At 73.6% G+C, this 53,493-nt stretch carries 58 protein-coding genes and 4 pseudogenes (2 of these 62 cut by a window edge); 30 read left to right on the top strand and 32 right to left on the bottom strand.

Features of this window, described 5'->3' with window-relative positions:
- Positions 1 to 150: the 3' end of a tyrosine-type recombinase/integrase gene (locus tag ACGF5C_RS25255; protein ID WP_393305415.1), read on the top strand. The gene continues 387 nt to the left of window position 1, outside the view; 150 of the gene's 537 nt are visible here — the last part of the coding sequence; its start codon lies beyond the left edge, outside the window; the stop codon is at positions 148 to 150.
- 111 nt (positions 151 to 261) lie between these two features.
- Here the strand turns inward: ACGF5C_RS25255 and metH are convergent, their stop codons facing one another.
- On the bottom strand, positions 262 to 3,777 hold the full coding sequence (metH, locus tag ACGF5C_RS25250) for a methionine synthase (protein ID WP_393305413.1): 3,516 nt from the start codon (positions 3,775 to 3,777) through the stop codon (positions 262 to 264).
- Between the two features lie 262 nt (positions 3,778 to 4,039).
- On the opposite strand from metH, the gene ACGF5C_RS25245 reads away from it, so the two are divergent.
- Positions 4,040 to 4,909 carry a PAC2 family protein gene (locus ACGF5C_RS25245; RefSeq protein WP_393305411.1) on the top strand — a complete coding sequence of 290 codons (870 nt, stop codon included), beginning with the start codon at positions 4,040 to 4,042 and terminating at the stop codon, positions 4,907 to 4,909.
- 127 nt (positions 4,910 to 5,036) lie between these two features.
- On the top strand, positions 5,037 to 5,828 hold the full coding sequence (locus tag ACGF5C_RS25240; RefSeq protein WP_393305409.1) for a GntR family transcriptional regulator: 792 nt from the start codon (positions 5,037 to 5,039) through the stop codon (positions 5,826 to 5,828).
- A 47-nt stretch (positions 5,829 to 5,875) separates the two neighbouring features.
- Here the strand turns inward: ACGF5C_RS25240 and mshC are convergent, their stop codons facing one another.
- From mshC to ACGF5C_RS25220, 4 genes are all read right to left on the bottom strand, one after another.
- Positions 5,876 to 7,114 (bottom strand): cysteine--1-D-myo-inosityl 2-amino-2-deoxy-alpha-D-glucopyranoside ligase, encoded by a 1,239-nt coding sequence (mshC, locus tag ACGF5C_RS25235; protein ID WP_393305407.1) that lies wholly within the window; start codon positions 7,112 to 7,114, stop codon positions 5,876 to 5,878.
- Positions 7,115 to 7,202: 88 nt separating this feature from the next.
- Entirely contained in the window at positions 7,203 to 8,021 is an 819-nt protein-coding gene (locus ACGF5C_RS25230) for an SCO1664 family protein (RefSeq protein ID WP_393305405.1), read from the bottom strand.
- Positions 8,018 to 8,593: a DUF3090 domain-containing protein gene (locus ACGF5C_RS25225; protein WP_393305403.1), complete on the bottom strand. Its 576-nt coding sequence runs from the start codon at positions 8,591 to 8,593 to the stop codon at positions 8,018 to 8,020. The genes ACGF5C_RS25230 and ACGF5C_RS25225 overlap by 4 nt, the downstream gene beginning before the upstream one ends.
- Before the next feature lie 124 nt (positions 8,594 to 8,717).
- Positions 8,718 to 9,431 carry a histidine phosphatase family protein gene (locus tag ACGF5C_RS25220; RefSeq protein ID WP_393305401.1) on the bottom strand — a complete coding sequence of 238 codons (714 nt, stop codon included), beginning with the start codon at positions 9,429 to 9,431 and terminating at the stop codon, positions 8,718 to 8,720.
- Positions 9,432 to 9,552: 121 nt separating this feature from the next.
- Between ACGF5C_RS25220 and ACGF5C_RS25215 the strand changes: the two genes are divergently transcribed.
- Positions 9,553 to 10,161, top strand: a complete 609-nt coding sequence (locus ACGF5C_RS25215) for a helix-turn-helix domain-containing protein (protein ID WP_393305399.1) — start codon at positions 9,553 to 9,555, stop codon at positions 10,159 to 10,161.
- Between the two features lie 92 nt (positions 10,162 to 10,253).
- On the opposite strand, the gene ACGF5C_RS25210 is transcribed toward ACGF5C_RS25215, so the two are convergent.
- Together ACGF5C_RS25210 and ACGF5C_RS25205 are read right to left on the bottom strand one after the other, a co-directional pair.
- Positions 10,254 to 11,090 (bottom strand): undecaprenyl-diphosphate phosphatase, encoded by an 837-nt coding sequence (locus ACGF5C_RS25210; protein ID WP_393305397.1) that lies wholly within the window; start codon positions 11,088 to 11,090, stop codon positions 10,254 to 10,256.
- On the bottom strand, positions 11,087 to 12,139 hold the full coding sequence (locus ACGF5C_RS25205; RefSeq protein ID WP_393305395.1) for an LLM class F420-dependent oxidoreductase: 1,053 nt from the start codon (positions 12,137 to 12,139) through the stop codon (positions 11,087 to 11,089). Before ACGF5C_RS25205 ends, ACGF5C_RS25210 begins: the two co-directional genes overlap by 4 nt.
- A gap of 178 nt (positions 12,140 to 12,317) precedes the next feature.
- Between ACGF5C_RS25205 and ACGF5C_RS25200 the strand changes: the two genes are divergently transcribed.
- The 3 genes from ACGF5C_RS25200 (at position 12,318) to ACGF5C_RS25190 (ending at position 14,085) form a co-directional block, all read left to right on the top strand.
- Entirely contained in the window at positions 12,318 to 13,289 is a 972-nt protein-coding gene (locus tag ACGF5C_RS25200) for an aldo/keto reductase (RefSeq protein ID WP_393305393.1), read from the top strand.
- Positions 13,290 to 13,363: 74 nt separating this feature from the next.
- The gene (locus tag ACGF5C_RS25195; protein ID WP_393305391.1) at positions 13,364 to 13,675 is read left to right on the top strand and encodes an ArsR/SmtB family transcription factor; all 312 of its coding nucleotides are present in this window, start codon (positions 13,364 to 13,366) and stop codon (positions 13,673 to 13,675) included.
- A complete protein-coding gene (locus tag ACGF5C_RS25190) occupies positions 13,672 to 14,085 on the top strand; it encodes an SRPBCC domain-containing protein (protein ID WP_393305389.1) in 414 nt (137 codons plus the stop codon). The genes ACGF5C_RS25195 and ACGF5C_RS25190 overlap by 4 nt, the downstream gene beginning before the upstream one ends.
- Before the next feature lie 146 nt (positions 14,086 to 14,231).
- Here ACGF5C_RS25190 and ACGF5C_RS25185 read toward each other — a convergent pair whose 3' ends face one another.
- Genes ACGF5C_RS25185 through ACGF5C_RS25175 form a run of 3 tightly spaced genes read right to left on the bottom strand, consistent with a single transcriptional unit; the run spans position 14,232 to position 16,541 of the window.
- Positions 14,232 to 15,134 carry a hypothetical protein gene (locus tag ACGF5C_RS25185; protein WP_393305387.1) on the bottom strand — a complete coding sequence of 301 codons (903 nt, stop codon included), beginning with the start codon at positions 15,132 to 15,134 and terminating at the stop codon, positions 14,232 to 14,234.
- Between the two features lie 22 nt (positions 15,135 to 15,156).
- The gene (locus ACGF5C_RS25180; RefSeq protein WP_393305386.1) at positions 15,157 to 16,215 is read right to left on the bottom strand and encodes a WXG100 family type VII secretion target; all 1,059 of its coding nucleotides are present in this window, start codon (positions 16,213 to 16,215) and stop codon (positions 15,157 to 15,159) included.
- On the bottom strand, positions 16,212 to 16,541 hold the full coding sequence (locus ACGF5C_RS25175; RefSeq protein WP_393305384.1) for a hypothetical protein: 330 nt from the start codon (positions 16,539 to 16,541) through the stop codon (positions 16,212 to 16,214). The genes ACGF5C_RS25180 and ACGF5C_RS25175 overlap by 4 nt, the downstream gene beginning before the upstream one ends.
- Positions 16,542 to 16,677: 136 nt before the next feature.
- On the opposite strand from ACGF5C_RS25175, the gene ACGF5C_RS25170 reads away from it, so the two are divergent.
- The 5 genes from ACGF5C_RS25170 (at position 16,678) to ACGF5C_RS25150 (ending at position 20,562) form a co-directional block, all read left to right on the top strand.
- The gene (locus ACGF5C_RS25170; RefSeq protein ID WP_393305439.1) at positions 16,678 to 17,295 is read left to right on the top strand and encodes an IS607 family transposase; all 618 of its coding nucleotides are present in this window, start codon (positions 16,678 to 16,680) and stop codon (positions 17,293 to 17,295) included.
- A 56-nt stretch (positions 17,296 to 17,351) separates the two neighbouring features.
- A complete protein-coding gene (locus tag ACGF5C_RS25165) occupies positions 17,352 to 18,710 on the top strand; it encodes an RNA-guided endonuclease TnpB family protein (protein WP_393305382.1) in 1,359 nt (452 codons plus the stop codon).
- Positions 18,711 to 18,723: 13 nt separating this feature from the next.
- Complete coding sequence (locus ACGF5C_RS25160; protein WP_393305380.1) at positions 18,724 to 19,143, top strand: YbaB/EbfC family nucleoid-associated protein; 420 nt, start codon at positions 18,724 to 18,726, stop codon at positions 19,141 to 19,143.
- Positions 19,140 to 20,195, top strand: coding sequence for an SseB family protein (locus ACGF5C_RS25155; RefSeq protein WP_393305378.1), 1,056 nt, complete (start codon positions 19,140 to 19,142; stop codon positions 20,193 to 20,195). Before ACGF5C_RS25160 ends, ACGF5C_RS25155 begins: the two co-directional genes overlap by 4 nt.
- Before the next feature lie 175 nt (positions 20,196 to 20,370).
- Complete coding sequence (locus ACGF5C_RS25150) at positions 20,371 to 20,562, top strand: DUF5703 family protein (protein WP_053655860.1); 192 nt, start codon at positions 20,371 to 20,373, stop codon at positions 20,560 to 20,562.
- 74 nt (positions 20,563 to 20,636) lie between these two features.
- On the opposite strand, the gene ACGF5C_RS25145 is transcribed toward ACGF5C_RS25150, so the two are convergent.
- Together ACGF5C_RS25145 and ACGF5C_RS25140 are read right to left on the bottom strand one after the other, a co-directional pair.
- On the bottom strand, positions 20,637 to 21,287 hold the full coding sequence (locus tag ACGF5C_RS25145; RefSeq protein ID WP_393305437.1) for a hypothetical protein: 651 nt from the start codon (positions 21,285 to 21,287) through the stop codon (positions 20,637 to 20,639).
- A gap of 64 nt (positions 21,288 to 21,351) precedes the next feature.
- Positions 21,352 to 22,680: a M20/M25/M40 family metallo-hydrolase gene (locus ACGF5C_RS25140; RefSeq protein ID WP_393305376.1), complete on the bottom strand. Its 1,329-nt coding sequence runs from the start codon at positions 22,678 to 22,680 to the stop codon at positions 21,352 to 21,354.
- A 182-nt stretch (positions 22,681 to 22,862) separates the two neighbouring features.
- Between ACGF5C_RS25140 and ACGF5C_RS25135 the strand changes: the two genes are divergently transcribed.
- The 3 genes from ACGF5C_RS25135 to ACGF5C_RS25125 all read left to right on the top strand — a co-directional run bounded on the left by ACGF5C_RS25135 (position 22,863) and on the right by ACGF5C_RS25125 (position 24,838).
- Positions 22,863 to 23,471 carry a hemerythrin domain-containing protein gene (locus tag ACGF5C_RS25135; protein WP_393305374.1) on the top strand — a complete coding sequence of 203 codons (609 nt, stop codon included), beginning with the start codon at positions 22,863 to 22,865 and terminating at the stop codon, positions 23,469 to 23,471.
- A 109-nt stretch (positions 23,472 to 23,580) separates the two neighbouring features.
- Positions 23,581 to 24,576 carry a LysR family transcriptional regulator gene (locus tag ACGF5C_RS25130; RefSeq protein ID WP_393305372.1) on the top strand — a complete coding sequence of 332 codons (996 nt, stop codon included), beginning with the start codon at positions 23,581 to 23,583 and terminating at the stop codon, positions 24,574 to 24,576.
- Positions 24,577 to 24,595: 19 nt separating this feature from the next.
- The gene (locus ACGF5C_RS25125; protein ID WP_393305370.1) at positions 24,596 to 24,838 is read left to right on the top strand and encodes a hypothetical protein; all 243 of its coding nucleotides are present in this window, start codon (positions 24,596 to 24,598) and stop codon (positions 24,836 to 24,838) included.
- 92 nt (positions 24,839 to 24,930) lie between these two features.
- Here the strand turns inward: ACGF5C_RS25125 and ACGF5C_RS25120 are convergent, their stop codons facing one another.
- From ACGF5C_RS25120 to ACGF5C_RS25110, 3 genes are read right to left on the bottom strand one after another with little or no spacing between them, the layout of a single operon-like run.
- Positions 24,931 to 25,281, bottom strand: coding sequence for a DUF3140 domain-containing protein (locus ACGF5C_RS25120; protein ID WP_350704392.1), 351 nt, complete (start codon positions 25,279 to 25,281; stop codon positions 24,931 to 24,933).
- The gene (locus tag ACGF5C_RS25115) at positions 25,281 to 25,451 is read right to left on the bottom strand and encodes a hypothetical protein (RefSeq protein WP_350686336.1); all 171 of its coding nucleotides are present in this window, start codon (positions 25,449 to 25,451) and stop codon (positions 25,281 to 25,283) included. The genes ACGF5C_RS25120 and ACGF5C_RS25115 overlap by 1 nt, the downstream gene beginning before the upstream one ends.
- A gap of 14 nt (positions 25,452 to 25,465) precedes the next feature.
- The gene (locus ACGF5C_RS25110) at positions 25,466 to 28,021 is read right to left on the bottom strand and encodes an ATP-dependent Clp protease ATP-binding subunit (protein WP_393305368.1); all 2,556 of its coding nucleotides are present in this window, start codon (positions 28,019 to 28,021) and stop codon (positions 25,466 to 25,468) included.
- Positions 28,022 to 28,250: 229 nt separating this feature from the next.
- On the opposite strand from ACGF5C_RS25110, the gene ACGF5C_RS25105 reads away from it, so the two are divergent.
- From ACGF5C_RS25105 to ACGF5C_RS25085, 5 genes and pseudogenes are all read left to right on the top strand, one after another.
- Positions 28,251 to 28,655, top strand: coding sequence for a hypothetical protein (locus ACGF5C_RS25105; protein ID WP_393305366.1), 405 nt, complete (start codon positions 28,251 to 28,253; stop codon positions 28,653 to 28,655).
- 124 nt (positions 28,656 to 28,779) lie between these two features.
- Positions 28,780 to 29,040: a hypothetical protein gene (locus tag ACGF5C_RS25100; protein ID WP_089000636.1), complete on the top strand. Its 261-nt coding sequence runs from the start codon at positions 28,780 to 28,782 to the stop codon at positions 29,038 to 29,040.
- Between the two features lie 9 nt (positions 29,041 to 29,049).
- Positions 29,050 to 30,072: pseudogene (locus ACGF5C_RS25095) on the top strand (hypothetical protein); the annotation flags it as partial.
- A gap of 274 nt (positions 30,073 to 30,346) precedes the next feature.
- Positions 30,347 to 33,010: an FtsK/SpoIIIE domain-containing protein gene (locus ACGF5C_RS25090; protein WP_393305364.1), complete on the top strand. Its 2,664-nt coding sequence runs from the start codon at positions 30,347 to 30,349 to the stop codon at positions 33,008 to 33,010.
- Complete coding sequence (locus ACGF5C_RS25085) at positions 33,007 to 33,672, top strand: hypothetical protein (RefSeq protein WP_393305362.1); 666 nt, start codon at positions 33,007 to 33,009, stop codon at positions 33,670 to 33,672. The genes ACGF5C_RS25090 and ACGF5C_RS25085 overlap by 4 nt, the downstream gene beginning before the upstream one ends.
- 53 nt (positions 33,673 to 33,725) lie before the next feature.
- Here ACGF5C_RS25085 and ACGF5C_RS25080 read toward each other — a convergent pair whose 3' ends face one another.
- Both ACGF5C_RS25080 and ACGF5C_RS25075 read right to left on the bottom strand, forming a co-directional pair.
- Positions 33,726 to 34,994 (bottom strand): cupin domain-containing protein, encoded by a 1,269-nt coding sequence (locus ACGF5C_RS25080; protein ID WP_393305360.1) that lies wholly within the window; start codon positions 34,992 to 34,994, stop codon positions 33,726 to 33,728.
- Positions 34,995 to 35,003: 9 nt separating this feature from the next.
- Positions 35,004 to 35,378: a BatC protein gene (locus tag ACGF5C_RS25075; protein ID WP_393305358.1), complete on the bottom strand. Its 375-nt coding sequence runs from the start codon at positions 35,376 to 35,378 to the stop codon at positions 35,004 to 35,006.
- 258 nt (positions 35,379 to 35,636) lie between these two features.
- On the opposite strand from ACGF5C_RS25075, the gene ACGF5C_RS25070 reads away from it, so the two are divergent.
- Positions 35,637 to 36,383, top strand: coding sequence for a PIG-L deacetylase family protein (locus ACGF5C_RS25070; protein ID WP_393305356.1), 747 nt, complete (start codon positions 35,637 to 35,639; stop codon positions 36,381 to 36,383).
- A 104-nt stretch (positions 36,384 to 36,487) separates the two neighbouring features.
- Here the strand turns inward: ACGF5C_RS25070 and ACGF5C_RS25065 are convergent, their stop codons facing one another.
- The 7 genes from ACGF5C_RS25065 to ACGF5C_RS25035 all read right to left on the bottom strand — a co-directional run bounded on the left by ACGF5C_RS25065 (position 36,488) and on the right by ACGF5C_RS25035 (position 41,692).
- On the bottom strand, positions 36,488 to 36,916 hold the full coding sequence (locus tag ACGF5C_RS25065) for a DUF2267 domain-containing protein (protein ID WP_393305354.1): 429 nt from the start codon (positions 36,914 to 36,916) through the stop codon (positions 36,488 to 36,490).
- A gap of 303 nt (positions 36,917 to 37,219) precedes the next feature.
- Positions 37,220 to 38,092 carry a DUF72 domain-containing protein gene (locus ACGF5C_RS25060; RefSeq protein WP_393305352.1) on the bottom strand — a complete coding sequence of 291 codons (873 nt, stop codon included), beginning with the start codon at positions 38,090 to 38,092 and terminating at the stop codon, positions 37,220 to 37,222.
- A gap of 44 nt (positions 38,093 to 38,136) precedes the next feature.
- Positions 38,137 to 38,535: a TraR/DksA family transcriptional regulator gene (locus ACGF5C_RS25055; protein WP_393305350.1), complete on the bottom strand. Its 399-nt coding sequence runs from the start codon at positions 38,533 to 38,535 to the stop codon at positions 38,137 to 38,139.
- A 161-nt stretch (positions 38,536 to 38,696) separates the two neighbouring features.
- Positions 38,697 to 39,335, bottom strand: a complete 639-nt coding sequence (locus ACGF5C_RS25050; protein ID WP_393305348.1) for a uridine kinase — start codon at positions 39,333 to 39,335, stop codon at positions 38,697 to 38,699.
- Positions 39,336 to 39,462: 127 nt separating this feature from the next.
- The gene (locus tag ACGF5C_RS25045; RefSeq protein ID WP_393305347.1) at positions 39,463 to 40,068 is read right to left on the bottom strand and encodes a winged helix-turn-helix domain-containing protein; all 606 of its coding nucleotides are present in this window, start codon (positions 40,066 to 40,068) and stop codon (positions 39,463 to 39,465) included.
- 427 nt (positions 40,069 to 40,495) lie between these two features.
- Complete coding sequence (locus tag ACGF5C_RS25040) at positions 40,496 to 41,122, bottom strand: hypothetical protein (protein ID WP_393305345.1); 627 nt, start codon at positions 41,120 to 41,122, stop codon at positions 40,496 to 40,498.
- Between the two features lie 141 nt (positions 41,123 to 41,263).
- A complete protein-coding gene (locus ACGF5C_RS25035) occupies positions 41,264 to 41,692 on the bottom strand; it encodes a DUF6463 family protein (RefSeq protein ID WP_393305343.1) in 429 nt (142 codons plus the stop codon).
- 99 nt (positions 41,693 to 41,791) lie between these two features.
- On the opposite strand from ACGF5C_RS25035, the gene ACGF5C_RS25030 reads away from it, so the two are divergent.
- Entirely contained in the window at positions 41,792 to 42,133 is a 342-nt protein-coding gene (locus ACGF5C_RS25030) for a hypothetical protein (protein WP_393305342.1), read from the top strand.
- Here ACGF5C_RS25030 and ACGF5C_RS25025 read toward each other — a convergent pair.
- Positions 42,049 to 43,068 (bottom strand): CapA family protein, encoded by a 1,020-nt coding sequence (locus tag ACGF5C_RS25025; RefSeq protein ID WP_393305340.1) that lies wholly within the window; start codon positions 43,066 to 43,068, stop codon positions 42,049 to 42,051. The two genes, ACGF5C_RS25030 and ACGF5C_RS25025, sit on opposite strands and share 85 nt — an antisense overlap.
- Positions 43,069 to 43,370: 302 nt before the next feature.
- The gene (locus tag ACGF5C_RS25020) at positions 43,371 to 43,496 is read right to left on the bottom strand and encodes a hypothetical protein (protein ID WP_393305338.1); all 126 of its coding nucleotides are present in this window, start codon (positions 43,494 to 43,496) and stop codon (positions 43,371 to 43,373) included.
- Between ACGF5C_RS25020 and ACGF5C_RS25015 the strand changes: the two genes are divergently transcribed.
- The 6 genes and pseudogenes from ACGF5C_RS25015 to ACGF5C_RS24990 all read left to right on the top strand — a co-directional run bounded on the left by ACGF5C_RS25015 (position 43,489) and on the right by ACGF5C_RS24990 (position 47,385).
- Positions 43,489 to 43,749 carry a hypothetical protein gene (locus tag ACGF5C_RS25015; RefSeq protein ID WP_393305336.1) on the top strand — a complete coding sequence of 87 codons (261 nt, stop codon included), beginning with the start codon at positions 43,489 to 43,491 and terminating at the stop codon, positions 43,747 to 43,749. The two genes, ACGF5C_RS25020 and ACGF5C_RS25015, sit on opposite strands and share 8 nt — an antisense overlap.
- A gap of 125 nt (positions 43,750 to 43,874) precedes the next feature.
- Positions 43,875 to 44,138 (top strand): annotated as a pseudogene (locus ACGF5C_RS25010) (tripartite tricarboxylate transporter permease); the annotation flags it as partial.
- Between the two features lie 82 nt (positions 44,139 to 44,220).
- Positions 44,221 to 44,820, top strand: a complete 600-nt coding sequence (locus ACGF5C_RS25005; protein ID WP_393305334.1) for a tripartite tricarboxylate transporter permease — start codon at positions 44,221 to 44,223, stop codon at positions 44,818 to 44,820.
- Positions 44,775 to 45,005: a hypothetical protein gene (locus tag ACGF5C_RS25000; RefSeq protein WP_393305441.1), complete on the top strand. Its 231-nt coding sequence runs from the start codon at positions 44,775 to 44,777 to the stop codon at positions 45,003 to 45,005. The genes ACGF5C_RS25005 and ACGF5C_RS25000 overlap by 46 nt, the downstream gene beginning before the upstream one ends.
- Before the next feature lie 139 nt (positions 45,006 to 45,144).
- On the top strand, positions 45,145 to 45,921 hold the full coding sequence (locus ACGF5C_RS24995) for an MFS transporter (protein ID WP_393305332.1): 777 nt from the start codon (positions 45,145 to 45,147) through the stop codon (positions 45,919 to 45,921).
- A gap of 399 nt (positions 45,922 to 46,320) precedes the next feature.
- On the top strand, positions 46,321 to 47,385 hold the full coding sequence (locus ACGF5C_RS24990) for an N-acetylmuramoyl-L-alanine amidase (protein ID WP_393305330.1): 1,065 nt from the start codon (positions 46,321 to 46,323) through the stop codon (positions 47,383 to 47,385).
- Here the strand turns inward: ACGF5C_RS24990 and ACGF5C_RS24985 are convergent.
- Positions 47,285 to 47,671: pseudogene (locus ACGF5C_RS24985) on the bottom strand (ATP-binding protein); the annotation flags it as partial. The gene ACGF5C_RS24990 and the pseudogene ACGF5C_RS24985 overlap by 101 nt on opposite strands.
- 21 nt (positions 47,672 to 47,692) lie before the next feature.
- On the opposite strand from ACGF5C_RS24985, the pseudogene ACGF5C_RS24980 reads away from it, so the two are divergent.
- Positions 47,693 to 47,997 (top strand): annotated as a pseudogene (locus ACGF5C_RS24980) (alcohol dehydrogenase); the annotation flags it as partial.
- A 443-nt stretch (positions 47,998 to 48,440) separates the two neighbouring features.
- On the top strand, positions 48,441 to 49,310 hold the full coding sequence (locus ACGF5C_RS24975; protein ID WP_393305328.1) for a PhzF family phenazine biosynthesis protein: 870 nt from the start codon (positions 48,441 to 48,443) through the stop codon (positions 49,308 to 49,310).
- A 96-nt stretch (positions 49,311 to 49,406) separates the two neighbouring features.
- Here ACGF5C_RS24975 and ACGF5C_RS24970 read toward each other — a convergent pair whose 3' ends face one another.
- The 5 genes in view from ACGF5C_RS24970 to ACGF5C_RS24950 are tightly spaced (at most 4 nt apart) and all read right to left on the bottom strand, a layout consistent with a single transcriptional unit that may run on beyond the window.
- Positions 49,407 to 51,161, bottom strand: coding sequence for a cytochrome bc complex cytochrome b subunit (locus tag ACGF5C_RS24970; protein WP_393305326.1), 1,755 nt, complete (start codon positions 51,159 to 51,161; stop codon positions 49,407 to 49,409).
- Positions 51,158 to 52,021 (bottom strand): ubiquinol-cytochrome c reductase iron-sulfur subunit, encoded by an 864-nt coding sequence (locus ACGF5C_RS24965; protein ID WP_393305325.1) that lies wholly within the window; start codon positions 52,019 to 52,021, stop codon positions 51,158 to 51,160. Before ACGF5C_RS24965 ends, ACGF5C_RS24970 begins: the two co-directional genes overlap by 4 nt.
- On the bottom strand, positions 52,018 to 52,878 hold the full coding sequence (locus ACGF5C_RS24960; RefSeq protein WP_393305323.1) for a c-type cytochrome: 861 nt from the start codon (positions 52,876 to 52,878) through the stop codon (positions 52,018 to 52,020). Before ACGF5C_RS24960 ends, ACGF5C_RS24965 begins: the two co-directional genes overlap by 4 nt.
- Positions 52,879 to 52,882: 4 nt before the next feature.
- A complete protein-coding gene (locus tag ACGF5C_RS24955; RefSeq protein WP_393305321.1) occupies positions 52,883 to 53,272 on the bottom strand; it encodes a c-type cytochrome in 390 nt (129 codons plus the stop codon).
- A protein-coding gene (locus ACGF5C_RS24950; RefSeq protein WP_393305319.1) for a cytochrome c oxidase assembly protein crosses the window boundary here: on the bottom strand, positions 53,269 to 53,493 show its 3' end. It continues 675 nt past the right edge of the window; 225 of the gene's 900 nt are visible here — the last part of the coding sequence; the start codon falls outside the window, past its right edge; it ends in the stop codon at positions 53,269 to 53,271. Before ACGF5C_RS24950 ends, ACGF5C_RS24955 begins: the two co-directional genes overlap by 4 nt.

Genomic DNA, 53,493 nt, shown 5'->3' with positions numbered 1-53,493 from the left:
TCGGTCCTCCTGGACGCCGGGGAGAGCATCAAGGCCCTGTCGACCTACCTCGGCCACGCCGACCTGGGATTCATCCTGCGGACCTACACGCATCTCCTGCCGACCAGCGAGGACCGCACGCGCCGAGCCATCGACACCGCGTTCGGTTAGGACTAGGCCGCCGAGGACGGCCCGGAAGCCGTTGACGGCCTGGAGACGGCATGATCATGATTCAGCGGCCTTCCGGACGGCCTGCGACCCAGGTCAATGCACTTGCGTCCGTCACTTGGCGTTGAAGTAGCTCGCCTCCGGGTGGTGCACCACGATCGCGTCCGTGGCCTGCTCCGGCATCAGCTGGAACTCCTCCGACAACTGCACGCCGATCCGTTCCGCGCCCAGCAGCTCCACGATCTTCGCGCGGTCCTCCAGATCCGGACAGGCCGGGTAGCCGAACGCGTACCGGCAGCCCCGGTAGTCGGTGCGCAGCAGCCCCGCCAGGTCGGCCGGGTCGTCGTCGGCCACGGTACGGCCGCCCGGCAGGGTCAGCTCGGCGCGGATCCGCCGGTGCCAGTACTCCGCCAGGGCCTCGGTGAGCTGCACGGACAGCCCGTGCACCTCCAGGTAGTCGCGGTACTCGTTGCGGGCGAACAGCTTGGCGGCGTACTCGCTGACCGGCTGGCCCACGGTGACCAGCTGCAACGCCACCACGTCCAGCTCGTCGCCGCGGGGGCGGAAGAAGTCGGCCAGGCAGAGCCGCCGCTCCTGGCGCTGCCGGGGGAAGGAGAACCGGGCCCGCTCGGCGTGCCCGTTCTCGTCCAGCACCACCAGGTCGTTGCCCTCGGCGTACGCCGGGAAGTAGCCGTACACGACGGCGGCCTCGAGCACCTGGTCGGCGATGAGACGATCCAGCCAGTAGCGCAGCCGCGGCCGACCCTCGGTCTCCACCAGTTCCTCGTAGGACGGTCCCGTGCCGCCCCGCGCGCCGCGCAGCCCCCACTGCCCGAGGAAGGTGGCCCGCTCGTCGAGCAGCGCCGCGTAGTCCGCGAGCGGCACGCCCTTGACGACCCGGGTGCCCAGGAACGGCGGGGCGGGCACCTCGACGTCGGTGGCCACGTCGGAGCGGACCGAGGCGTCGTCCAGCGCCGGCAGCGCCTCGCTGACGATCGCCCGCTGCCGCTCGCGGCGGGCCCGGCGGGCCGCCAGGGCCGCCTCCCGCTCGGCGTCGACCACGGGCGCCCCGCCACGCTTGGCGGTCATCACCCGGTCCATCAGGGACAGCCCCTCGAAGGCGTCCCGCGCGTAGTGCACCTGGCCGGGGAACACCGACCGCAGGTCGTCCTCGACGTACGCCCGGGTCAGCGCCGCCCCGCCCAGCAGCACCGGCCAGCGCTCCGCGACCCCGCGCGAGGCCATCTCGGCCAGGTTCTCCTTCATGATCACGGTGCTCTTGACCAGCAGGCCGGACATGCCGATGGCATCGGCCCGGTGCTGCTCGGCGGCCTCCAGGATCGCGTTGATCGGCTGCTTGATGCCGATGTTGACGACCTCGTAGCCGTTGTTGGACAGGATGATGTCGACCAGGTTCTTGCCGATGTCGTGCACGTCGCCCCGCACGGTGGCCAGCACGATGCGGCCCTTGCCGCCGTCCTCGGCGGTCTCCATGTGCGGCTCCAGGTACGCCACCGCGGTCTTCATCACCTCGGCGGACTGGAGCACGAACGGCAGCTGCATCTGGCCCGAGCCGAACAACTCGCCGACGACCTTCATGCCGTCGAGCAGGATGTCGTTGATGATGGACAGCGGGCTACGCCCCTGCGCCATCGCCGCGTCCAGGTCGGCCTCCAGGCCGTTGCGCTCGCCGTCGATGATCCGCCGCTTGAGCCGCTCCTCCAGCGGCAGCGCGGCCAGTTCCTCCGCCCGGCCGGCCCGCGCCGACGCGGCGTCCACGCCCTCGAAGATCTCGATGAACTTCTGCACCGGGTCGTAGCCCTCGCGGCGCCGGTCGTAGACGAGGTCCAGCGCCACCTCCCGCTGCTCGTCGGGGATCTTGTTGAACGGCAGGATCTTGCTGGCGTGCACGATGGCGCTCGTCAGGCCGGCCTGCTGGCACTCGTGCAGGAAGACCGAGTTGAGCACCTGCCGGGCGGCCGGGTTGAGCCCGAAGGAGACGTTGGAGATGCCGAGGGTGAAGTTGACGCCCGGGTAGCGGCGGGCGATCTCCCGGATCGCCTCGATCGTCTCGATGCCGTCGCGCCGGGTCTCCTCCTGGCCGGTGGCGATCGGGAAGGTCAGCGCGTCGATCAGGATGTCCGCGCGGTCCATCCCCCACCGCCCGGTGAGGTCCTCGATCAGCCGGCCCGCGACCCGCGTCTTCCAGTCGGCGGTCCGCGCCTGCCCCTCCTCGTCGATGAGCAGCGCCACCACGGCCGCTCCGTGCTCCTTGACGATGGGCATCACCCGCGCGTACCGGGATTCCGGCCCGTCCCCGTCCTCGAAGTTGACCGAGTTGACGACGCACCGCCCGCCGAGCATCTCCAGCCCCGCCTCGATCACCGCCGGCTCGGTCGAGTCCAGCATGATCGGCAGGGTGGAGGCGGTGGCGAAGCGGCCGGCGAGTTCCCGCATGTCCTGCGTGCCGTCGCGGCCGACGTAGTCGACGCACAGGTCCAGCAGGTGCGAGCCGTCGCGGGCCTGGCTACGGGCGATCTCCACGCAGGCCCGCCAGTCGCCGGCGAGCATGGCCTCACGGAACGCCTTGGAGCCGTTGGCGTTGGTCCGCTCCCCCACCATCAGCAGGGAGGCGTCCTGGGCGAACGGCACCGGGTGGTAGACCGACGAGACCCCCGCCTCGTGCCGCGGTTCGCGGGGTACGGGGCTCGTGCCGTGCAGGCGCTCGGCCAGGACCCGGATGTGCTCGGGGGTGGTGCCGCAGCAGCCGCCGACCAGCGAGACGCCGTACTCGGTGACGAACCGCTCCAGGGCGTCGGCCAGCTCCACCGGGGTCAGCGGGAAGTATGCCCCGTCTGCGGTCAGCACCGGCAGACCCGCGTTCGGCATCACGGACAGCGGGATCCGGGAGTGCTGGGAGAGGTAGCGCAGGTGCTCGCCCATCTCGGCCGGCCCGGTCGAGCAGTTCAGCCCGATCAGGTCGACCCCCAACGGTTCGATGGCCGCCAGCGCCGCCCCGATCTCGCTGCCCACCAGCATGGTGCCGGTGGTCTCCACGGCGACGTGGCAGATGATCGGGACCGTCCGGCCGAGCCGGGCCATCGCCCGCTTCGAGCCGACCACCGCGGCCTTGACCTGGAGCAGGTCCTGGCAGGTCTCCACGATCAGCGCGTCCGACCCGCCGTCGATCAGGCCCTCGGCGTTCTCCTGGTAGGCGTCGCGCAGGGTCGCGTAGGCGGCGTGCCCGAGGGTGGGCAGCTTGGTGCCCGGGCCGATCGAGCCGAGCACGAACCGGGGCCGCTCCGGCGTGGCGTACGCGTCGGCGGCCGCCCGGGCGATCCGCGCCCCCGCCTCGGAGAGCTCGCGGATGCGGTGCGGGATGTCGTACTCGCCGAGGTTGGCCAGGTTGGACCCGAAGGTGTTGGTCTCGACGCAGTCCGCGCCGGCGGCCAGGTACGCCTCGTGCACCCCGCGGACCACGTCCGGCCTGGTGACGTTGAGGATCTCGTTGCAGCCCTCGTAGCCCTCGAAGTCGTCGAGGGTGAGGTCAGCCGCCTGCAGCATCGTGCCCATGGCGCCGTCGGCGATGAGGATCCGGTCTGCCAGCACGTCGAGCAATGAGGTCCGCACGGGGTTCAGGTTAGTGCCGCCGCGACCCGATGGGTTCCCCCGTGCCTACCTTCCCACATTCTGTCAGCGGGATCACGCCGTCCGGTTCATCGCGGTATGACCGGCCGGCGTCAGGCCCGACCGGCGCGGCCGACGGGCCGCTTCCCGCGCCGGGACGTAGGCTGACGGACGTGAAGGACTACAGCGACAGCACCACGCCCGGCGGGCGGGCGACCGGGTACGGTCCCGGCACCGCCCCCGACGAGCAGGGTGAGGTGACGGCGTGACCGAGTTCGACGGACTGCCGGTGCTGCGGTCCCCCGTGGCGATCGCCGCGTTCGAGGGTTGGAACGACGCCGCCGACGCGTCCACCGCCGCAGTGGAGCACCTGGAGCAGGTGTGGCAGGCCCGCCAGATCACCGAGCTCGACCCGGAGGACTTCTACGACTTCCAGGTCAGCCGCCCCACCATCACGATGGCCGAGGGCGAGACCCGCCGGGTGGAGTGGCCCACCACGCGCTTCATGGTGGCCAGCCCCGAGGGCACCGAACGGGACGTGGTGCTGATCCGGGGCATCGAGCCGAGCATGCGGTGGCGCACCTTCTGCGAGCAGGTGCTGGAGATCTGCCACAGCCTGGAGGTCGAGCGCGTGGTCGTGCTCGGCGCCCTGCTGGCCGACGTGCCGTACACCCGGCCGCTGCCGATCAGCGGCAGCGCCTCCGACGCGGAGGCCGCGCAGCGCTACCAGCTCACCCCCACCCGCTACGACGGCCCGACCGGGATCGTGGGCGTGCTGCACGACGCCTGCAACCGCGCCGAGGTCGACGCGGTGTCGTTCTGGGTGCACGTGCCGCACTACGCCAACAACCCGCCCTGCCCGAAGGCCACCCTGGCCCTGCTGCACCGGGTCGAGGAGGTGCTCGACCTGCCGGTGCCGATGGCCGACCTCGCCGAGGAGGCCGCCGAGTGGGAGCAGCGGGTGCGCAGCGCCGCCGAGCAGGACGCCGAGCTCGGTGAGTACGTGCGCGAGCTGGAGGAACGCGTCGGCGACGCGGGCATCACCCCGCTGACGGGCGACGAGATCGCCCAGGAGTTCGAGAAGTACCTGCGCCGCCGCGGCGGCTCCGCCGGCCCGACCGCCGGCTCCTGGTAACGCCTCTCCCCTGCCTGCCCCGGGCCCCGGACGCATCTCGTCCGGGGCCCTTTTCCGCGTGTCCGGGGTGGCGCCGTCACCACCTCTACGGCATCCTAGGAACCTAGCTGTGATCGAGGAGGCGGGCATGCAGATCAATCCGGGGGCAGCCGAGTTCCCGCACCGGCAGATCGCCGCGCAGCTCAAGGCGCAGATCCGCCGCGGCGACTGGGGGCCGGGCGAGCGGCTGCCGTCCATCCCGGCCATCGCCGAGATGTTCGGCGTGGCGAAGCAGACCGTGCAACGGGCCGTCGACCAGCTGCGGGTCGAGGGCATCTTGATCACCAAGCCCGGCTCCGGGACGTACGTCCGGGGCACGCGGCGCCGGCTCAACCGGCTCTCCCGGGGCCGGTACGGCGGCTTCCGCGGCTACCACACCGACCTGGCCGCCCGGTACCGGCAGCAGCTCGTCTCGGTCGGCCGGGCCCCCGCCCCGCCCGAGGTGGCCGACGCGTTCGGCGTGGCCGACGGCACCGAGCTGCTCTGCCGGCGCCACCTCGTCCGCACCGAGGACTCGCCGGTCGAGGTGGGCGCCTCGTGGTTCCTGCCCGCCGACACCGCCGGCACGTCGCTGGAGCGCGCCGAGGCGTTCGGCCGGCCGCTCTACCAGGAGGCCGAGGAGGCCACCGGCCGGCGGTACGTCTCGGCCACCGACACGATCAGCGCCCGCCAGCCCAGCCGGGAGGAGGCGGAGATCCTCCAGATCCGTCCCGACACCCCGGTGCTGCACCTGCTGCACGTCGCGTACGACGGCCACCGCAAGCCGATCGAGGTCGCCCAGGCGACCTGGCCCGGCCCGGTCACCACGCTGACCGAGGAGTACAAGATCCCCGCGCCCGCCCCCGACCCGGACCCCGACCCGGGCCTGGTCCTGGGCTGACGCCGCCCCTTCCTGCCTGCCCGGGGGCGTGGGGAGCGAGGGCTGGGTTAGAGGCGGATGCCCAGAAGGGCGTCGAGGGTGTCGGCGAAGAGGGTGGGGGCGGCGGGGTCGGTGGCGGTACCGGCGAGCGTCGCCGCGGCCCACTCGTCGGCCAGCACCAGGGCGCCCGGCGAGTCGAGGTCGTCGGCGAGGCGGGCGCGTACGCCGGCCAGGAACGCCTCCCCCGACAGGCCGGCGGGCGCGGCGGCGGCCTGCCGCCAGCGGGCCAGCCGCTGCTGCGCGCTCGCCAGCAGCTCGTCGGTCCAGGTGCGGTCGGTGCGGTAGTGCCCGGACAGCAGTGCCAGCCGGACCGCCATCGGGTCGACCCGGTCGGCGCGCAGCCGGGAGACGAAGACCAGGTTGCCGCGGGACTTCGACATCTTCTCGCCGTCCAGGCCGATCATGCCGGCGTGCACGTAGTGGTCGGCGAACGGCGCCGCGCCGGTGAGCCGCTCGGCGTGCGCGGCGGAGCACTCGTGGTGCGGGAAGATCAGGTCGTTGCCGCCGCCCTGCACGTCGATCCGGTTGCCCAGCAGGTTGAGCGCGATCACCGCGCACTCGATGTGCCAGCCGGGGCGGCCGGGACCCAGGTCGCCACCCGGCCAGGAGGGCTCGCCCTCGCGGGCGCCGCGCCACAGCAGCGGGTCGAGCGGGTCGTGCTTGCCGGCCCGGTCGGGGTCGCCCCCGCGCTCCGGGAAGATCTCCAGCATCTGCTCACGGGTCAGGTTGGACTCGTAGCCGAACCGGGGCGCGGCGGCGATGTCGAAGTAGACGTCGCCGGTGCCGTCCTCCAGGCGGTACGCGGCCCCGTCCTTGAGCAGCACGAGGACCTTCTCGGCGATGTCGGGGATGGACTCGACCGCGCCCACGTAGTGCGCCGGCGGGATGATCCGCAGCGCCTCCATGTCCTCCCGGAACAGTGCCGTCTCGCGCATCGCCAGGACCTTCCAGTCCTCGCCGTCGCGCTCGGCCCGTTCCAGCAGCGGGTCGTCGATGTCGGTGACGTTCTGCACGTAGCGCACGTCGAGGCCCGCGTCCCGCCACATCCGCTGCACGAGGTCGAACGCGATCATGGTGGCGGCGTGGCCGAGGTGGGTAGCGTCGTACGGGGTGATGCCGCAGACGTACATGGTCGCGGTGCCGGACGGCTCACTCGGCCGGACGCCCTGCCGCGCCGAGTCGAACAACGCCAGCGGCCCGCCCCTGCCCGGCAGCCGCGGCACCTCGTGTCCCACCCAAGAGTCCATGACCGTCAGCCTAACCAGCCGCCGGACCCGGACACGGCCGCCCCACAAGTGATCATCGTGACAGCTCCGGCGGAGCGGTGTCGGGCGGTCACATGGGGGGCCAGGGCACCGCCGGCCACTCCTGCGACGGCTGCGGGAAGCAGCCGGTGTGGCGCATCCGGTCGACCCGGGCGGCCAGCTCGGCGATCTCGCCGATGGTGAGGTGGTCGGCCAGTTCCGCGCCGAGCGCGCCGGCGAGCTGGCCGGCGAGCGCGTCGAGCATCTCCACGGCATCCCCCGGCAGCGGCCGGCCGGCCCAGCCCCAGAGCACCGTGCGCAGCTTCTCCTCGACGTGGAAGCTCACCCCGTGGTCCACGCCGTAGATCCGGTCGTCCGGGCCGACCAGCACGTGGCCGCCCTTGCGGTCGGCGTTGTTGATCACTGCGTCGAGCACCGCGAGGCGGGCCAGCCGCGGGTCGTCGGCGTGGGCGAGCGCGTAGGGCGTGCCGTCGTCGTCGCGGGCCGCGGCGATCGGGAACCAGCGGGGCGGCAGCGCGTCGGCCGGCACGAAGCCGACCAGCGGCTCGGCCGCCTCCGGCTCGTCGATCCAGAGCTGGCACGACCCCGGCCCCAACGGGCCGTCCCGCAGCACCGTGGGCGGGACCAGGTCCCACCCGGTGGCCCGGGAGACCACGTACGCCGAGACCTCCCGGCCGGCCAGGGTGCCGTCGGGGAAGTCCCACAGCGGACGCTCACCCCGCACGGGCTTGTAGACGCACCGCGCGGTCGCCCCGTCGAGGGTCAGGATGCCGCGCAGGGTGGTGTTGGAGGCGTCGACGAGTCGCCCCTCCAGGTCGAGCCGGCCGTCGCGGAGCAACCGGAGCGCGGCGTCGCCGTCCTGTCGGGGCTGGGTTTCCGACGAGGTCACCGGTGATAACCGTTGTGGCGTGGGCAGAGGTGACCCGCCGGGTCGAGCGGCTGGCCGCACAGCGGGCAGGGCGGGCGGCCGGCGTTGACCACCCGCCGGGCCCGTTCGATGAACGCGCGGGTCGCCTCGGGGGTCAGCCGCACCCGGAGCCGGTCGAGGTCGTCGTCCGGCTCGTCGTCGACGTCCTCGTCGTCGTCCGGCTCGCCCAGCTCGACCTCGGCCTCCGCCTCGCCGGCGGCGATGGCCTCGATCACCACGGTCGCGGTGTCGACGTCGAAGGCCAGCCCGAGCGTGCCGACCCGGAACTCCTCGTCGACGGGCGTGTCCAGCGGGTCGTTGTCGCCGACGGCGGCCACCGGCTCGGGCAGCTCCACACCGAAGCGGCGCTGTGCCTCGGAGAGCAGCTCCTCCAGCTTCTCGGCGAGCAGCGACACCTGGACCTTCTCCAGCGCGACGCTGACCAGCCGGCCGCCGCCGCGCGCCTGGAGGAAGAACGTGCGCTCCCCGGGCGCCCCGACGGTCCCGGCGACGAACCGCTCCGGCGGCTCGAAGGCGTGCACCTGGTGGGTCATACCCACGACCCTATCCGGCGCGCCACGGCACCGCGTACCCCACCGACGCGAATCGCCGCGCGCCCGCCGCGCCCGGCGGAGCGGCGGCCGGGCCCGGGCGTGGCGGCGGGGCGCCGCCGGGCCGTCACCGGCCTGCCCCCGCGCCGCCGCCCACCGCCGCGTCGGAGTCGGCCGCGCCGGCGGCCCGGGCCGCCCGGCGGCGTCGCCTGGGCGGCGGTGGCACCAGGGCGGCCAGGTCGCCGCCGGTGTCGTTGAGCCGCACCAGGAACGGCCGCAGCGGGGTGTAGCGGATCGCTGTCACCGACGCCGGGTCGGCCACGATCCGCTGGAACAGGTCCAGGTGTACGCCGAGCGCGTCGGCCACGATGGCCTTGATCACGTCGCCGTGGCTGCACGCCAGCCACACCGCCTCCGGGCCGTGCTCCGCGGTGACCCGGGCGTCCCACGAGCGCACCGCGGCGACCGCCCGCGCCGCCATCGCCGCCATCGCCTCCCCCTCCGGGAAGACCGCCGCGCTCGGGTGCTGCTGGACCACCGGCCAGAGCGGCTCCTTGGCCAGCTTCTTGAGCGGCTGTCCCTCCCAGGTGCCGTAGCCGCACTCGGTCAGGCCCTCCTCCACCGTCGGGGTGGCCCCGGGCAGCGCCAGCTCCAGGGTCTGCCGGCAGCGGATGAGCGGGCTGGTCACCACCGCCGCCAGCGGCACCGGCCGCAGCCGCTCGCCCACCGCGGCGGCCTGGGCCCGGCCGGTGTCGTCCAGCTCGACCGGCTGGCGGCCGGCCAGCCCGCCGGCTGCGTTCGCGGTCGTCCGGCCGTGTCGCAGAAGCAGAAGGGTCGCCACGGTGACACCCTATGATCCTCCGCCCGGCGGCGGGCGTACGCGGCGTCCGTCGTGGCCGCCGCATCCAGCCCCGCACCGACCAAGGTGGCAAGTAATGTTGCCGGGATGGCAAACTGGCGGCATGGACGACGATCTCGACCACACGCTCGGCGCGGTGGGACCCCGGCTGCGCGCGCTGCGCCGGCAGCGCGCGACCACACTGGCCGACCTGTCGGGGGCGACCGGCATCTCGGTGAGCACGCTGTCCCGGCTGGAGTCCGGCTCCCGCCGGCCGACCCTCGAACTGCTGCTCCCATTGGCCCGCGCCCACGGCGTCACGCTCGACGAGCTGGTCGGCGCCCCACCCACCGGCGACCCGCGCATCCACCTGCGGCCCGTCACCCGGCACGGCATGACGATGCTGCCCCTGACCCGCCGGGCCGGCGGCATCCAGGCGTACAAGCTGGTGATCCCGGCCAGCAGCCCCCGCCGGGAGCCCGATCCGCAGACCCACGAGGGCTACGAGTGGCTCTACGTCCTCAACGGGCGGCTGCGGCTCGTCCTCGGCGAGCGGGACCTGGTGCTCTCCCCCGGCGAGGCGGCCGAGTTCGACACCCGGGTGCCGCACTGGTTCGGGGCCGCCGGTACCGAGCCGGTCGAGTTCCTCAGCCTGTTCGGAACGCAGGGCGAGCGGGCGCACCTGCGCGCCCGTCCCAGGGCTACACGGTCGGAGGAACCGGACGGGCGCTGACCCCGCCGATGGTCTGCGCGGCCCGGCCCGGACACGGGCCGGCCCCCGTCCGCACGAGGCGGAGGCGGGGGCCGGCGGGGCTGCGGGACGGATCAGGTGGCGCTGATGGTGCCGGTCATCAGCAGGGCGAGCACCAGGGTGCCCAGCGCGACCCGGTACAGCACGAAGACGTACAGGGTGTGGTGCGCGACGTAGCGCAGCAGCCAGGCGATGGCCGCGTACCCGACGCCGAAGGCGATGGTCGTGGCCACGACCATCTGGGCGACGCTCGGCACGGAGGTGCCGGGGGCCGCCGGCTCGAAGACGTCGCCGACGCTGAAGATCCCGGACATCACCACCGCCGGGATGGCCAGCAGGAACGAGTAGCGCGCCGCCGCCTCCCGGGTAAGGCTGAGCAGCAGCCCGGCGGTGAGCGTGCCGCCGGAGCGGGACACGCCGGGGATCAGCGCCATCGCCTGGGCGAAGCCCATCACCACGCCGTCGCGCATCCGGAAGTTCTCCAGGGTGCGCGTCTGCCGCCCCCAGTACTCGGCGAACGCGAGCACGAACGCGAAGACGATCAGCGTGGTGGACACCACCCAGAGGTTGCGGCCGGCGGTGCGGATCTGGTCCTTGAACAGGAAGCCGAACAGCCCGATCGGGATCGAGCCGACGATCACGTACCAGCCCATCCGGTAGTCGAGGCTGGAGCGGACCGACTTGTCCCGGATGCCGACCAGCCACGTCCGGGTGATCCGCCAGATGTCCTTGGCGAAGTAGATCAGCACCGCCGCCTCGGTGCCCAACTGGGTGACCGCGGTGAACGACGCCCCGGCGTCGCGGTCGAAGAAGATCGCCGAGGTGATCCGCAGGTGCCCCGACGAGCTGACCGGCAGGAACTCGGTCAGTCCCTGGACGATGCCCAGGACGATGGCCTCGACCCAGGTCACTCGCCGACTCCCGAGAGCTCCAGCGCCTCGGCGACGGTACGCAGCGTCTGCACGCCGCTGTCCCGGTCCGCCGCGAACAGGGTCACCGACAGGGTGGTGACGCCGGCGGCCGCGTACTCGCGCATCCGCTCGGCGATGCGCTCCTTCGGGCCCAGCAGCGAGGTCCGGTCGATGAACTCCATCGGCACCGCCGCGGCGGCGTCACGCTGCCGCTTGGCCAGGTAGAGGTCCTGCACCTCGCGGGCGGCGTCGCCGTAACCCATCCGGGTGGCGAGCTGGTTGTAGAAGTTCTGCTGCCGGCTGCCCATGCCGCCCACGTAGAGGGCCGCGTAGAAGCGGACCAGCTCGGCGCAGGACGCGACGTCGTCGCCGACCACCACCGGCACGGACGGGACCACGTCGAAGCCGGCGAGCTCCTTGCCGGCCTTCGCCCGCCCGGCCCGGACCGAGGCGAGCTGCTCCTCGGCGAACTCCGGGGCGTAGAAGACGGCGAGCCAGCCGTCGGCGATCTCCCCGGCCAGCTCCAGGTTCTTCGGGCCGACCGCGGCGAGGTAGATCGGGATGTGTTCGCGCGGCGGGTGGAAGCCGAGGCGCAGCGCCTTCCCGGGCCCGTCCGGCAGCGGCAGCGTGTAGAACTCGCCGTCGTACGCGACCTCCTTGCGGGCGACGGCCAGCTTCACGATGTCCACGAACTCGCGGGTCCGCGCCAGCGGCTTGCCGAACCGCACCCCGTGCCAGCCCTCGGAGACCTGCGGTCCGGACACCCCCAGGCCGAGCCGGAACCGGCCGCCGGAGAGCGAGTCGATGGTGGCCGCGGTCATCGCGGTCATCGCCGGGGTGCGGGCGGGGATCTGCATCACCGCGCTGCCCACGTCGATCCGCTCCGTCTGCCCTGCCAGCCAGGCGAGCATGCTCGGCGAGTCGGAGCCGTAGGCCTCCGCCGCCCACACCACCGAGTAGCCGAGCCGGTCCGCCTCCTGGGCGAGAGCCAGGTGATCGGCCGGCGTGCTCCACGCCGTCTGGTATCCGAGGCTGAGCCCGAGTCGCACTAAGGTCCTCCCCCATCCGCACCACAGGTCGCATCAGGTTACGCAATGCGGGAAGACGCCCCGATCACCGGCTCACCGCGACCGGGAACCGACCCGGGCGGTCGGAAACACGACGCGCCCGGCAGACTTGACGGGAGCGAGGATGTCCGCGCGGGCCGGTTCGAAATAAGGTTCACCCATGCAACAGCGACCGCTCGGCCGAAGCGGGCTGGCGGTTTCGCGGCTCGCGCTCGGCACCATGACGTGGGGCCGGGACACCGACGCCGACGATGCGGCGGCCCAGCTGAAGAGTTACCTCGACGCGGGCGGCAACCTGATCGACACCGCCGACGTCTACGGCGACGGCGACGCCGAGTCGGTCATCGGGTCGCTGCTGGGCACCCTGGTGCCGCGCGAGGAACTGCTGATCGCCACCAAGGCGGGGCTGCGGCCGGGCAGCGGCCGGCGCCGCGACGGCTCCCGGGGGCACCTGCTGCGGACGTTGGACGCCTCGCTGCGCCGCCTCAACACCGACCACGTCGACCTGTTCCAGATGCACGGCTACGACCCCGACACCCCGCTAGAGGAGACCCTCGCGGCGCTGGACCACGCGGTGGCCAGCGGCCGGGTCCGCTACGTCGGGGTGTCGAACTTCGCCGGTTGGCAGACCGCGCGGGCGGCCGCCTGGCAGGCCGCCTGGCCGGGCCGCGCCCCGGTGGTGGCCGCGCAGGTGGAGTACTCGCTGCTGGAGCGGGGCGTGGAGCGGGAGGTGCTGCCCGCGTGCGAGGCCCTCGGGCTGGGGGTGCTGCCCTGGTCGCCGCTGGGCCGCGGGGTGCTCACCGGCAAGTACCGGCACGGCCGCCCCGCCGACTCGCGGGCGGCCTCGCCGCACTTCGAACGGTTCGTCGCCACCTACCTGGAGCCGCGCTGCTCCAGCATCGTGGAGGCGGTCGCCACCGCGGCCGGCGGGCTGGGGGTCTCGCCGCTGGAGGTGGCGCTGGCCTGGATCCGCGACCGGCCCGGGGTGGTGGCCCCGATCCTCGGCGCGCGGACGGTCGGGCAGTTGCTCGGCGCGCTCCAGGTCGAGCGGATGACGCTGCCGGAGGAAATCATCACCGCGCTGGACGACGTGTCGGCCGTACCGGTCGGCTACCCCGAGCGCGACGGCTGACCTGCCCCGCCGCGACGGCGCCAACGCGTCGGAAATCATTGACATGTCGGCAACCTCCGACATAACTTACGGTGGTGCCTGACGACGACGTGTTCCTCGCGGTGGCGAGCCCGGTCCGCCGCAGACTCCTGCAGCTGCTCGCCGAGGGGCCTCGTACGGCCGGCGACCTGGCCAGCCAGTTCGACCTGAGCCGGCCCGCGGTCGCCGAGCACCTGCAGGTGCTGCGGCGGGCCGCGCTGGTGCACGACGAACCCAGCGGCCGGCAACGGCACTACCACCTCACCGCCGAGCCGCTCGCCCAGGTCGGCGACTGGCTCCACCCGTTCGAACGATTCTGGCGCCAGCGACTGCGTTCGCTCGCCGACGTCGCCGAGGAGGTCGAGTGACCGCGACCAACACCGACACCATCGCCATCGACCAGTTCGTCGCCGCCCCGCCGAGCAAGGTCTGGCGCACCCTCACCGAGCCCGAGCTGCTCGCCCGCTGGTGGGTGCCCGGCGACATCGCCGCCGTCCTCGGGCACCGCTTCCACCTCCAGATGCCCGGCTGGGGAGCGGTGGCCTGCGAAGTCGTCGAGGTCGTCCCCGAGGAGAAGCTCGTCTACACCTTCAACGAGAGCTGGACACTGACCTGGCGTCTGGTCGCGGAGGGCAACGGCACTCGCCTGTTGTTCGAGCACAGCGGGTTCGACCTCGACCGGAAGTCCGAACGGGACGCCTTCGACCGGATGGGACCCGGGTGGCGGGACAAGGTGCTGCCGCAGCTCGCACAGACCGCCTCCCGACTCACCGACTGACGTCTCACCGGGCACGCCGGGGCGGGGACCGACACGGCTCGGGGCGCCACTGGCTCGGCCGGTGGCCGTGGCACCGGTTCGGTCGCGGTCCGCCTCCTGCGACACAGGACACCGGCGTCCGCGCCGCTCCGGCGGACGCCGCCGGCTCAGGCCGTGGGACGCCGACCGGGGATGTCGCGTACGGCGGCGAGGAAGCGCGCCTGGTCGTCGCGGGTGGCCGGGTTGACGACCCGGATCCAGGAGCCGTCGTCGAACACGATGGTGGACGGGAACTGCACGAGGCGGGCGGCGCCGTGGTCGGAGTCGATCCGGGCGACGCGCCCCCGGTCCACGCTCCACAGCACCTGGGGGCGGCGGCGGTCCTCCCGATCGGGGTCGGGGCGGCGGCCCATCCGCAGCAGGTGCAGGTGGGTGTCGGTGACGGCGAGCGGGGTGCCGGTGTAGCGCTCCAGGAACAGCAGCAGGCTGCCGGCGAGCGTGGCCAGGTCGCCGCTGAAGACGTACCGCCGCCGGTAGGCGATCTCCGCGAGCTGGTCGGCCAGCGGCCGGTAGCGGCTGAGCCGGAACAGCGCCCGGAACGCCTCCTGTTCGGCGGTGAGCGGCAGCGGCTGCCGGGGCTCGGCGGCCGGGCCCGGTTGGTCCGCCTCGTCCGCGTCCGGGGTGCCGACGGCGAGGACGGCCGCCCTGCCCGGCAGCAGCAGGACGCCCGCGACGATCCGTACGGGCGCCATCACGGCGTCGACCCACGCGACCGGGTTGACGACGTGGAGCAGCCCGAACAGCGCGCGCGGGTCGAGCGCCTCGGCCAGTTCGGCGTTCACGCGGTCGGCGAGCTGGCCGCCCGCCCGGTGGTTCTCGGGCGCCCGCACCGGCGCCAGGCCGACGTAGCGGATCTCCTCGCCGGGCAGCAGTGGCGCGACCAGGGCGCGCTCCGGCTCGTCGCTGGTGCGGAACTCGTCGCGCAGCTCGCGGGCCCTGTCGCGGGCGGCCCGCGCCCCGCCGAGCACCGCGTCAGTCAGCCGGCCGAGTCGACCCCGGGCACCGGTCACGCCCCACCCCCTCGATCGGCCCTCACCGGCCGGCCGGTTGCTCCGCCGGCTGCCCGAAGACATTCTGGTCGATCCACTCGGCGCCGCCCGCCACCGCCCCGTCGACCTTGTCGTCGAGCTGGTCCGTGCCGGGCACCGACAGCCCCGAGACCACCGCGACGGTGCCCCAGGTCGCGCCGTGCACCACCGCGTTCGGGACGTTCCACGGCAGGTTGGTGACGAAGTCCCGGCCGATCATCCGCGCCCCGTCGGCCATGCCGTGCGCCCGCAGCGCCCCGACGCGCTCGAAGGTGCTCATGTCGAACGGCGTGCCCGACTTGCCGAGCTTCCAGCTACCCTTCGCCGGATCCGTGAACTTGTGGAACCACTTGTCGGGGTCGCCGGCGGCGCGGCGCTTGTCGGCGTACTTCTGGCCGGCGCGCAGCGCCTTCTGCTTGTCGACCAGCTTGTCCAGGTGGTTGCGCAGCCTGCGCAGGTGGTGGAGCACCCGCTGGAGCAGTCGGATGACCTTCTGCAGGTGCGCCGCCAGCGGGCGGATGATCTTCAGCATCCGGGCGAGGGCGATCATGCCCCGGGTGACGCCCAGCGCCACGCCGGCCGCCCAGGACGCGCCGGCGGTGAACGGCGCCATCAGCAGCGCGGTCACCAACGTCACCAGCAGGAAGTTGACGAACTCGACGCAGATGTCGACCAGCACGTCGTGGACGGTCTGCAGGGCGTCGGCGACGCCGCGCAGGTATTCGGCGGTGGCGGTGAACTGCTCCGCGACGTCCAGCAACTGCTGCTCGACCTCGGCCAGCCGCCGCCCGTACGCCTCGCCGGCCGGCGAGCGCCACCCGGCCTGCTCGGCCTCCCGCACGCCGCGGTGGCCCGTGGCCAGTTCGCGGACCTGGGCGGCCAGGGCGTCCCACTCGGCGGCCTTGACGCGCAGCGCGGCCGGCTCGCCGTCGACGAGGTCGACGAGCTGGATCAGCGGCCAGGCCAGGGCCCGGCAGACGCTGTCGACCGCCTTGTCCACGCTGGAGAGTGCGCCGTCGATGCCATTCCACAGCTCGACGGCGGTTCCCGCCGGCCCGCTCACCGGGCCATGCCGGTGCCGATGGCGCGGAACGACGCGTCGATGTCCTGCTCGTTGCGCTCGTACGCCTCGGCCGTCCCGCTCAGCGCCCCGCCGACCCGCTCGAACGCGTCGTGGCCGGACCGGAACAGCTCCATGCCGCCGCTGACCTGCTCGGCGTACTTCTCGCGGAGCAGGTCGCTGACGAACGGCAGGTGCCCGAACGCCCCGTCGGGAACGTCGCCCGCGGACGCGATCCGGCTCTCCAGTGCGGTCAGCGAGGCGGCCACCTGTTTCGCCGCCGCCTCCAGTCGCCGTACCGCCCGCACGTCGACGTCGATGTCCGGCATGCCGTTCCTCCCCCGTCGCCCGGCGGGACGACGATACGATCATGCGGCCGCCGGTCGCCACCCCGGACCGGCGCTGCGCCCGGGAGCAGCTAATAGTGGTTGCTTTCCTTTCTAAAGCTGTCCATAGTTGACTGTTGTGGGGAGTGTTTATCGGATCGGTGAGTTTGCCGAGCGGGTGGGCCGTTCGGTGAGCACGGTGCGTCGGTGGGAGGCGGAGGGCCGGATCGCGGCCCGTCGTCTGCCGTCGGGGCAGCGGTATTTCGACGATTCGGATGTGCGCAGGGTGCTGCAGCCGGGCTTCGCCGTCGGGCGGCGGAAGGTTGTGGTGTACTGCCGGGTCTCGTTGCCGGGTCAGAGGTCCGATTTGGCGTCGCAGGTGGCGGCGATGCAACAGTTCTGCCTCGCTCGTGGTCTGGCGGTGGACGAGTGGATCAGCGAGGTCGGCGGTGGGATGGACCTTCGCCGTAAGGAATTCCTGGCGTTGATGGACGCCGTCGACCGGGGTGAGGTCGCCACGCTGGTGGTGGCGCACAAGGACCGGTTGGCCCGGTTCGGGTTCGACTTGGTGGAGCATTTGGCGGCGCGTGGCGGCTGCGAGATCGTCGTGGCCAACCAGGAGTCCCTGTCCCCGCGGCAGGAGTTGGTGGAGGACCTCCTGGCCGTCGTTAACTCCTTCTCGTGCCGGCTGTTCGGTCTACGCCGTTATGAGAAGGAGTTGAAACGGGCGGACTTGACCATGGAGGGTGACCGGTGAAGGTCACCCGGATCGCCTACTCGGCCCGACCGAATCCTGGCAAGTACGCCGCCCTGGTGGAGCAGGCCCGCCGGCTGGGTCGGGTGCGTAGTGAGGTGTGGCAGCGTTACGGCTCGACCAACGGTGTCGGGTCCGGGTTGAGAGACCGGCAGGTGCGGGACCGCTGGTTGGCCGACGGCATCCACGCGCAGTTTGGTGTATTGGCGAACGCGTGGAAGGAAACGGTCCGCGACGCCATCGCCGACATCACAGCGAACATGGAGGCGGCCAAGGTCGACGTCCGGCGGGCGGTCAGCCGACGCACCAACGATCCGGGCGAGCGTCAGCGGATGTTCACCGCGCTGCGGGCCGACCAGTGGGCCAGTGACCCGTTCCTGGCCCGGCAGATGCGCAAGCATTGGAAGCGGGGCCGCAACCGCACCCACGATCAGATCGTGGTGCGCGCCGACAAGTACCACACCGCCGCCGATGGGCGGGGCCGGTTGTGGCTGGCGGTCCCGGGCCTGGAGCCCCGCAAGATGGTCAGGATCCCGCTGTCCACGACGGTCACGCCGACGGGTACGTTGCGGCTGATCCTGCGCGGTGGTCGGGTCGAGGTGCACTACCAGATCGACGCGGCGCAGATGCGGTCGTCGCAGCGGCCGTGCGGCGAGGCGACGGTCGGTGTGGACAAGGGCTACACCGAAGCCCTGACCGACTCCGACGGCCAGCCCCACGGTGAACAGCTTGGCGTGCTGCTGTCCAGTGAGTCGGACCGGTTGAAGGAACGTAACCGGCGGCGGGCGAAGCTGCGCTCGGTCGCGAACACCGCCGCCCAGCGTGGGGACCACGCGAAAGCGCACCGGATCAAGGTCAACAACCTCGGCACCGTGAAGCGGGACCGGCAGGCCGCCCGGCATCGAGCGCGGGTGCGGACGGAGATCTTCACCGCCGTGCACAAGGTCGTGGACAAGGCCGCCACGGTGGTCGCCGAAGACCTCACCAAACGCTTCACCAGCCGCAGAAAGCTTCCTAAGAACATGAACCGGCGTCTCGCCGCGTGGACCAAAGGAGTCACCGCCGAGGCCCTGAAAAGCGTGTCGGAGCGTAGAGGTTCTGCGCTCGTTCCCGTCAACGCCGCCTACACCTCACAAACCTGTCACCAATGTGGCGCCTTCGGCCGCCGTAGTGGCGACCGGTTTCACTGCACCCGCTGCGGGGTGGTGTGGCAGGCCGACGTGAACGCCGCGATCAACATCCTGCACCGAGCCGGCGACCCCGACATCGCCCTGCACACCCCACACCAGCGGGTGAAGCAGATCCTGCAAAACCGGACCGATCGCCACCGGACCAGACTGCCGGTCCAGGACTCCAGCCCCGCCACCGCAGGGCGGAGAGCGAATCATCCGAACCGCTCAGCTATGAGCAACGAGTAGGAAGCAGGTTCTCATGTCCGACCCGCTGTCCGCGTTCGACGCCCTCGCCGGACGGCTCGCCGACATCGAACGCCGCTTCGCCGGTCTCAGGGACGACCTGGACGAGCTGAGCAGCACCGCGACCGACGACAGTGGACTGGTGTCCGCGACCGTCGACGCCACCGGCGCACTGACCGACCTGAGCTTCGCGCCGACCGCGCTGCGCGTGGGCACGGAGGACCTCGCGGCGATGGTGCTGGCAGCGTACCGGCAGGCCCGGACGGCGGCGGCGGAGCAGCTCGGCGAGCGCACCGAGGGCCTCGACGTCACGCTCGGCGCGGGCCTCAACGAAATCTTCGGCACCCCCGGCGACTTCGCCTCGCTGGGCCGGTTGGAGGAGGCCATGGGGCGGCTCGGGCGGCTCGACGGGCGCCTGCCGGGGCCGCCGGCATGACCTCGCCGGGCTGGCCCGACATCGTCGCCCGGCTGCACGACACGCTGTCCCGCTGCGACCACGACACCGACCTGGAACTCGCCGCGGGTCCCCGCCGGCTGCACCTCATGGTGCGCCGGAACCGGGTCCGGGGGATCTGTCCGGCCTACGACGAGCGGCACCTCGCGGAGCTCGGTTGGCAGGCGCCGCGGGGCGCCGGCGGCTGGTGGCACGAGACGCCGCGTACCCCCGAGGGCCTGCGTTGGTGGAGCGGGTTCGTGGCGCGGACCGCTGCCGCGGTGCTCACCACGGAACCCGACGCGCTGTCCTGCCAGATCCTCCCGCCCACCGGCCCCCGGGTGCGGCCGGCGCCGACCCTGCCGCGCCCGCCGCGACCCCGGCCCCAGGTGGCGGCGCCGCCCGTCCGGCCGGTGGCCGCGCTGCCCGTCCGGCCGCCCGCCGGCCCGGCCGTGCCCGTGGCCCCGCCAGCCGCACCGCCGCCCCCGCCCGTTCCCGCCGTCTCGCAGCCGCCCGCCGGGGACCGGCCGAAGCGGAGCGGACCGGCCGCCGCCACCTCGGTCCACCGGCCCGCCGACGGCACCGCGCCCACCGCCGACGCCCGGGACGGGTCGGCCCTCACCGGGTCCGGGTCGGCCGGCGCCGTCGGGGGCGGGTCGGCGGGGGGCGGCCGGACGGTGCAGGACCTTCTCGGCGACGCCGTCGCGCGGCGGGACCTGCCGGCGTACCTCGGCGTCCTGGCCGCCGCGACGGTGTGCGTACCGCTGGCGGCGGAGCCGGGCCCGGACCGCGACGTGCCGTGGACGGTCGTCGCCGACGCGGCCGGCGCGCCGCTGTTGCCCGTCTTCACCACGCCGGACGCCCTGGCCGCGTTCGCCGGCTCGGGCGTGCCGTTTGTCGCGGTGCCCTGCGCGTACCTGCTCGCCGACTGGCCGGACCCGGCGTGGGGGCTGGCGGTGGACGCCGGCACCCCGCGGACGCTGCTCCTGACACCGCCGGCGCTGGCCGCCCTGCTGGCGGCGAACCCGCCCGTCGACAGCGCGCCCCTCGACTAGGAGGTGTCGGGGACCGGCCGGTGTCGGGGACCGGCCGGTGTCGGGTGGAGCCCGGTGCGGGGGCGACGACGGCCGCGGCCCCGGGCAGGTCACGTCACACCCCGGGACCGGACGGCGGCGCGGGTCACCGGCGAGGGGGTGGCGGACGGCCGCCGGGCTGGGCAGCATAGGGCTCATGGACTACGAGTACGCGCCGCTGCGGTTGCCGCCGAACGTCGACCGGTTGACCGCCGCGGCGCAGTTGGCGATCCAGGCGGAGTTCTCCGGGTGGGAGTTGGCCCGGGTGCGGCTGTTCCGCGACGGCACGCGCCAGGTGGTGCTGCGCCGCCGACGGGTCAACCAGCCGCAGCCGGGCCTGTCGTACTGATCACCGGCGGCACCGCCGGTACGCGGACGCCCCGGGGCCCGGCCGAACCGCCGGGCCCCGGGGCGTCCGCCGCCCTAGTGGGCGTGGTCGTGCTCCTCGTCGAGCTCCAGGAACGGGTGCTCGTCGAGCCGGCCCACCAGCCGGTCGTCGGGCGCCGGCTGGAACGGGCCGACCGGGTCGTCGTCGTCGAAGGACTCCAGGTCGACCGGGGTGCCGACCTCGCTGACCATCACCACACCGTCCAGCGGTTCCAGCTCCGGCACGTCCAGCGCGCCGAGCGAGCCGTCGCCGCTCTGGAGCAGTTCCAGCACCGCCTCACCGACCCCCTCGACGGGTGCCGGCTCGTCGTCGGCCGGGGTGCCCTCCCGGCGGGCCGCCTCGGCCACCCGGATCAGCGCCGACACGCTCGGCACCCGGTAGTCGCGCCGCTGGCGCACCGAGATGACCCGCGGGTGCGGGTCGGTGGGCTCCACGCCCTCCCCGCCGAAGCGCTCGTCGGCCTCGTCCGGGTCGATCGACTCGACGTCCCAGGGGGTGACCTCGCCGAAGGCGTCCAGGAGTTGCTCGTCGTACGCGAAGGAGGCGTTGTTCAGGGCGACGTACGCCTGCCAGACGTCGTCGTCGTCGACGCGGCCCTGCGCGGCTCGGACGGCGGCCAGGTGGTGGCGGGCCGCATCGATCACGCGCTCGAGGGCGGCGTCCAGCTCACCGTGCTGGTCGGTCATGTGGGTCAGTCCCTTCACGATGGGGAGGTTCCCCGGCGGAACACTGGCGTTCCGGACGGGGGGGCTAGCAGGTGCGGAGGAACCGGTCGAGAACCCGCACGCCGAACTGTAGTCCGTCCACCGGAACGCGCTCGTCGATGCCGTGGAACAGCGCGGAGAAGTTCAGGTCGGCGGGCAGCCGCAGCGGCGCGAAGCCGAAGCATCGGATGCCGAGTTGGGAGAACGCCTTGGCGTCGGTGCCGCCGGAGAGCATGTACGGCACCGGCCGGGCCCCCGGGTCCTCCGCGCGCAGCGCCGCCGACATCGCGTCGACCAGGTCGCCGTCGAACGTCGTCTCCAGCGCGGGCTGGCGCTGGATGTACTCGATGACGATGTCCGGGCCGACCAGCTCGCGCAGCTGCCGCTCCAGCAGCTCCGACTGCCCGGGGAGGCTGCGGCAGTCGATGGTGGCGGTGGCCCGGCCGGGGATGACGTTGTCCTTGTAGCCGGCGGCGAGCCGGGTCGGGTTGGCGGTGTTGCGGATCGTCGCGCCGATGATGTTGGCGATCGGCCCCAGCTTGGCGATGGCGGTCTCCGGGTCCTCCGGGTCGAGTTCGATCCCGAGCAGGTCGGAGACCTCCTCCAGGAAGGCCCGGACGGTGTCGGTCACCACCACGGGGAAGCGGTGCCGGCCGACCCGGGCCACCGCCTCGGCGAGCGCGGTGACGGCGTTGTCGTCGTGCACCATCGAGCCGTGCCCGGGCCGGCCCTTGGCGCGCAGGCGCAGCCAGTCGATGCCCTTCTCGGCCGTCTCGATCAGGTAGAGCCGCTGCTCGTCGTTGACGGAGTAGGAGAAGCCGCCGACCTCGCCGATGGCCTCGGTGCAGCCGTCGAGGAGATCGCGGTGCCGCTGGACGAGGAAGTGTGCGCCGTAGTCGCTGCCGGCCTCCTCGTCGGCGGTGTACGCGAGCACGATGTCGCGGGGCGGGCGCACTCCGGTGCGCTGCCAGTGCCGCACCACGGCCAGCACCATCGCGTCGAAGTCCTTCATGTCGATCGCGCCCCGGCCCCACAGGTAGCCGTCGCGCAGTTCCCCGGAGAACGGGTGCACCGACCACTCGTCGGCGTCGGCGGGGACCACGTCGAGGTGGCCGTGCACCAGCAGGGCGCCGCGGCTCGGGTTGGCGCCCGGGATGCGGGCGACCAGGTTGGCGCGGCCCGGCGCCGACTCGTGGATGACGGACTCGACGCCCACCTCGGCCAGCTTCTCCGCCACGTATTCGGCGGCGACGCGTTCGCCGGCGCTGGTGTCGTTGTCCCCGGTGTTGGTGGTGTCGATCCGCAGGAGGTCGCGGCACAGGCCGACGACTTCGTCGGTGGGGTCGGGAAGGGCGGAGGCGGGGTCGCTCGTCATCGCTTCTTCATACCAGCTGACCGGTCCGCTCCGGTCGCCCCGTCCCGCCCCTGTGGCGCAGCGGGGCGAGGCCGCCGGGGCGAGCGCGTACCGCCGCCCGGTTTCGCCGCCGGCGCGGTCGGGTACCGCCGGTCGCGACCGCACCCCACCACGTGCTCCGCCCGCCGCCCGAGGAGGGCACCATGACCGTTCCCCTGCCGCCGCTGCCGCCCACCGGAGAGGACGAGACCTTCCGGCCGGGCGGGCGCAGCATCGCCGACATCGTCGACGCCGAGCACCGGCAACTGCGGGAGCTGCTGCGCCGGCTCACCGACGCCGACCCCGAGCCCGCACCGCAACGGGGGCTGGAGGTGCTGACGGCGGCGCTGTCCCGGCACCTGTCCGCCGAGGAGCAGTACCTGCTGCCCACGGTCCGGGCCGCGCTGCCCGAGGCCGCCGACCGGGTGGACCGGGCGCTCGCCGACGACGCGGCGCTGCTGACCGCACTGGGCGGGCTCGCCGACGACGGGCTGGCCGAGGTCGACGCTCGGGTCCGCCGCCACGTCGAGGAGGTCGGCGCCCTGGTCGCGGCGCTGCGCGAGGTGGCCAGCCCCGAGGAGCTGATCCGCCTGGGCAACCGGCTGGAGATCGCCGAGGAGGCGGCCCCGACCCGACCGCACCCGGGCACGCCGGCGACCCCGCCCTGGAACCGGGTCGTCGAGCCGGCTGTAGGCGTGGTCGACAAGGTGCGTGACGCCGTCACCGGCCGCCCCACCTACCTCGCCGACCTGGCCGAGCCGCCGTCGGGCTGAGCCGCCGGCTTCCCCGCCGGGTGCCCCGGCCACCGGCCCGACACACATCGGAAGGTGTTGATCCGTCCAAGGCCTTCCGCCAGCCGCTGCGGGGTCATACCGTCACTCTATGAATCTGGAGCTGCGTCACCTGAGGGTGGTCTGCGCGATCGCGGAGACGGGGAGCGTGACCAAGGCGGCCTCGGCGCTCGGCCTGGCCCAGCCGGCGCTCACCGCCCAGCTTCAGCGCATCGAGCGGACACTGGGCGGGCCGCTGTTCGAACGGGACCGCCGCGGCGCCCGGCCCACCGTCCTCGGCGAGCTGGTCCTCGCCCGGGCCCGGGTGCTGCTGCCGGCCATGAAGGGCCTGCAGGACGAGGCGGCCCGGCTCGCCGGCGCCGGGGACGTCCCCCGTCGCTACCGGTTCGGCGGGGTGAACAGCCCGATCCTCGGTCGGCTCGTGCACCGGCTCGCCGCCGATCCCCCGCCGGCCCAGATCACCACCCACGCCTCCTGGTCGGCGGAGGAGCTGACCCACCTGGTCGCGGGCGGCCGGCTGGACTTCGCGCTGATCGGGGTGTGCGGCGATGCCGCGCCGCCGGCCGAGTACGGGTTGAGCTGGCGCGAGGTGGCCGTCGACCCGGTTCTCGTCATGCTGCCCGAGCAGCACCCGCTGGCCGGCCGGGCCGAGGTGCCTCTGGCCGACCTGCGCCGCGAGCAGTGGGTCGCCGCGCCCGGCGACGGCTGCTTCGGCGACTGCTTCGCGGCCGCCTGCGCCCGCGCCGGCTTCACCCCCCGCAAGCTGTACGAGGCCGACGTGCGGGTGTGCATCGACATGGTCGACTCCGGCGAGGCGGTGGCGCTGTGCCAGGCGACCTTCCGCCCGGTCGCCGGGCTGGTCACCCGGATGCTGGCCGGGACCCCGCTGCGCTGGCGGCTGATGCTCGGGTGGCACCCCGACTCCCCCGCCGCCCGGGACGCCGAGGTGGTGCTGGAGACCGCGCTGGCCGCGTACACCGACTCGCTGGCGGCGCATCCGGAATACCTGTCCTGGCTGCTGCGCAACCCGGGCTTCGGGGCGCGGGGGCTGACGGCCGCCGGGACGGACGGGGTGCGAACGGCGTGATGTCGGGTATCTGGCGGGCATGACCGATCTCTACCCCGCCGCCGACGACCGGGAGATCCTCCGTCAGGCGGCCGCCGCGCACTCGTCCGCCGCCCGCGACGTGGAGGCCTTCCTGCGCCGCCTGCCGGAGGTGCCCGACCCGGCGGACGTCACGGAGTACGCCACGCTGCTCACCAGGGAGGAGCGGACGCGCGCCGACCGGGAGGCGGCGGCCGACGCCGTGGGCCTGACGATCGGCAGCCTGGAGAGCGACCAGGGTTGACCACGCGGGGCCGGCGGCGCCCGGGAGGTGTTCCCGGGGCGCCGCCGGCCCCGCGTGTCGACGAGGACGGTTCAGCGTTCGACGAGGACGGTTCAGCGTTCGACGAGGACGTCGTGGCCCAGGTCGAGCAGCGAGTGTCGCCACTCGTCGTCGGCGTTGCCGCGATCCGGCTTGGCCTCCAGCAGGTTCTCGATCTCGTCGATCGCGTCCTGCATCACCTTGATGTCCTCCGGGGTGAGGTCGACCTTGCGCTTGGTGAGCACCTTGAGGATCTCCCGACCCAGCGCGGGCAGGTCGAGGTCCGGGTTCGGCCCGAACGCCTCCTCCCCGGAGCCGCGGGTGAGCAGCCACTGCCGCAGCTTCTCCGACGGGACGTTCACCTGGGCGTGGAAGTCGTCCCAGAGCACCTCCACCTCGGGATCGAGCCGCTGCTCTCGTACCATCAGCCCTCCTCTCGACGGCGACGGTCGGACGCCGCCGGCTCCGGCTCGTCGCCCTGCTGCTGGCCCAGGCCCTCCGGCGGCACCTGCACCCGGGCGGGGTTCGCCGTCGGCGGCGCCAGGATCGGATCGGTGCGGTCGGTCTCTTCCTGGGTCTCCTCGGGTTCGGTCATGTCCGCCCTCCGGGTCATCGGGGATGGGACGTGCTGGCCGCGGTGTATCCGCGCTCGCCGGCGGTCACGTCGAAGGCGAGCCGGCCGTCGCGGGCGTCGACGACGACCTTCTGGCCGGGCGAGATGGCCGATTCCAGCAGCATCCGGGAGAGGTGGTTGTCCACCTCCCGCTGGATGACCCGGCGCAGCGGCCGCGCGCCGAACTCCGGCTGGTAGCCGTGCTCGGCGAGCCAGTCGATGCCGGCGGTGGTGAACTCGACCTCGATGTCCTGGGCGTGCAGGCGGCGCCGGGTCTCCTCCAGCATCAGCTCGGTGATCTGGCGCAGCTGCTCGGCCTCCAGCCGGCGGAAGATGATCACCTCGTCGATGCGGTTGAGGAACTCCGGCCGGAAGTTCTCCTGGAGCCGGCGCATCAGCCGCTCGCGCAGCTCCTCGCGCTCGGCGTCGGTGCCCGGCGCGCCGGTGCCGAACCCGACCGCGCGCTGGGTGCCGGTGATCAGCTCCGAGCCGAGGTTACTCGTCATGATCAGCACGGTGTTCTTGAAGTTGACCGTACGTCCCTGGCTGTCGGTGAGCCGGCCGTCGTCGAGCACCTGGAGCAGGATGTTGAACACGTCCGGGTGGGCCTTCTCGATCTCGTCGAGCAGCACCACCGCGTACGGGCGGCGGCGCACCGCCTCGGTGAGCTGGCCGGCCTCCTCGTAGCCGACGTACCCGGGCGGGGCGCCGACGAGCCGGCTCACCGTATGCCGCTCCTGGAACTCGCTCATGTCCACCCGGACCATCCGGTCGGCCTCGCCGAAGAGCGCCTCCGCGAGGGCCCGCGCCAGCTCCGTCTTGCCGACGCCGGTCGGCCCGAGGAACAGGAAGCTGCCCATCGGCCGTTCCGGGTCGGACAGCCCCGTCCGGGAGCGGCGGACCGCCTCGGCGACCGCGGTGACCGCGTCGTCCTGGCCCACCACCTTCTCGTGCAGGTAACCCTCCAGGCGCAGCAGCCGGTCGCGTTCCTCCTCGGTGAGCTGGTTGACCGGGATGCCGGTGGCCCGGGAGACCACCTCGGCGATCTCCCGCGGCCCCACCGCCGGCACCTGCGAGGTGGTGCCCTCGTCGCCCCGGGCGCGGCGGATCTGCTCCTCCAGCTCGGCGAGCCGGTCGCGCAGGGTGGACGCCTTCTCGTACTGCTCGTCGGCGACGGCCTGCTCCTTGTCCCGGCGTACGTCGTCGAGTTGCGTCTCCAGCTCGCGCACGTCGGAGGCCGGCGTGCGGGTGCGCAGCCGGACCCGGGCGCCGGCCTGGTCGATCAGGTCGATCGCCTTGTCCGGCAGGTACCGGTCGGTGACGTACCGGTCGGACAGCTCGGCCGCGGCGACCAGCGCCTCGTCGGTGAACCGCACCTGGTGGTGCGCCTCGTAGCGGTCCCGCAGGCCGCGCAGGATCGCCACGGTGTCCTCCACGCTGGGCTCCGGCACGAACACCGGCTGGAACCGGCGGGCCAGCGCGGCGTCCTTCTCGATGCTCTTGCGGTACTCGTCCAGGGTGGTCGCGCCGATCACCCGCAGCTCGCCCCGGGCCAGCGCGGGCTTGAGCATGTTGGACGCGTCCATGCCGCCCTCGCTGCCCGCCCCACCCGCGCCGACCAGGGTGTGGATCTCGTCCAGGAAGACGATCAGCTCCTCGCGGTGCGCGCGGATCTCGTCGATCACCTTCTTCAGCCGCTCCTCGAAGTCGCCCCGGTAGCGGGTGCCGGCGACCAGCCCGGCGAGGTCGAGCTGGACCACCCGCTTGCCGAGCAGCGTCTGCGGCACGTCGCCGTCGCAGATCCGCTCGGCGAGGCCCTCCACGATCGCGGTCTTGCCGACGCCCGCCTCGCCGATCAGCACCGGGTTGTTCTTCGTACGCCGGGACAGGATCTCGACGGCCTGCTCGATCTCGTCGGCCCGGCCGATCACCGGGTCGATCTGGTCGTTGCGGGCCAGGTCGGTGAGGTCCTGGCCGTACTGGTCCAGGGTGGGGGTGCCGCGGTCCGGCTTCGGACCGGCCATCGGCCCGCGCTCGGCGCTGGCCGCCTGCAGGGACTCGGGCTGGATCCGGCCGGCGGCGAGCATCCGGCCGGCGGGGGACTCCGGGTTCAGCGGCAACGCCATCAGGATGTGCTCGGGGCCGATGTAGTTCGCGCCCATCGCCCGGGACAACTGGTGGGCGTCGAGCAGCGCCCGCTTCGCCGCCGGCGTCAGCGACAGGTTCGGCGGCACCTCGCCCCGGGGCGCGCCGTCGCCGCGCCCGCCGAGCGCGTTGAGCAGGGTGTCCGGGTCGGCGCCGGCGCGGCGGACCAGGTCGCGCAGCGGCTCGCGTTGCAGCGCCGCCCACAGCAGGTGGTCGGTGTCCAGGTCGGTGCTCTGCCGCTGGGCGGCCCGCCGGGCCGCGTCGGCCAGCATCTCCCGGGCGTCGGCGGTCATCAGCCGGGTGATGTCGACCCGGTGCGCGGGTCGGCGCCCACCCTCGCCCCGGCCGAAGTACCGGGCCAGGAACTCGTCCCACGGGTCGGAGCCGAAGTCACCGGGTCCCATCATGTCGTCCTCCGCTGCTCGGGCGCGGCACGGTCGCCAGGGGCTACCCGGCGGCCGGCCCGACAAACGCCGCCGCCCGCCGAGGCAACCCGCGTACGCACCCCCGGCACCCTGCCAGCGGGGTGCGTGTAAGGAAGGGCCCCCTGTTAACGCCTGGGGTAGAGGAAGGGTCCCTTCCTTACACCTGTCGGCGGTGGCGCGGCGGCGGAGGGCGGGGTGGCAGGCTGACGGCATGGAACCGACGCCGCTGCTGATCGTGGACGCCGCCAACGTGGTGGGTTCCCGCCCGGACGGCTGGTGGCGGGACCGCGCGGGCGCCACCGCCCGGCTGCGCGACTCGCTGGCCCGGGTGGCCGACGACGGGCTGCCCCCGGAACTGCCGGCCCCGGTGGAGGTGGTGCTGGTGGTGGAGGGCCGGGCGCGGGACGTGCCGGGCGCGGCCGGGGTCCGGGTGGTCGCCGCGGCGGGGTCCGGGGACGACGCCGTGGTCGAGCTGGTCGCCGGCACGCCGGAGCGCCGCCGGCTGGTCGTCACCGCCGACCGTGAGCTGCGGGAACGGGTCGCGGCACTGGGTGCCGAGGTGTACGGCCCACGCTGGTTGCGGGACCGGACCGAGCCCTCCGGCGAGTCCCGTTAATCGGACTCACGGTGCTTCCGGTCGACAACCGGTCAGCGGGGCAGGAACACTGACAGGGCGGATGTTCTCTCACCGCAACCGATAGGCTCTAATGGAGGCCTCCCCGCCCCCAGGAGGTTTCGCCGTGGCGAGCGTCGCCGAGCTCAAGGCAGCCATCGATGTCGCGCTCCAGCAGATCGGCGACGGCCAGAGTGCCGTGCAGGCGGCCGGTGAGAAGCTGGCCGAGGCGCAGCAGACACTGGCCGGCGCGCTGGAGGGCAGCGGGCACGAGACGGTCGAGGCGGCCCAGTCCTCGCTGACCCAGGCCAGCCAGGAGCTGGAGGAGTGCCTCGCCGCGACACTCGTAGCGGTCGAGCAGGCGCAGCTCTACGTCGCGACGCTCTGAGGCCGGGCCGTGTCCATCGTCGAGGACATCGGCGGGCAGGTCCGCGCCGCCGCCGAGGACCTGCCGCTCGCCCAGCTCGCCCTGGCATTGGAGAAGTTCGGGCTGGCCGCCGAGCGGCTGCGCTGGGTGCGCCAGGAGTCGGCCGACCCGATGGGTGTGCCGGAGTTGTCCGCCGCCACCGAGCACGCCGAGACCGCCGGTTACGCGCTGCGCGTCGCGCAGGAGCAGCTGTCGGCGTACCTGGCGGCGATCGGGCTGGGCCCCGACGGCGCGCCGGCGCCCGGGCCGGAGCGGCAGCGACGCCGGCCGGCACACGACGCGCCGCGCGAGGCGGCCCCGGTCGCCCCGGCGCCCGAGCCGCCCGGCGAGGTGAAGCTGCGCCGTTGGTGGTCGGTGCGGGTGGCCGAGCTGACCGGCGGCCGGGAGGGGCCGCCGGACGAGCCCGACGAGCGGGTCGGCGACTCCCGGGAGCTGCTGCGCCGGGTGGTGGGCGGGGTCCGGGCCGGCGACCGGGACCGGCTGCACCGCGAGCTACGCCGCGTGCACGCCGACGTCGGCCTCGGCCTGGCCGCGCTGGCGCCGCCGCTGCTGCGCGACCTGGCCGGGGAGCTGCTGGGGCACCCGCCGCGCGCCGACGACCTCGGGCGACTGCACCGTGAGCTGGACGGCCGGGTCCGGGACCTGCTGCCCGGGCTGCCCGCGCCGGTGCTGGACACCCTCCTGACCCGGGTCTGCCGGATGCCGCCGCCGCGGCGCGGCGAGGCGGAGCAGCCGCACGCGGCCGACCCCGCGGTCACCGCCGGGGTGCTGGCCGGCGTGCTGCTGGCCCGGCTCGGCCGGGACCTGCCGGCCGAGGGCGAGCGGGACCGGCAGGCCGAGGCCGGCCGGGAGCGGCAGGCCGCCGCCGAGCGGGACCGCCGGGCCGACGCCGCGCGCGACCGGGCCGCCGACGCCGAGTGGGAGCGGCGCGCCGCCGACGCGCGGGACCGGGTGGCCGATGCCCGGAAGCGGGCCGCCGCGGCGTCCGACCGGGCGGCCTCGGCGCACGAGCGGGCGGCCTCGGCGCACGAGCGGGCCGCCGCGGTACGGGACCGGGCCGCCGCCCGGCGGAACGGACCGGCGGGCGGCGGCCGGGGCGCCCCTGGCGACCCGCCGGAACCGGGCGGACCGGGGACACCCGGCGGGCCGACGGCCGGCCGGGGCGCGGCGGGCGCCGACCGGCCCGGCGCCGGTCGCGCCTGGTCGAGCCCGCCGACGGGTCGGCCCGCGTCCGGCGGGGCCGGGGAGCCGCGGTCGCGGGGCGTCGATGGCTGACCGGCGGACGCAGCTGGTCACCCGGGTCCGGGGCATGCTCGGCGAGGCCCTCGGCACGACCCGGACCCGGCTGTCGGCGGCGCAGGCCGAGCTGACCACGGCCCGGGAGCGGCTGGCGAAGGTGCAGCGGGCCGCGGCGGTCGTGCCGGAGCGGGTGGGCGCGCAGCGGGACCGCCGGCTGGCCGACATCGACGACCGGCACGCGGCGCGGATCGCCGAGCTGGCCCGGCGCGCGGCGGACGCCGCACGGCGGGAGGCACCCGGCGCCGCGTCCGCCGACTGGGCGCGGTGGCGCCCCACCCCGACACGGCGGGCGGAGCCGCCCGGCGCGTTGCGGATCGGCACGGTCCGCATCCCGGGCGCGGAACCGGTGCCGGCGCTGGTGCCGCTGCTGGACGCCGGCCACGTGGAGCTGACCGGGGACGACCGGGACGGCGGCGAGGCGGTGGTGTCGGCGCTGCTGCTGCGTGCCGTCGGCCGGGCCGACACGGGCGCCGTCCGGCTGATCGGCTACGACCCGGAGCACCTGGGCGGCGGACTGGCCGGCTTCGCCCCGCTCGGCACCGCCGGGCTGCTCACCTTCGTCGGCCCGGGCGGGCTGGCCCGCCTGCTCGACGACCTGGTGGAGCAGATCCGCCGGATCAACGAGACGGTGCTGGCCGGGGAGCACGGCTCGCTGCGCGAGCTGGCCGCCGCGACCGGCCGCCGACCGGAGCCGTGGCGGGTGGCGGTGCTGCTCGGCGGGGACGAGCTGTCCCGGCACGAGCGCGGCCAGCTCGACCGGGTGGTGCGCACCGGGGCGGCCTGCGGAGTGCACCTGGTGGTCCGGGGCGTGTCGCTGCCCGACGACTCCACGGTGACCCGGGTGACGGTCGACCCCGACGGCGCGCGGATCGGTGGGCTGCCGGTCCGGCTGGACCCGCCGCCGCCCGCGGCCCTGGTCACCGAGACCTGCCGGGACGTGGCGGCGCGGGTGAACGCCGGCCCTGCCCCGACCCCGTTCACCGACCTGCTCCCGCCCCCGGAGCAGATGTGGCGGGAGGATTCGGCGACCGGGCTGACCGCACCGATCGGCGAGGGGCCGCACGGCCGGCCGGTCCTGCTCACCCTGGGCGACTACCCGCCGCACGCGCTGATCGGCGGCCCGTCCGGCACCGGCAAGACGAACCTGATCTTCGCCTGGATCGGCGCGCTGGCGGCCCGCTACTCCCCCACCGAGCTGGAGTTCTACCTGCTGGACTTCAAGGAGGGGGTCTCCTTCGCCCGGTTCGCCCAGGGCCGGCGCGACCCGAGCTGGCTGCCGCACATGCGGCTCGTCGGGATCAACGTCAACACCGACCGGGAGTTCGGCCTGGCGCTGCTGCGCTTCCTCGCCGAGGAGCTGCGCCGGCGGGCCGACGCCGCGAAGAAGCACGAGGTCACCAAGCTCGCCGAGCTGCGCGCGGTCGACCCGACGGGGCACTGGCCGCGGATCGTCGCGGTGGTCGACGAGTTCCAGATGCTGCTGGCCGGGCGCGACGTGGTCGCCCGGGAGGCCGCCGACCTGCTGGAGGACCTGGCCCGGCGCGGCCGGTCCCAGGGCATCCACCTGGTGCTCGCCTCGCAGGACGTGCGCGGCATCGAGGCGCTCTGGGGGCGGCCGGCCCTGGTCGCCCAGTTCACGCTGCGCATCGCGCTGCCCAAGGCGCTGCGGATCCTCGCCGAACGCAACGACGCCGCCCAGTCGCTGCCCCGCCACCACGCGGTCGTCAACGCCGAGTCGGGCATGGCCGAGGGCAACCAGGTGGCCCGCATCCCGTCGGCCAGCGACTGGGAGACGTGGAGCGAGCTGCAGCACCGGCTGTGGCGGATGCGCCCGCAGGACGCCGCCCCGGCCCGGCTCTTCGACGGCGACGCGATCCCCCGGCTCGCCGACGCGCCGGACTTCCGGGCGCTCACCGCGCCGGAGACGGGCCACCCGCGGACGCCCGTCGCGCTGCTCGGCGAGATCATCGACGTGCAGGCCCGTTCGGCGGTGCTGCGGCTGCCCCGGGCCCCCGGGCGCAACCTGGCGGTGCTCGGCACGCGGGTGGACGAGGCGTGCGCGGTGCTCGACGCGGCGGCCCGCTCGCTGGCCCGGCAGCACCGCCCCGGCACGGCCCGCTTCTCCATCGCCTGCCTCGACCCGGACGCCGACCCGGCCGCCCGTTCCCTCTACGAGGACCTCGCCGACGACGCCGCCTGGTACGACGAGGAGACCGTCGGGGAGCTGATGGCCGAGACCGCCGAGGGGCTCGGCGCGCCGGGCACCCCGCACTACCTGCTGCTGTTCGCGGTCGACGCGGCGGCCGGGGCGCTGGCGGCGCGGGTCGGCCGGCGTACCGGGCTGGAGGAGTTGCGCCGGATCCTGCACGACGGGCCGGAACGGCGTACGCACGTGCTGGCCTGGTGGCGGGGCGTCGCCCGGATGCGCGCCGACCTGGGCGGCCCGGCGGCGCGGACGGACCAGATCGGCGCCTGGGTGGCGCTGGACGCGCACGGCGGCGAACTGGGCTCGTCGCTCTATCCGGGCACCGGCGGCCCGGACTGGTATCCCCGCCCCTGGCGTGGGCTGTTCTTCGACCGGGCGGTGCACCGCACCGGTCAGGTGATCATCCCCTACGGACCGGCCCGATGAACGAACCGTTGACCAGTGAGACGTACGCGGCGCAGCTGCGGCGGCTGGCCGAGCTGACGGCGCGGGTGCGCGACCAGCGGGCCGAGGCGCACACCTGGTACGCGCAGCAGTGTGCCGCCGCCGAACGGGCGGTCGCCGAGGCCGAGGCCGGGGTCGCGCGCGCCGAGCGGGAGTTGGTGGCGGCGCGGGATCTGCAGGAGCGGGTGGACGCCGAGGTCGCCCACCTGTGGCAGCAGCTGCGCGGCCGGCTCGGCGGGGGCGGCCGTCGGGCGGGCGGGCCTCCGGCCCCGGCGCCGGGCGCCACGGCGGACCCGGTGACGCTGCTGGACGGCGTACGCGACCTGCTGAACCGCACCCGCCAGCCCGGTGACCTGCCGGGTTCGGTGAACCCGCTGCTGGCGCTCTGCGGCGTGGCCGGCGCCGTGGTCGCGTACGCCCTGGGCGGCGCGGCCCGGGCGGCGGGCAACCGGTACGGCGGCGAGCTCGCGGTCGGGCTGCCTGTGCTGGCCCTGGTGGTGACCCTGCTGGGCCCGCTGGTCGGCCTGGTGCCGGCGAAGGCCCTGGCCGACCGCCGGCACGCGGTGCTCGGCCCCCGGCCGGTCGCCGTGGTCCTCGGTGCCGGCCTGCTCACCACGGTCCTGCTGCTGACCCTCGCGCGTTGACCCCGCGCCGGTGGCGTGGGCGTCAGGGTGTCCGTCCCGCGCGGGGTGCGGCGTCAGGCGGGGACGACGACGGCCTCCCGGAGCAGGCGGCGGGCCAGGGTGACTCGGTCGGCGTCGTCGTCGAGCCCCGGCAGGTCGCCGACCCGGGTGGCCTCGCCGGTGAGCAGGGCGCGCACCGCCGGCGCGCACGACGCGGGCAGGGTGATGGTGCGGTCGAACAGGCGCAGCGCCACCCGGTCGCCCTGCGGGGCGAGCTGCCAGTGCAGCCCGGGGCGCGGGGCGAGCCGGGTTTCGGCGTCCAGCGCCGCCAGCGCGGCTGCCTGGGCCAGGGGCCGGATCGGCGCCGGCCGGGCGGCCGGCCAGGCGCGCTGGCGTAGCCGGGCGGCCACCGCCGCGGGGTCGGCCCGCAGCAGCCAGTCCCGCAGCGCCTCGACGGTCTCGGTCAGCTCCGGCTCGATCGCGTCCGGGTCGGCCACGTCGGTGCCGAACGGCAGTGTGGCGCGTAGCCGCTGGTCCTCGGCCGCCAGGGCGAGCAGCTCCTCGATCAGGGCGTACCGGGTCAGTGCCCGGACGCCGACGGTCAGGTGCAGCGAGCTGGACTCCTGCGCCTGCGCGCTGTGCAGCCAGCCGCGGGGCAGGTAGAGCGCGTCGCCGGGGCCGAGCACCACGTCGAGCGCGGGCGGGCCGTCAGCGGTGGCGGCGACCTCGTCGGCCCGCCCGCCCCAGGTCTGCTTCTCCAACGGGTCGGGCAGCACGGGCGGGTGGATCCGCCAGTGCTTGCGGCCGTCGACCTGGAGGACGAAGACGTCGTGGGTGTCGTAGTGGGTGGCGAAGCCCTGGTTGCCGGCGGGGGTCAGGTAGGCGTTGACCTGTAGCGGCTGCCCGACCGCGACACCGAGGTCGCGGGCGAAGTCGATCAGGGCCGGCCAGGTGCGGTGCAGGCCCTGCAGCACCAGGGTGGCGCCGCCGGCGTACAGCTCCAGGACCCGCTCGTCGAGGACCTGGTCGCCTATCTCGGCCCCGGCGCCGCCGCCGCCGGTGAAGCGCGCCGCCGGGACGAGTTGGCCGTCTTTGGCGATGCGTAGGAACGGGGTACGCAGCCCGCGCCGGCTGAGCAGCTCGTCGGCGTCGGCGGGGCTGAGCAGGTCGGCGAACCCGGCGGGGTTGGGCAGTTCGTCGGCGCGGGACAGCAGCGGCGTGCGTCCCCAGTGGGCGGCGGCGAACTTCGCCGGCTCGGCCGACACGCAGCGGGTCAGCGCGGTCGTGGGTGCGGACGGAACCGCCGGGCGGCCGTCGCCGCCCGGCGGGACGATGTGGGTCACGGCGTTCCGTCAGGAGGCGCTGCCGTCGGCGCCGCCGTCCTGCTGACCGGGGGTGGCACCGCCGTCGGCCGGGCCCTCCGCCCCGCCGTCGGCACCGCCGTCCTGCTGGCCCGGGGTGGCACCGCCGTCCGCCGGGCCCTCCGCGCCCCGGTCCGCACCCTTGTCGGCGCCCCGGTCCGCACCCTTGTCGGCACCCCGGTCCGCACCCTTGTCGGCACCCCGGTCCGCACCCTTGTCGGCACCCCGGTCCGCACCCTTGTCGGCACCCCGGTCCGCACTGCCGTCGGCACCTCCGTCCTGCTGGCCGGGGGTCGCGCCGCCGTCGGCCGGGCCCTCGAGGCCACCGCCGGCGGTGGTCTGCATGTCGTCGTCGTTGAGTGCCATCGGTGCTCCCTCGGATGTGCCGCCCCGCCCGTACGCCGGGGTCCGTCGTGCAGCGGGCGGTACCCCACGCCCGATCTTCTCTAACCACACCGTAGACGCCCTTTCCGGCTCACACCGGCGGTTCGCCGTGCCGGGTGGGCGGTCAGTTCGGCGGTACGGCAGGACGGTCGAGGCAGACGTTCACCCGCGGTCCCCGGTGCCGGGCGGCGGGGCCGGCACCGCCGGTGTCAGGATGGTCAGGCCGACGAGGAGGTGGCGATGACCGAGGCGCCGGGGCCGCTGGAGCCCGTGACCGAGCAGTGGCAGCGCGCGCTGGCGATCGTGGCGCACCCCGACGACCTGGAGTTCGGCGCCGCCGCCGCGGTCGCGCGCTGGACGACGCAGGGCAAGCAGATCGTCTACTGCCTGGTCACCAGCGGCGAGGCGGGCATCGACGGGATGCCACCGGCGCAGGCCCGCCAGGTGCGTGAGCAGGAGCAGCGGGCGTCCGCCGCGCTGGTCGGGGTGGACACGGTGGAGTTCCTCGGCCTGCCCGACGGCATCCTGGAGTACGGTGTGCCGCTGCGCCGCGAGCTGGCCGCGGTGGTGCGCCGGCATCGCCCCGAGATCGTCATCACCAACAACTTCCGCGACACCTGGGATGGGGCGTACGCGCTGAACCAGGCCGACCACATCGCCACCGGGCGGGCGGTGCTGGACGCCGTCCGCGACGCCGGCAACCGCTGGGTCTTCCCCGAGCAGCTCGCCGACGGCGTCGAACCGTGGGGCGGGGTACGCCAGGTGTGGGCTGCCTCCTCCCCGCTCGCCGCCCACGGGGTGGACGTCACCGACACCTTCGACCGGGGAGTCGCCTCGCTGCGGGCGCACGACGCGTACCTGGCCGGGCTGGGCGACGGCAGCTTCGACGCCGAGGAGTTCCTCGAGGGGCTGGGCCGGCCCGCCGGCGCCCGGCTCGGCGTCCGCTATGGCGCCGTTTTCGAGGTCTTCCACTTCGACCTCTGGTAGGGCTGCCACGACGATCCTGCTCGCACCACGGTCGAGGTGAATCCGCCGGAACGCGCGAGCGGCCCGCCCCACGCCGGTGGAGCGAGCCCTCGTCGACGAGCCGGTCAGGGAATCATCCGGGCTATGTCCTTGGGCATGGTGTCCTTCACGTCCTGCCACTCGCCCTGGGTCACGTGCCGGCGCAGGGTGTCCAGCACCACCTGCACCACCCGCTCCGGGCCGCCCTCGACGTCGTACGGAAAGCGCTGCCGGACCTCCAGCAGGAAGTCGTCCCGGTTCAGCTTGACCGGCACGTCCATCGGCTTCCAGCCGTCGAAGTAGATCCCCCGCACCACCACCGGCAACTGCGCGGCGAACTCCACGCTCTCCTGCACCGGCATCCGGTCGCGCAACAGGTGCAGCACCGTGCGCATCGCGCAGTAGGACTGGTTGCGGTGCTCCTTCGGCCAGCCGTAGGCCTGCTCGATGTCCCTCAACATCTCGTTGGTCTTCTGCATCGAGGACTCGATTGCCGACTGCAACTGCTCAGCCATCTCTCCACCCCCGTACGTCGGTCTCCCACCGTCGGTCGTCGTCACGTCGCGGCGGCCCCACCGGGCCGCGCGGCTGCCGGGTCGGCCTGACCCGGTCGGCGCGCGGCACCCACCGGGCGTCGCCGGACGACCCGACGACGTGCAGCACGGCGCCGCGTCGTCGATCCGGTACCACCCGAACCGTCATCTCCAGCCACCTCCGTGGTGTCGGTTCCGCGGTCGCGTCGACCGCACGCACCCTCCATGCTGGGCGGCGGCGGGGTGAGCGGGCCTCACCCGGACGGGATGAGACCGGGGCGCGGCTCAGCCGGCGTCGAGCAGCCCGGCGAGGGTGGCGGCGTTGGTCTGCGCGTAGTCCCGATAACAGTTGTTCATCAGCACGTGGGTCTGCCCCGTGGAGTCGGCCAGCTCGCGCAGCTTCGGCGCCCAGTCGCGCAACTCCCGGTCGGAGTAGTGGTAGCCGAACTTCTCGTGGATGTCCTTGCTGGTCCACTTGTCGCTGTGCCCGTGGAAGCGGACCACCGCCAGGTCCGCGGTGGCGGCCAGCACCGGCGGCACCGACGAGCGGTGCCCCTGCGGCATGTCAACGCAGACGTACGCCAGCTCGTGCTGGCGCAGGAAGACGAGCGTCTCGTCGGCGTTGTCGCCGGCGAACCAGGAGGCGTGCCGGAACTCGTAGACCGGGCGCAGCGGGGCGCAGCGCTTCGCCACTTCCAGGAGGTACTGCTTGTTGTCCCGGCGGATGGTGAACCAGGGCGGGAACTGGAACAGCAGCGCGCCGAGCTTGCCCGCCTCGACCAGCGGGTCCAGCGCGCTGAGGAACCGCGTCCAGACCTCCTCGTACGCCTGCGGCGGCAGGTCGTCCGGGTAGAGGTTCTTCTTCTCCGTCTCGGGCCGGATGTCGGAGTAGAGGGCGTCAACCCGGGTCGGGTGCCCGGTGAGCATGCTGAACGCCTTGACATTGAAGGTGAAACCGGCCGGGGTGCGCTCGGCCCACAGCCGCGCCGTCCGCTTGGCGGGCGGCGAGTAGTAGGTGGCGTCCACCTCGACGAGTGGGAACTGCCGGGCGTAGTACGCCAGCCGCTTCTCCGGGGTGTCGGCGGTCTGCGGGTACCAGCCGGAGTCCAGCAGCGTGCGGTCGGTCCAGGAGGCGGTGCCCACCTTGATCTCACCCATGGGTGGAGTTCACCGCGTCCCGGACCGACCGGCAACCGCTCGCGTCAGGCCGCCCGGCGCTCCCGGTTCTGCTTGCACTGCACACAGGTGGTGGCGGAGGGGAAGATCTCCAGCCGCTCGACCGGGATGGCCGCGGAGCAGCCCTCGCAGAAGCCGTACGTGCCCTCCGCCAGCCTGGTGAGGGCGTGCTCGTACTGGGCGCGGCGGTCGAGGATGGTCCGCAGCAGGGACTGCGCGGTGTCCCGTTCGGCCGTCTTGGTGCCGCTGTCGGCCTGGTCGTCGCCGGCGGTGTCGCCGACCTCCACCAGCCGCAGCACCTGGCTCTGCACCACCGCCTGCTCGTACTCCGCGGACAGCTCGTCGTAGCGGGCCTGCAGGGAGCGCCGGATCTGGTCGATCTCCGCCTGGGATCGGCCCGTACCGACCTTGTCGTGGACGAGCATCGCTGCCTGCCTTTCTGGGCCTCAAGGTCCGTCGGGGCGCCGGTGCGTGCGCCCGGGCCGTGGTCGTCTGCGCGCGGGTGGATCACCCGTGCTCTGTGAGCCGGCCGAATACCCCGGCCCGCCGACGATCAAACCGGCCACTTTTCGGGACATCGCGGCGGTCAGGAGGACACCGCGGATTCCACCAGCGCCGGGTGTCGGGGGTCGTCGGCGCGCACCACGACGTCGGCGAACGAGGCCGGAGCCACCTCGTCGGCGTACCGGGCGAAGGCGGGCAGCGTCCACCGCAGCGCCGGGTCGGTACGCCGGGCCAGGGCCGCCGGGGAGAGCACCAGGTGGACCGTGACGTCGAAGGGCAGGCCTCCGCCGAGCAGCAGCGCCCCGCTGACCAGCAGGACGCCCCCGGGTGGCAGGTCGACGTACGCGGCGCGGCTGGCCCGGTCGGCGCGGGCGTCCCAGAGCGAGGGCAGCACCCGCCCGGAGCCGTCCGGCCCGGCCGGGTCGAGCACCTCCCGGCGCAGCCCCGCCTCGTCGACCCATCCCTCGTAGTACGCGTCGGGGTTGGTCCGGCCGTGCTCAAGGCGGACGGAGGCGGGGCGGAGGAAGTCGTCGGCGCGCACGTGCAGCACGGGCCGGCCGAGCGCGCGCAGCGGGTCGACCAGCGCGGCGGCCAGCGCGTCCGGGCCGGCGGCGGGCGGGCCGTCGACGGCCACGCGCAGCCGCCCGGCGCCCACGGCGCCGGCGAGCCGCTCGGTCAGCTCGGTGACCAGCCGGTCCGGGGTGATGGGACGGATCCGCATCCGACCATCGTGCCCCCTGGGCCGGCGGTCCCACGGGCCGGCCGGCTGCGGGGGTGGGGCCGGGCGGTCACCGCCCGGTCGCGCCCGGCGCGACTCCCCCCGCGAACGGGCCACTCCGGGCGCGAGGTCAGCCGCTGCGGTCGATGGTGACGCGGGCGTCGTCGGCCAGCCGGTAGCCGACGCCGTAGACGGTGGTGACCAACGGGACGTCGACGCCGACCTTGCCGCGCAGGCGGCGGACGTGCACGTCGACCGTGCGCACCCCGGCGTGCTCGTAGCCCCACACCGCGTTGAGCAGCTGCAACCGGGTGAACACCCGGCGAGGGTGGGCGACCAGGTGCAGCAGCAGGTCGAACTCCAGCCGGGTCAGCGGCAACGGCTCGCCGTCGCGCAGCACGGAGCGGGACGAGGCGAGGACGTGCAGGGCGGGGATCGTGGGGGCGGTGGCCGGGCGGGACGGCGACCGGCCGGCCGGCACGGCGTCGGGCCGACGCTCCACGGTGGCGGCCGTGATGGTGCCCTCACCGCGTTCGAGCATCTCCCGGGCGGCCTCCAGCAGCCGACGGGCGGGTGGGGTCAGCGACTCCTCGCAGGCCAGCGGGATGTTCAGCGTCACCGTGAGCATCGGGGCGGCCGTGTTGGCGGGGCGGCGCTGGCCGCCGGGGGGCCGACCGGGAACAGCGGGCTGGGACGTATGCCATCCGGCGCGCGACGAGGCGGGGCTGACCGACATGGTCCTCCTTGGCTGGTCCGGGTATCTCCCCACGGCCCGGGACGCCGCTTCATCGATGCTTCCCGGCGCCCACGCGAGGGTCAAGGGGCGGCTACGTTGCATGAATGTGACAATTGACGAACGCATCGGAGCCGAGTGCTCGCTCTGCGTACGAAGCCTGATGATTACAGCAGAGCCGTCGGGTTGACCCGATACGGGGGGTCCCCGTCCGGTTCGCATTCGTCGAGGTGATATGCCCCGGCGGGGCGAACCTGGCTCACGTCGGCACTACTTGGTGGGCCGGGCACGCTCCCACGGGGGCCAGGCGCCGTCGGACGCGGAACGCGGAGGACCACAGCACCGACCCGAGGTAGGGGTCGCGCAGGGCGTGTCCGCGCAGAGCGGGGATCAGGACAAGTGGCCGGTGCAGTGCCTCCTCATGGCTCGGTCAGGCCTTCTCGAAGGTGATGCCCTGCCGGCCGACCGACACCAGCTTCTCCACCACGGCGCCTTCCGCGGTGGTGTACCAGCAGAAGAACGGCGTCGTGCCGAAGGGGAACAGCGCCTGGTCGGGCATCGCGGCGTCGCACATCGCGGTGCCCAGCCGGGCGTTGTTGTTGAATGCTTCGCTGTTCCACAGCCAGTCCACGTTCGTCCGGGACAGCACGCCGACCGAGGCGGTGGCGGACCAGGTCAGGTACTGGTCGGCGATCGAGGCGGTCACGTCCATCGGCACCGCGAGGTCGTCGAACTTCACCGTGCACCTCGCCGTCACGTTGCCGGTGATGAACTTCTTGTCGCAAGTCACCGACGTGTGCGCGGGCGCGCCGGCCTGGTTCAGCACCTGCTGTTGCAGCTCACGCATGATTTTTGCGTGTGGTGTACCGGGAGCGCCGTAGTCCGTGGGCGTGGCGGGGCCGTCGGCGGTGTACGGGTGGGTGCTCGACACCAGCCGCCCGGGCCGGGGCGGCGCGGCCGGCGACGAGGAAGGCGCGGTCGCGGCCGTGTCGGGGCCCGAGCAGGCGGCGAGGGCAAGTAGCAGCAGCGGTCCGAGGCTCGCACGGAAAGGGCGCATCTGGTCAGGGTATCGACGAACGCCACCATGACCGGCGGGGCCTGCCGCAGCGGGCCTACGGCCTTCCCTGGCACCCGGCTCCGCCGTGTTGACCTGGACTCCGCCATCTTCACCCGGAGGCGGCTGCCGTGCTGGCGGCGATCAGCGCGCGTGTTCCTCCCGCCCGACCACCGGCCCCGTTACGCCGCGCCCGCCGCCTCGGCGGCGTGCCAGCAGGTCTTCGGCGATGAGCAGTCCGGCCGGGATGAGGCCCAGCAGGAAGCCGCTGGGACCGACGAGCAGTGCGCATCCGGCCGCCCAGCCGCCCAGTGCCCAGCCGGCGTAAGCGGGCGCGCGCTCGCCGCGCCGCCCCAGCCGCGCCACCAGGAGGCCGAACAGGACCAGGGGGACGACGAAGCCCCCGGGCAACGCCCAGAACACGGACAGGGACGCGTCGCCGCCTTCGCCCGAGCGCAGCCCGCCGGTGAGCCACTCGCTCCAGTAGGGGTGGGGCAGGAAGACTGCGGTGTGCAGGACGCCGATGGCCGCCATCGACCATCCGGCGCCGACCGTCAATTTTCTCTTGATCATGCCCCTAGGCTCCGCCTCCTGCCCGGGACCGCGCTTCCCCTATGAGGGGCGGTCCCCTCCCTCGCAGGAGGGAACATCCACACGGGCCCGTGAAGGAACGTGAACCGGTACCTGGTCGAGAAGATCACCGCGATGGGGATTCGTACGACTTCGGCGAGGGCCACGAACTGCTCGGCCTGCGGCCACGTGGCGCGGGTCGGTGAAGATCAGCAGGATCTGCTCAGCCACCTGCTCAAGTGGTTCGGCGGCCCGTCGACCAAACGCGCCGTCTGGCCCGAGAGGGCGGGTCCTTGTGACGGGATACGCGACGTCGGCGCGACCATCCAGGCCGAGCAGGACGAGATCATCCAGCTCGATCATTGGTGCGGCATCCGCAGCCCGGCGGAGAAGGCATCCCGCAGGTCGACGTATCCGTTGATCCGCCGTGCGATCGCGGCGTAGTGCGCCCGGCGCGGGGCGGGCACCATCGGGTCACTCAGGGCGGCGGCCAGGTCGACGACGCGGGCCCGCGGTCGGTACTCCATCCAGGTTGGCAGCACGGTCACGCCGGTGACCTCCCACCCACCGGACGGGGTGCGGGTGAAGGTGAACTCCGGCACGACCGCGTCCTGAGTATTTTCTGCCGAGCCGTCACCGAACCGGGTGGTCAGGTTGCCCATGCCGTAGGCGACCCATTTCGCGCCGACCTTCTCGAAGGGCTGCACCACGTGCGCATGGTGGCCGACGATCAGGTCGATGTCGGGCGAGGACAGCAGCCGGCTCGCGAGGTCGACCTGGTCGGCGTTCGGTTCGTTCTGGTACTCGGTGCCCCAGTGCATCGACAGGATGACGATCTCCGCGCCGGCGACGCGGGCCCGCCGTGCTTCGGCGAGGATGGCGTCCGCGTCGATCAGGTTGGCCGCCCACGGTCGTCCCGGTGGCAGCGGGATGTCGTTGAAGCTCAGGGTGTACGAGAGTTGTCCGACCTTGACGCCGCCCACGTCCATGACATTCGGGCGTTGGCTCTCCGCCGCGGTCCGGGCCGTGCCCGTATGCCGCAGGCCCACCCGGTCGAGGTTGTCGAGAGTGCGGGCGATGCCCCTCGACCCGGTGTCCAGAGAGTGGTTGGAAGCGGTGGAACAGGTGTCGAAGCCTGCCCATGCGGCGGCGTCGGCCAGTGCGGGAGGCACGCTGAAGTTCGGCCAGCCGGTGAACGGGCCGGTGGGCTCGGCCAGGGGCGTCTCCATGTGGCAGATGGCCAGATCGGCGGCGCTCACGCGGGCGCGGACCGCGGCGAGCACCTGGGTGAAGTCGTGGCCGTCGCGTCCTGCTCGGCGCGCATCGGCGGCTGCCTGCTCGGTGAGCGCGGGGTGTACGAGCAGGTCACCGGCCGCCACCACGGTGAGTGTGTTTCGGGGTCCGGGGCTGGCGGCGGCGGAGCTGGGCGGTTCGCTTGTCGTCTTCCTCGCCGGCGCGTCGCAGCCGGACGCCAGAACAGCGATCACCAGTACTGCCGCAGCCGATATTCTCCTCATATCAGCACATACTGCCGACGCTTCGGACAGAGCGTGGGGAGAGAGGAAAACGTCCTTCCCGGGAGGAAGGGCCCAGATGCCGGAATCGTCCTGGGACGATCGCGGCGAGCACGGCCAGGCGCGTACCGGGGCGCCAGGTGTCTGCGGCGCCGAGCCGTCGGTCGTCAGGAGACCCAGATGTAGCGACGCTCCGGGCAGCCGGCGGAGCCGTACCGGAGGCTGACCTCCGCCCGTCCCGTGTCGGCGAAGTGTTCCAGGTAGCGACGGGCGCTGACCCTGGAGATGCCCACCGCTGGCGCACTCGGCGCCAGCGGCTTCGGCGAGTTCCTCGACCAGGTCGAGGCCGGTCAGATCCGGGTCCTCGCGGTCACCAGCGCGGCCCCGATCGACGCGCTCAAGGACGTGCCGACGCTGAAGTCGTCCGGCATCGACCTCGTCTTCACCAACTGGCGGGGCATCGTCGTGCCGCCCGGCATCAGCGACGCCGACAAGAAGGTCTGGATCGACGCGCTGACGAAGATGCACGAATCGGACGAGTGGTAGGCCGAGCTGACCAAGCAGGGTCGGACCGACGCCTTCGTCACCGGCGACCAGTTCGCCACCTTCCTCACCGAGCAGGACAAGTCGGTGGCGGACCTGCTCGCGCAGCTCTGACTGGCATAACCGGCATGACCACCCGACCGGAGCGGGGCGGCGACCCGCCGCCCCGCCCGGGCGCCGCCAACGGACCGGTCACCGCGCCGGACTTCGCGCTGATGCTGCTGTCGTTCGTGGCGGTCACCGCGGTGCTCGGCGCGTCCCGGGTACGCGGCTTCGCCTCGCTGCTGGTCGGCCTGGTCATCGGCACCGTCGGGATCGACGCGGTCAGCGGTCAGCAGCGGCTCACCCTGGGGATCCCGCAGCTCGCCGACGGCATCGACGTGGTCGTGGTGGCGGTCGGCATCTTCGCCGTCGGCGAGGCGCTCTGGATCGCCGCGCACCTGCGCCGCCGCGCCGCCGAGGTGACGGCCGTGGATGGGGAAGCAGGACTGGAAACGGTCCTGGAAGCCGTGGCTGCGCGGCACCGCGTACGGGTTCCCGTTCGGCGCGCTGCCGGCCGGCGGGGCGGAGATCCCGACGTTCCTGTCGTACGCCACGGAGAAGAAGCTGACGAGGCACCCGGAGGAGTTCGGCCGGGGCGCGATCGAGGGCGTCGCCGGGCCGGAGGCGGCCAACAACGCCTCCGCCGCCGGCACGCTGGTGCCGATGCTGGCCATCGGCCTGCCCACCAACGCCACCGCCGCGGTGATGCTGGCCGCCTTCCAGCCGTACGGCATCCAGCCGGGCCCGCTGCTCTTCGAGCGGGAGTCGGGCCTGGTGTGGACGTTGATCGCCAGCCTCTTCGTGGGCAACCTGCTGCTGCTGGTGCTCAACCTGCCGCTCGCGCCCGCCTGGGCGCGGCTGCTGCGGATCCCCCGCCCGTACCTCTACGCCGGGATCCTCTTCTTCGCCTCGATGGGCGCGTACGCCGTCAACGCCCAGCCGTTCGACCTGTTCCTGCTGCTCACCCTCGCCTGCTCGGCTTCGGCATGCGTCGCTTCGGGCTGCCGATCCTGCCGCTCATCGTCGGGGTGATCCTCGGCCCGCGCGCCGAGTTGCAGGGCCGGCGGGCGTTGCAGCTCTCCGACGGCGAGCTGCACGGCCTCATCGGCGGCTGGGTGTCCTGGACGATCTACGCCGTGGTCCTGGTGGTGCTGCTCTGGCCGGTGCTCGGCCGCTTCGTCGTTCGACCTGTTCGGGAAAGGCTGGTGACCCGATGACGGTGCTGGTGTGGTACGTCCCCTCGGCCCCTGGTGAGGCGGCGCTGCTTCGGGTGCCCTGCCCGGTGCTCGCGGTGAAGGCCGACTGAGTGGAGTGCCAACCACCGCTCACGGGGACCCCGGGCTGACCGGGGTCCCCGTGCGTACCCAGACGGGCCTGCTGCTCGCCCACACCGTCGTGGTGCAGGCGGTCACCTTCATGCTGCGCCCGGCGTCCGCGTACCGGGCGCTGGACCTGGACGTGCCGGCGGCCTGGCTCGGCGTGCTCGGGGCCAGCTTCGCCGTCGTGCCGCTGGTGCTCGCGGTCCCCTCCGGCCAGGCGGTCGACCGGTTCGGCGAACGCCGGATCGTGCTGGCCGGCTCGGGTCTGCTCGCCGCCGCCGGCGCCTGCTTCGTGCTGTTCGCCGACTCGGTCGCCGGCCTGGTCGTGACCAGCATGGTCCTCGGCACCGGCCACCTCTTCGCGGTGGTCGGCCAACAGGCGCTGGTCGCCAACCGCACGGCGGCGGACCGGTACGACACGGCTTTCGGCTACTACACCTTCGCCGCCTCGCTCGGCCAGACGTTCGGTCCCGGCCTTATCGTGGCCTTCGGCGGTGACCACCCGATCCCGGACACCGGGGCGATCTTCCTCGGCGCCACCGCGCTCACCCTGCCCCTGCTGGTCGCCGCCGTGTTCCTCCGCCCGTCAGCACAGCACCGGCAGGCGGCGGGGCCGGCCGCCGGTGGGCTGGGCGGCCGGGCGATGTCCCTGCGCCTCACCGGCAACCGGCTCGGCCAGGTGCTCATCCCGAGCGCCGCCGGTGCGCTCGCCGCCGGCGCCGGGGCGGCGGGCGTGCTCGCCTGCACCGCCGCCGGCCCGGCCGGCGCGGCCGTCGCCGCGACCGGCCTGCACCGGCCACCCCCGGAACCCTGAGCGCGGCCCTCGCACGCCGAGCGGGGGAATCGGACCTGACGTGGACACCTGGACGACCACCGGCCCTGTCACGCAAGGCCTGCGCCGTCTCCGATAGCCCTCTTCAAGATCAGGATACGAACACGTAAACGTCCTTCCCGGATAGATCGACACTGGTTACAGTCTCCGCCGTGAGGCTTCCGTGGACTCCACGCGCATTGCCGGCGGCGGCAGCTGAGGTTGCCGCCACGCCGGCCAGGCGCGCATGCCACCGCTGAACGCGGCCCTTCAACGGCGTGGCGTCATCGCGCATGCTCACGTACGCGAGGTTCGCCGGGCGGAGGCAGACAGCGCCAGACCGGCGTCGTGGCGGGCGCCTCACACTCCCCCGTTGCCCATCCCTCTATCCGAGAGGCACCCATGCTCAGCAACACCCCCCTGCGGCGCCGTACCCTGTTGGCCGCCGCCGCCGGCGCCGCGTTCGCGCCCGTCGTCGCCGGCCAGGCCCGGGCCGCGATCCCCCGCGTCTACATCGACCCGGGGCACGGCGGCACCGACCCCGGCGCGGTCGGGAACGGCCTGCAGGAGAAGGTACTCACCCTCGACATCGCCCTGCAGTTGCGCAGCATCCTGCTGACCAACTGGAGCGTCGACGTGCGGATGTCACGGACGACCGACGTCACCCGTAGCCTCACCTACCGCACCGACGACGCCAACGCGTGGGGCGCCAACCTGTTCGTGAGCGTCCACATCAACTCGGGCGGCGGCACCGGCTTCGAAAGCTACCGATACCCGACGGCGGATTCGGCTACCGTCAACCTGCACAACGCCCTGCACTCGAAGGTCCTCTCGGGCATGCGGTCGATCGGTGGGGTCACCGACCGGGGCCAGCGGACGGCCAACTTCCACGTACTCCGCGAGACCACCATGCCGGCGGTCCTCACCGAGAACCTGTTCATCGACACCGTTGCCGACGCGAACCTGCTCAAGCGGGCCGACTTCATCACCGCCACCGCCCACGGGCACGCCCAGGGCATCGCGCAATACCTGGGGCTCGGCAGCACTCCCCCGCCCGCATACAGCACCATCGTGGACAACGCCACCGCGGGCCGCTTCAGCGCGAGCACCAACTGGGGCACCTCGACCTACTCGGCACAGCGGTACGGAGCCGACTATCGGTTCGCCAACCCGGTGGCCGCGAGCGACGCCGCATGGTTCAAGGTCAGCATCCCGCAGTCCGGCAACTACCGCATCGAGGTGCGGCACCCGGCGGATCCCGGCTACAACAGCGCGACGCCGTACGTGATCGTCACCGCGGCGGGAAACCAGACGGTGCACGTGGACCAGCGCACCAACGGCGGGGCCTGGCGTTCGATCGGCACCTTCAACCTCGCTGCCGCCGACCGCAACCTGGTCGGTGTGAGCCGTTGGAGCAGCGCCGGCGGATACGTGATCGCCGACGCGGTGCGGGTGACCCGAGTCTGAGGCGCCGGCCTCGGCGTTGAGTGGGAGGGCGCGGCCCGTGCAGGGTCACGCTCCGCGCCCTCCCTGACGGAGTGATGTGTCGGCGGAGAACGTGGGCGGCCGGACCGGGTAGGCGGTGTGTTCGGTCGTCACACCGGAGAAGTCGTCGGAGGCGGGTCGTCGTGCGGTCGGTGGCCGGTAGCCAGCAGACGAAGGTGCTGCCGGTGCCCGGTCGGGAGAAGACAGTGGCGTGCCCGCCGTGGGACTCGACGATCTGCCGTACGATCGCCAACCCCAGCCCGGTACGCCGGACCGGTGGGCTGGATGCGCCCCCATCGACGTCGACGCCTACCTGGCCTGCTCGCGGTCGACGGCACCCTCGTCAACGTCGGTGCCCCCGCCGAGCCGCTGACCCTCAACGTCTTCTCCCTTATCGGCGCTCGACGCTCCTACGCCGACTCGATGATCGGAGGCATCCGCGAGACCCAGGAGATGCTCGATTTCTGCGCCGAACACCGCATCGGCGCCGACATCGAACTCATCTCCACCGGCAAGATCAACGACGCCTACGAGCGCGTCCGCGCCTCCGACGTCCGCTACCGGTTCGTCATCGATACCGCCACGCTCGGCTGACCCGAGGTTCCCTGACCTGCTCCGCTCGGCCGGCCCTGGCCGAGCGGAGCCCACGGCCCCGAGGACAACGCTGAGCAACAGCCCGCCATCTAAGCCCTTCAACCTTTGCCGACTGCCGCTGCCGCGCTCAGCCAGGCACTCACACCCGGTGAACGCTCAGGGTCATCACAACCAGGTAGCCGAACCCGAGGCCGGTGCCAGGCGCTGCGTTAGTCAGCGGCGGAGAAGGCGAACGACCGCGAGGCGGTACCGTATCGGAGACCGAGGCGCTGAAGAAGGCGGGCGGAATCGACTATGGGACGGCCAGGCCGGGAAACCGGTACGCGGGTCGAGCACCGGGCGGCCCCTGGTGGCCACGTCGACCTCTTCGGACAGTGGTGGAGCCTGCGCACCGTCTGCGAGCCGCGGAGCGGCCCGGCATCCACCGGCGAAGGAATGCCGGCATGACTGGCTTCTCCCGCCGCGACGTGACGATCGTCGACGCCTGCACGCTCCGGGGACAAGGCGGCAGCCCCACCGCCGTGCTGATCGACGACCCGGCACTCGACGATGGCGCACGCCGCGTGGCAGTTCGCGACGCAGGTACCTCACACGCGGCGTTCGTGGACACCGGCACGGACACTGTCCGGTTCTTCACCACGCAGGGCGAACTCACCAACTGCGGGCACGGCACCGTGGCCGCCCAGGCGTTCCTGCTGCGCCGTCGCGGGTCAGCAGAGCATCACGGGCACCAGCGGACCGGTGGCCGCGTCTTCGGCACCACGGCGGTCGAGCGCGACGACGGCATCGAGGTGTGGTTCGACCAGGGCCTCATCGGTCTTCAGGACGGCGTTCCCGCGGGCCTCGACGGGGTCCTCGGCGCCCTCGGTATCCGGCCGGACGCCATCGCCGCGGACGACACCCCGAGCGTCGCGTCGCCGGGAACGCCGCGACTGCTCGTACCCGTCAAGACGGCGCCGATCCTGCGCTCCCTGCGACCGGATCTGCCCCGGCTCGCCGCCGAATGCCGCCGCCTCGGTTACCTCGGCTGCTTTGTCTACACGATGTCTCCGGTCGACGGCAGGGCGATGGCGCGCATGTTCGCGCCCGCCATCGGAGTCGACGAGGATGTCGTCAACGCCAACAGCAGCGGATGCCTCGCCGCGCATCTTCATGTGACACATGGCCGGAGCAGCGTCGAAGTCGAACAGGGACACTCGGCCGGGCGCCCGTCCCTGGTGTTCGCCACCGCGACAACCACCCCGGAGGGCATCTTGACCCGGGTCGGCGGAACGGCCGTTGTCCGAAGCAGACTCGAGGGCACGGCGGCCTGACGCATCCGGGTCGTCAGGGCGTGGGTGGCCAGGATGGTGACCGTCGCCGAGCGCGGCTCCGTGGACTCCCCACAATTTCCGTCATCGCCGTACCGGTCAGTCCGACGGCCCCGACGGCCCGTCCGGCCGGTCGCCGTCCGGGCCGGGACGGTCGGGTCTGCGCTCCCGCCGCCGCTGTGCCAGGGCCGTCACCAGCAGGGACGCCCCGAGCGCGGCGTCGCCCCAGCGGCGCAGCGCGGACCGGAGGCCGGGAGCGGACGGCGGGGGCCCGGGGACGACGACGGGGTCCACCCCCGGGTACGCCAGCCGGGCCGCCGCGGCCACCTCCTGCTCCGACTGCCCCGACAGGTTGCCGTGGATGGTGACGTCCCGGGCGTCGTCGCGGTAGCGCCAGCGCCACAGGTCGCCCTCGGGCCACATCTCGATCCGCTCGCCCGGCAGGGTCGCCTGCGCGGCGGACCCGGGCGGCTGGTCCGCCCGCCCCGCGTCGCCGCCGCGGCGGGGCACACCGACGGCCCGCCGCAGGTCGGCGCGGGTGAGATCGCCGATCCCGGCGGCGTCGCCGCGGTTCAGGGCCCGCGCCACCAGGTACGCGAGCAGCCCGGCCGCCAGGGGCAGCAGCAGGACCAGCACCCGCAGCAGCGAGAGCACGTCATGGGTCGGCACATCCAGCAGCCGGGCGATGACGTCGTCGCCCGCGGCGACGGTCAGCACCCCGTAGAAGGTGATGGCGGTTACGCCGATGCCGGTGCGCGCGGGGTGGTCGCGGGGGCGGTCGAGCAGTTGGTGCGGCCGGCGGTCCTTCGTGCGCAGCCGCTCGGCGAACGGCCAGGCGTACAGGGCGAGGAAGGTCAGTCCGCCCACCGCCACGCCGGGGACGAACGGGGCGGGCACGAGGTACCCGGCGATTCGGATCTCCCACGGCGGGAAGAGGCGCAGCGCCCCGTCGCCGAAGGCGACGTACCAGTCGGGTTGGGCGGGGGACGTGACCTCGGCCGGTTCGAACGGTCCGTAGATCCATACCGGGTTGATCTGCACCAGCCCGCCGAGGGCGAACAGCACGGCGAGCACCCAGGCGAACAGGGCCAGCGAGCGCAGGGCGTAGCTGGGCCAGAACCGGGAGCCGACCACGTTGTGTTCGGTCCGTCCCGGGCCTGGGAACTGGCTGTGTGTCTGCCGCACGATGATCGCCAGGTGGATCGATACCAGCGCGACGAGGAAGCCCGGGACCAGCAGCACGTGGCTGACGAACATCCGGGGGATCATCTCGTCGGAGGGAAACTCGCCGCCGAGAGCCAGGGACGCCAGCCACGGCCCGACCAGTGGGACGGACTCCGTCACCGAGACGAGGATCCGCAGGCCTATACCGGAGAGCAGATCGTCCGGCAACGAGTAGCCGGTGAAGCCGTTGAACAGGGCGAGGGCCAGCATGGTGACGCCGATCAGCCAGTTGATCTCGCGCGGCTTGCGGTACGCCCCCGTGAAGAAGATCCGGGTCAGGTGCACCACGATCGCGGCGACGAAGACCAGCGCCGCCCAGTGGTGTGTCTGCCGGATCAGCAACCCGGCAGACACGTCCCAGCTCAACCGCACCGTCGAGGCGTACGCGGCGGAGGTGGGGACGCCGTCCAGCGGCGCGTAGTTGCCCTGGTAGACGCGGTCGGCGACGCTGGGGTCGAAGAAGAGGGTCAGGTAGACGCCGGTGAGGATCAGCGCGACGAACGAGTAGAGCGCGATCTCGCCCAGCATGAACGACCAGTGGTCGGGGAACACCTTGGCCAGGGATTTGCGGGCGACGGGAGACAGCCGCAGCCGGTCGTCGAGGGCGCGGGCGAACCGGTCGACGATCACGGCCGGCCCCAGAAGCCGGCGCCGGGTGGGGTGGTGAAGTCACCGGTGGCGCGCAGGTGGCCGTCCGGGCCGACCTCGATCGGCAACGCGGGCAGCGCTCGGGCGGCCGGGCCGGACACCGGACGGGCCGCGGCGAGCAGGTCGAACGAGGACTGGTGGCAGGGGCAGAGCAGTTGCCCGGTACCTGCCAGGTAGAGGCGGACCGGGCAGCCGGCGTGCGTGCACAGCAGCGAGTAGACGACCAAGCCGTCGAGGTGACCGCCGGCCGGTGGCCGGGTGAAGCGTCGCGGGTCGAGGCGGACCGCGAAGGCGGGCCCGTCACCGGTGTCGACGTCGCCTTCCGGGAAGACCACGACCATCGTGTCCGCCGGCACGTCCTCGGGACGCAACGGTCGCCCCTCGCCGTTCACCAGCCGCACACCGAACCCCCAGGGCGTGTCCTTTCGTGCCGCCACCGGGCGGGCGCGGTCGAACGGCAGCAGGGAGCGCAGCGGGAAGAGCGCGGTGGCGCCGAGGGCGGCCAGCGCCAGCCCGAGCGCGGCGAGCGGGCCACGGCGGCGCAGCGGGCTGTCCTCGGCCGTGAGCGCCGCCGCCGTCCGCGCCTGCGTGCGCGGCGATGGGGTGAACCCGGCGTGCTCCTCGACGTAGCCGCCGGACGGCACGAGCCGCCGCCCCCAGACCGCGAGACCCACGGCCAGACCGGCGAAGGCCACCGCGAGCGAGACTCCCTCCCACTGCGTCTGGCCGCCGAGGACGTAGGTCACCGCGAAGCCGACCGCTCCGGCGGCGCTGACGAGGAAGGCCGCGACGATGCGGCGGGTCACGCCCCGCTCGGGCTCCGGTGCACCACTTTTGCTCACTCGCCGGCCCTCCTGCCCAGCCAGCGCGCTGCCGCGACGAGCAGCCCCAGCACGACGATCCAGGCCACGAGTCCCTCGGCCAGCGGGCCCAACCGGCCCAGCGGGTTCCCGCCCCGGTCCAGCCGGTCGCTCTGCAACCTCCGCACGTAGGTGACCACGTCGTTGACCTGCTGGTCGCTGAGTACCTGGCTGGGAAAGACCGGCATCAGACCGGGACCGACCCGCACCGCCTCGGCCACCTGCACCGCACTCGCGTCGTACAGGGGTGGGGCGATCGATCCGTCGGTCAGGTTCGCGCCCGCCCCGGTCGCGCCGTGGCAGGGTGCGCAGGTGGCGGCGAAGATCTCCCGGCCGTTGGTGACGCTGCCGGGTGCGACCTGCGGGATCTGCGGGCCCCCGCCGAAGGTGCCGACGTGGCCGACCAGCGCCGCGATCTCGCCGGCCGAGAAGACCGGCTCGGCACGTCGGGGCTGCTGCCGCTCGGCCGAGAGCGGCATCCGGCCGGTGGAGACCTGGAAATGGACCGAGGCGGGCCCGACACCGATCAGGGAGGGCCCTCGCTGGGCGCCCTGGCCCTGGGGGCCGTGGCAGCTGGCGCAGTGCTGCCGGTAGAGCTCGGCGCCGTGGTCCGCCGGTGCGGACGTGGCCGGTGCCGACGTGGCCGGTGCCGACGTGGCCGGTGCCGACGTGGCCGGTGCCGACGTGGCCGGTGCCGACGTGGCCGGTATGGGGTCGGGCTGCGCCGCGACGCCGGGTCCGGCGGCGAGCGTCAGCACCGCACCGACGGCGAGGGCCCGGCGGGGGTGCAGCCGCGCCGGGCGGCCCCGTCCGGCGGTGATCGTTGCTCGTTGGTCCACGGTCTCAGTCCAGTGTGTACAGGTAGGCGGCGATGTCCTGCGCGTCGATCGGGTCGATGCCCAGGTCCGGCATGGCGGTGCCGGGCTCGACCGCCTGCGGGTCGGCGATCCAGCGCCGCAGGTTGTCGGCGTTGTTCGGCAACGCGCCGGCGATGTAGGAGCGGGCCCCGAAGCGGGTCAGGGGCGGGCCGACCAGCCCGTTCGCCCGGTCGATGCCCGGGATGACGTGGCAGGAGCCGCAGCCGCGTTCGACGATGAGCTGTGCGCCGCGCTCGGGGAAGCCGACGCGGACCTCCGGCGGTGGCGGCGGGGCGGTGCTGGCGCAGCCGGGCGCGACGAGCACGACCGGCAACACCAGCAGGACCGGCCACAGCGACCGGATTCCTCGCGTCATCGCGCCCCCGCTCCGGTATGCGTGGTGGCGACCGGGCCGCTCGGTTCCGGCGGGGTCACCCGGTCCGGGCTCTGCCGGTGCAGGCGCAGCAGCCAGCGGAGGAAGATGGTCAACGTCGCGACCAGCACGGCCACGTCCATCGGCGCCCACATCAGCAGGCCCGCCACCTGTTGATCGGTGAGCGGGTTGGGGCCGAGCGCCTCGGCCGGATAGATCGGTCG

This window comes from Micromonospora sp. NPDC047620 (assembly GCF_043205005.1).
Classification (GTDB): Bacteria; Actinomycetota; Actinomycetes; order Mycobacteriales; family Micromonosporaceae; genus Micromonospora.
Note: the sequence above shows the minus strand (reverse complement) of the source record. Positions and strands in the feature narration are given on the sequence as shown.

Bases quoted from the DNA above. Each gene is read 5' to 3' on its own strand.
- ACGF5C_RS25240 (WP_393305409.1), top strand. From the start codon at position 5,037: ATGCAGATCAATCCGGGGGCAGCCGAGTTCCCGCACCGGCAGATCGCC.
- mshC (WP_393305407.1), bottom strand. From the start codon at position 7,114: ATGGACTCTTGGGTGGGACACGAGGTGCCGCGGCTGCCGGGCAGGGGC.
- ACGF5C_RS25225 (WP_393305403.1), bottom strand. From the start codon at position 8,593: ATGACCCACCAGGTGCACGCCTTCGAGCCGCCGGAGCGGTTCGTCGCC.
- ACGF5C_RS25215 (WP_393305399.1), top strand. From the start codon at position 9,553: ATGGACGACGATCTCGACCACACGCTCGGCGCGGTGGGACCCCGGCTG.
- ACGF5C_RS25200 (WP_393305393.1), top strand. From the start codon at position 12,318: ATGCAACAGCGACCGCTCGGCCGAAGCGGGCTGGCGGTTTCGCGGCTC.
- ACGF5C_RS25175 (WP_393305384.1), bottom strand. From the start codon at position 16,541: ATGCCGGACATCGACGTCGACGTGCGGGCGGTACGGCGACTGGAGGCG.
- ACGF5C_RS25160 (WP_393305380.1), top strand. From the start codon at position 18,724: ATGTCCGACCCGCTGTCCGCGTTCGACGCCCTCGCCGGACGGCTCGCC.
- ACGF5C_RS25155 (WP_393305378.1), top strand. From the start codon at position 19,140: ATGACCTCGCCGGGCTGGCCCGACATCGTCGCCCGGCTGCACGACACG.
- ACGF5C_RS25150 (WP_053655860.1), top strand. From the start codon at position 20,371: ATGGACTACGAGTACGCGCCGCTGCGGTTGCCGCCGAACGTCGACCGG.
- ACGF5C_RS25145 (WP_393305437.1), bottom strand. From the start codon at position 21,287: ATGACCGACCAGCACGGTGAGCTGGACGCCGCCCTCGAGCGCGTGATC.
- ACGF5C_RS25140 (WP_393305376.1), bottom strand. From the start codon at position 22,680: ATGACGAGCGACCCCGCCTCCGCCCTTCCCGACCCCACCGACGAAGTC.
- ACGF5C_RS25135 (WP_393305374.1), top strand. From the start codon at position 22,863: ATGACCGTTCCCCTGCCGCCGCTGCCGCCCACCGGAGAGGACGAGACC.
- ACGF5C_RS25130 (WP_393305372.1), top strand. From the start codon at position 23,581: ATGAATCTGGAGCTGCGTCACCTGAGGGTGGTCTGCGCGATCGCGGAG.
- ACGF5C_RS25125 (WP_393305370.1), top strand. From the start codon at position 24,596: ATGACCGATCTCTACCCCGCCGCCGACGACCGGGAGATCCTCCGTCAG.
- ACGF5C_RS25120 (WP_350704392.1), bottom strand. From the start codon at position 25,281: ATGGTACGAGAGCAGCGGCTCGATCCCGAGGTGGAGGTGCTCTGGGAC.
- ACGF5C_RS25115 (WP_350686336.1), bottom strand. From the start codon at position 25,451: ATGACCGAACCCGAGGAGACCCAGGAAGAGACCGACCGCACCGATCCG.
- ACGF5C_RS25110 (WP_393305368.1), bottom strand. From the start codon at position 28,021: ATGATGGGACCCGGTGACTTCGGCTCCGACCCGTGGGACGAGTTCCTG.
- ACGF5C_RS25105 (WP_393305366.1), top strand. From the start codon at position 28,251: ATGGAACCGACGCCGCTGCTGATCGTGGACGCCGCCAACGTGGTGGGT.
- ACGF5C_RS25090 (WP_393305364.1), top strand. From the start codon at position 30,347: ATGGCTGACCGGCGGACGCAGCTGGTCACCCGGGTCCGGGGCATGCTC.
- ACGF5C_RS25085 (WP_393305362.1), top strand. From the start codon at position 33,007: ATGAACGAACCGTTGACCAGTGAGACGTACGCGGCGCAGCTGCGGCGG.
- ACGF5C_RS25075 (WP_393305358.1), bottom strand. From the start codon at position 35,378: ATGGCACTCAACGACGACGACATGCAGACCACCGCCGGCGGTGGCCTC.
- ACGF5C_RS25070 (WP_393305356.1), top strand. From the start codon at position 35,637: ATGACCGAGGCGCCGGGGCCGCTGGAGCCCGTGACCGAGCAGTGGCAG.
- ACGF5C_RS25065 (WP_393305354.1), bottom strand. From the start codon at position 36,916: ATGGCTGAGCAGTTGCAGTCGGCAATCGAGTCCTCGATGCAGAAGACC.
- ACGF5C_RS25060 (WP_393305352.1), bottom strand. From the start codon at position 38,092: ATGGGTGAGATCAAGGTGGGCACCGCCTCCTGGACCGACCGCACGCTG.
- ACGF5C_RS25055 (WP_393305350.1), bottom strand. From the start codon at position 38,535: ATGCTCGTCCACGACAAGGTCGGTACGGGCCGATCCCAGGCGGAGATC.
- ACGF5C_RS25050 (WP_393305348.1), bottom strand. From the start codon at position 39,335: ATGCGGATCCGTCCCATCACCCCGGACCGGCTGGTCACCGAGCTGACC.
- ACGF5C_RS25045 (WP_393305347.1), bottom strand. From the start codon at position 40,068: ATGTCGGTCAGCCCCGCCTCGTCGCGCGCCGGATGGCATACGTCCCAG.
- ACGF5C_RS25040 (WP_393305345.1), bottom strand. From the start codon at position 41,122: ATGCGCCCTTTCCGTGCGAGCCTCGGACCGCTGCTGCTACTTGCCCTC.
- ACGF5C_RS25035 (WP_393305343.1), bottom strand. From the start codon at position 41,692: ATGATCAAGAGAAAATTGACGGTCGGCGCCGGATGGTCGATGGCGGCC.
- ACGF5C_RS25015 (WP_393305336.1), top strand. From the start codon at position 43,489: ATGCCCACCGCTGGCGCACTCGGCGCCAGCGGCTTCGGCGAGTTCCTC.
- ACGF5C_RS25005 (WP_393305334.1), top strand. From the start codon at position 44,221: ATGGGGAAGCAGGACTGGAAACGGTCCTGGAAGCCGTGGCTGCGCGGC.
- ACGF5C_RS25000 (WP_393305441.1), top strand. From the start codon at position 44,775: ATGCGTCGCTTCGGGCTGCCGATCCTGCCGCTCATCGTCGGGGTGATC.
- ACGF5C_RS24990 (WP_393305330.1), top strand. From the start codon at position 46,321: ATGCTCAGCAACACCCCCCTGCGGCGCCGTACCCTGTTGGCCGCCGCC.
- ACGF5C_RS24975 (WP_393305328.1), top strand. From the start codon at position 48,441: ATGACTGGCTTCTCCCGCCGCGACGTGACGATCGTCGACGCCTGCACG.
- ACGF5C_RS24955 (WP_393305321.1), bottom strand. From the start codon at position 53,272: ATGACGCGAGGAATCCGGTCGCTGTGGCCGGTCCTGCTGGTGTTGCCG.